Source organism: Paracidovorax sp. MALMAid1276, assembly GCF_049198005.1.
Classification (GTDB): Bacteria; Pseudomonadota; Gammaproteobacteria; order Burkholderiales; family Burkholderiaceae_C; genus Acidovorax.
The window spans coordinates 1-55906 of the sequence record NZ_JBMIRS010000256.1 but is presented as its reverse complement, the minus strand read 5'-3'; the positions used below and the strand labels follow the sequence as shown (position 1 = coordinate 55906).

At 67.0% G+C, this 55906-nt stretch carries 55 protein-coding genes (1 of these 55 cut by a window edge); 20 read left to right on the top strand and 35 right to left on the bottom strand.

Going from position 1 to position 55906, the window contains the following annotated elements:
* The 17 genes from rplO to ACOQFS_RS21665 all read right to left on the bottom strand — a co-directional run.
* Position 1, bottom strand: a 1-nt sliver of a protein-coding gene (gene rplO, locus ACOQFS_RS21745; protein ID WP_421564889.1) for a 50S ribosomal protein L15. Its footprint begins 431 nt before the window's first position; just 1 of its 432 coding nucleotides falls inside the window; only part of the start codon is in view: it crosses the left edge, with 1 base visible at position 1; the stop codon falls past the left edge of the window.
* A gap of 10 nt (positions 2 to 11) precedes the next feature.
* Positions 12 to 194, bottom strand: a complete 183-nt coding sequence (rpmD, locus tag ACOQFS_RS21740; RefSeq protein ID WP_291489369.1) for a 50S ribosomal protein L30 — start codon at positions 192 to 194, stop codon at positions 12 to 14.
* An 11-nt stretch (positions 195 to 205) separates the two neighbouring features.
* The gene (rpsE, locus tag ACOQFS_RS21735) at positions 206 to 724 is read right to left on the bottom strand and encodes a 30S ribosomal protein S5 (protein ID WP_184860263.1); all 519 of its coding nucleotides are present in this window, start codon (positions 722 to 724) and stop codon (positions 206 to 208) included.
* Positions 725 to 741: 17 nt separating this feature from the next.
* Entirely contained in the window at positions 742 to 1107 is a 366-nt protein-coding gene (gene rplR / locus ACOQFS_RS21730; protein WP_005793639.1) for a 50S ribosomal protein L18, read from the bottom strand.
* 11 nt (positions 1108 to 1118) lie between these two features.
* Positions 1119 to 1652, bottom strand: a complete 534-nt coding sequence (gene rplF, locus ACOQFS_RS21725) for a 50S ribosomal protein L6 (RefSeq protein WP_421564888.1) — start codon at positions 1650 to 1652, stop codon at positions 1119 to 1121.
* 24 nt (positions 1653 to 1676) lie between these two features.
* Positions 1677 to 2072 (bottom strand): 30S ribosomal protein S8, encoded by a 396-nt coding sequence (gene rpsH / locus ACOQFS_RS21720; RefSeq protein WP_409829465.1) that lies wholly within the window; start codon positions 2070 to 2072, stop codon positions 1677 to 1679.
* A gap of 20 nt (positions 2073 to 2092) precedes the next feature.
* On the bottom strand, positions 2093 to 2398 hold the full coding sequence (gene rpsN, locus ACOQFS_RS21715) for a 30S ribosomal protein S14 (RefSeq protein ID WP_005793633.1): 306 nt from the start codon (positions 2396 to 2398) through the stop codon (positions 2093 to 2095).
* 8 nt (positions 2399 to 2406) lie between these two features.
* Positions 2407 to 2946 carry a 50S ribosomal protein L5 gene (rplE, locus tag ACOQFS_RS21710; protein WP_005793632.1) on the bottom strand — a complete coding sequence of 180 codons (540 nt, stop codon included), beginning with the start codon at positions 2944 to 2946 and terminating at the stop codon, positions 2407 to 2409.
* Between the two features lie 9 nt (positions 2947 to 2955).
* Positions 2956 to 3276: a 50S ribosomal protein L24 gene (gene rplX / locus ACOQFS_RS21705; protein ID WP_008906524.1), complete on the bottom strand. Its 321-nt coding sequence runs from the start codon at positions 3274 to 3276 to the stop codon at positions 2956 to 2958.
* Positions 3277 to 3285: 9 nt separating this feature from the next.
* Entirely contained in the window at positions 3286 to 3654 is a 369-nt protein-coding gene (rplN, locus tag ACOQFS_RS21700) for a 50S ribosomal protein L14 (protein WP_007861702.1), read from the bottom strand.
* Positions 3655 to 3869: 215 nt separating this feature from the next.
* Entirely contained in the window at positions 3870 to 5462 is a 1593-nt protein-coding gene (locus ACOQFS_RS21695; protein WP_421564887.1) for an FAD-dependent oxidoreductase, read from the bottom strand.
* A gap of 194 nt (positions 5463 to 5656) precedes the next feature.
* Positions 5657 to 7390, bottom strand: coding sequence for an ABC transporter substrate-binding protein (locus ACOQFS_RS21690; protein WP_421564886.1), 1734 nt, complete (start codon positions 7388 to 7390; stop codon positions 5657 to 5659).
* Between the two features lie 215 nt (positions 7391 to 7605).
* Positions 7606 to 7914 (bottom strand): DUF2160 domain-containing protein, encoded by a 309-nt coding sequence (locus ACOQFS_RS21685; RefSeq protein ID WP_421564885.1) that lies wholly within the window; start codon positions 7912 to 7914, stop codon positions 7606 to 7608.
* 150 nt (positions 7915 to 8064) lie between these two features.
* Positions 8065 to 8877, bottom strand: a complete 813-nt coding sequence (locus ACOQFS_RS21680; protein WP_421564884.1) for a carbohydrate ABC transporter permease — start codon at positions 8875 to 8877, stop codon at positions 8065 to 8067.
* Positions 8870 to 9763 carry a carbohydrate ABC transporter permease gene (locus tag ACOQFS_RS21675; protein WP_421564883.1) on the bottom strand — a complete coding sequence of 298 codons (894 nt, stop codon included), beginning with the start codon at positions 9761 to 9763 and terminating at the stop codon, positions 8870 to 8872. The genes ACOQFS_RS21680 and ACOQFS_RS21675 overlap by 8 nt, the downstream gene beginning before the upstream one ends.
* Entirely contained in the window at positions 9760 to 10857 is a 1098-nt protein-coding gene (locus ACOQFS_RS21670; protein ID WP_421564882.1) for an ABC transporter ATP-binding protein, read from the bottom strand. Before ACOQFS_RS21670 ends, ACOQFS_RS21675 begins: the two co-directional genes overlap by 4 nt.
* A 1-nt stretch (position 10858) precedes the next feature.
* Positions 10859 to 11947, bottom strand: coding sequence for an ABC transporter ATP-binding protein (locus ACOQFS_RS21665; RefSeq protein ID WP_421564881.1), 1089 nt, complete (start codon positions 11945 to 11947; stop codon positions 10859 to 10861).
* Between the two features lie 222 nt (positions 11948 to 12169).
* Between ACOQFS_RS21665 and ACOQFS_RS21660 the strand changes: the two genes are divergently transcribed.
* Both ACOQFS_RS21660 and glpK read left to right on the top strand, forming a co-directional pair.
* Positions 12170 to 12934 (top strand): DeoR/GlpR family DNA-binding transcription regulator, encoded by a 765-nt coding sequence (locus ACOQFS_RS21660; protein WP_421564880.1) that lies wholly within the window; start codon positions 12170 to 12172, stop codon positions 12932 to 12934.
* A 21-nt stretch (positions 12935 to 12955) separates the two neighbouring features.
* Positions 12956 to 14464, top strand: a complete 1509-nt coding sequence (gene glpK, locus ACOQFS_RS21655; RefSeq protein ID WP_421564879.1) for a glycerol kinase GlpK — start codon at positions 12956 to 12958, stop codon at positions 14462 to 14464.
* A gap of 260 nt (positions 14465 to 14724) precedes the next feature.
* Here glpK and ACOQFS_RS21650 read toward each other — a convergent pair whose 3' ends face one another.
* Entirely contained in the window at positions 14725 to 15423 is a 699-nt protein-coding gene (locus ACOQFS_RS21650; protein ID WP_421564878.1) for a GntR family transcriptional regulator, read from the bottom strand.
* Between the two features lie 253 nt (positions 15424 to 15676).
* On the opposite strand from ACOQFS_RS21650, the gene ACOQFS_RS21645 reads away from it, so the two are divergent.
* The 8 genes from ACOQFS_RS21645 (at position 15677) to proC (ending at position 24027) form a co-directional block, all read left to right on the top strand.
* Positions 15677 to 16789, top strand: coding sequence for an ABC transporter substrate-binding protein (locus tag ACOQFS_RS21645; protein ID WP_421564877.1), 1113 nt, complete (start codon positions 15677 to 15679; stop codon positions 16787 to 16789).
* Positions 16790 to 16985: 196 nt separating this feature from the next.
* On the top strand, positions 16986 to 17879 hold the full coding sequence (locus ACOQFS_RS21640) for a branched-chain amino acid ABC transporter permease (protein ID WP_421564876.1): 894 nt from the start codon (positions 16986 to 16988) through the stop codon (positions 17877 to 17879).
* Positions 17872 to 18759 (top strand): branched-chain amino acid ABC transporter permease, encoded by an 888-nt coding sequence (locus ACOQFS_RS21635; RefSeq protein ID WP_421564875.1) that lies wholly within the window; start codon positions 17872 to 17874, stop codon positions 18757 to 18759. The genes ACOQFS_RS21640 and ACOQFS_RS21635 overlap by 8 nt, the downstream gene beginning before the upstream one ends.
* Complete coding sequence (locus tag ACOQFS_RS21630; protein WP_421564874.1) at positions 18756 to 19550, top strand: ABC transporter ATP-binding protein; 795 nt, start codon at positions 18756 to 18758, stop codon at positions 19548 to 19550. Before ACOQFS_RS21635 ends, ACOQFS_RS21630 begins: the two co-directional genes overlap by 4 nt.
* The gene (locus ACOQFS_RS21625; RefSeq protein ID WP_421564873.1) at positions 19547 to 20260 is read left to right on the top strand and encodes an ABC transporter ATP-binding protein; all 714 of its coding nucleotides are present in this window, start codon (positions 19547 to 19549) and stop codon (positions 20258 to 20260) included. Before ACOQFS_RS21630 ends, ACOQFS_RS21625 begins: the two co-directional genes overlap by 4 nt.
* 90 nt (positions 20261 to 20350) lie before the next feature.
* Complete coding sequence (locus ACOQFS_RS21620; protein WP_421564872.1) at positions 20351 to 21967, top strand: methyl-accepting chemotaxis protein; 1617 nt, start codon at positions 20351 to 20353, stop codon at positions 21965 to 21967.
* Entirely contained in the window at positions 21964 to 23160 is a 1197-nt protein-coding gene (locus ACOQFS_RS21615) for an ABC transporter substrate-binding protein (RefSeq protein WP_421564871.1), read from the top strand. The genes ACOQFS_RS21620 and ACOQFS_RS21615 overlap by 4 nt, the downstream gene beginning before the upstream one ends.
* Positions 23161 to 23196: 36 nt before the next feature.
* Positions 23197 to 24027 (top strand): pyrroline-5-carboxylate reductase, encoded by an 831-nt coding sequence (gene proC, locus ACOQFS_RS21610; protein WP_421564870.1) that lies wholly within the window; start codon positions 23197 to 23199, stop codon positions 24025 to 24027.
* 45 nt (positions 24028 to 24072) lie between these two features.
* Here proC and ubiA read toward each other — a convergent pair whose 3' ends face one another.
* A complete protein-coding gene (ubiA, locus tag ACOQFS_RS21605; RefSeq protein WP_421564869.1) occupies positions 24073 to 24987 on the bottom strand; it encodes a 4-hydroxybenzoate octaprenyltransferase in 915 nt (304 codons plus the stop codon).
* A 169-nt stretch (positions 24988 to 25156) separates the two neighbouring features.
* Here ubiA and ACOQFS_RS21600 point away from each other — a divergent pair, with 169 nt between their 5' ends.
* Genes ACOQFS_RS21600 through ACOQFS_RS21585 form a run of 4 tightly spaced genes read left to right on the top strand, consistent with a single transcriptional unit; the run spans position 25157 to position 31350 of the window.
* Positions 25157 to 28666 carry a response regulator gene (locus tag ACOQFS_RS21600; protein WP_421564868.1) on the top strand — a complete coding sequence of 1170 codons (3510 nt, stop codon included), beginning with the start codon at positions 25157 to 25159 and terminating at the stop codon, positions 28664 to 28666.
* Between the two features lie 55 nt (positions 28667 to 28721).
* Entirely contained in the window at positions 28722 to 29558 is an 837-nt protein-coding gene (locus ACOQFS_RS21595; protein ID WP_421564867.1) for a CheR family methyltransferase, read from the top strand.
* Entirely contained in the window at positions 29558 to 30169 is a 612-nt protein-coding gene (locus ACOQFS_RS21590; protein ID WP_421564866.1) for a chemotaxis protein CheB, read from the top strand. Before ACOQFS_RS21595 ends, ACOQFS_RS21590 begins: the two co-directional genes overlap by 1 nt.
* Positions 30170 to 30219: 50 nt before the next feature.
* Positions 30220 to 31350: a hybrid sensor histidine kinase/response regulator gene (locus tag ACOQFS_RS21585; protein WP_421564865.1), complete on the top strand. Its 1131-nt coding sequence runs from the start codon at positions 30220 to 30222 to the stop codon at positions 31348 to 31350.
* Between the two features lie 166 nt (positions 31351 to 31516).
* On the opposite strand, the gene ACOQFS_RS21580 is transcribed toward ACOQFS_RS21585, so the two are convergent.
* The 4 genes from ACOQFS_RS21580 to recG form a co-directional block, all read right to left on the bottom strand.
* Positions 31517 to 31885: a response regulator gene (locus ACOQFS_RS21580; RefSeq protein ID WP_421564864.1), complete on the bottom strand. Its 369-nt coding sequence runs from the start codon at positions 31883 to 31885 to the stop codon at positions 31517 to 31519.
* Positions 31886 to 32020: 135 nt separating this feature from the next.
* The gene (locus tag ACOQFS_RS21575) at positions 32021 to 32524 is read right to left on the bottom strand and encodes a Dps family protein (protein ID WP_421564863.1); all 504 of its coding nucleotides are present in this window, start codon (positions 32522 to 32524) and stop codon (positions 32021 to 32023) included.
* 107 nt (positions 32525 to 32631) lie between these two features.
* A complete protein-coding gene (locus ACOQFS_RS21570) occupies positions 32632 to 33597 on the bottom strand; it encodes a LysR substrate-binding domain-containing protein (RefSeq protein WP_421564862.1) in 966 nt (321 codons plus the stop codon).
* A 4-nt stretch (positions 33598 to 33601) separates the two neighbouring features.
* Positions 33602 to 35746: an ATP-dependent DNA helicase RecG gene (gene recG, locus ACOQFS_RS21565; RefSeq protein ID WP_421564861.1), complete on the bottom strand. Its 2145-nt coding sequence runs from the start codon at positions 35744 to 35746 to the stop codon at positions 33602 to 33604.
* 153 nt (positions 35747 to 35899) lie between these two features.
* On the opposite strand from recG, the gene ACOQFS_RS21560 reads away from it, so the two are divergent.
* From ACOQFS_RS21560 to ACOQFS_RS21550, 3 genes are all read left to right on the top strand, one after another.
* Positions 35900 to 37180 carry an HD-GYP domain-containing protein gene (locus tag ACOQFS_RS21560; RefSeq protein WP_421564860.1) on the top strand — a complete coding sequence of 427 codons (1281 nt, stop codon included), beginning with the start codon at positions 35900 to 35902 and terminating at the stop codon, positions 37178 to 37180.
* A 102-nt stretch (positions 37181 to 37282) separates the two neighbouring features.
* Entirely contained in the window at positions 37283 to 38506 is a 1224-nt protein-coding gene (gene queA / locus ACOQFS_RS21555; RefSeq protein ID WP_421564859.1) for a tRNA preQ1(34) S-adenosylmethionine ribosyltransferase-isomerase QueA, read from the top strand.
* 14 nt (positions 38507 to 38520) lie between these two features.
* On the top strand, positions 38521 to 39426 hold the full coding sequence (locus ACOQFS_RS21550) for a DMT family transporter (protein WP_421564907.1): 906 nt from the start codon (positions 38521 to 38523) through the stop codon (positions 39424 to 39426).
* Positions 39427 to 39502: 76 nt separating this feature from the next.
* Here the strand turns inward: ACOQFS_RS21550 and ACOQFS_RS21545 are convergent, their stop codons facing one another.
* Complete coding sequence (locus tag ACOQFS_RS21545; protein WP_421564858.1) at positions 39503 to 41113, bottom strand: gamma-glutamyltransferase family protein; 1611 nt, start codon at positions 41111 to 41113, stop codon at positions 39503 to 39505.
* A 241-nt stretch (positions 41114 to 41354) separates the two neighbouring features.
* On the bottom strand, positions 41355 to 42338 hold the full coding sequence (locus ACOQFS_RS21540; protein ID WP_421564857.1) for a Bug family tripartite tricarboxylate transporter substrate binding protein: 984 nt from the start codon (positions 42336 to 42338) through the stop codon (positions 41355 to 41357).
* Between the two features lie 167 nt (positions 42339 to 42505).
* On the opposite strand from ACOQFS_RS21540, the gene ACOQFS_RS21535 reads away from it, so the two are divergent.
* Positions 42506 to 43417: a LysR family transcriptional regulator gene (locus ACOQFS_RS21535; RefSeq protein WP_421564856.1), complete on the top strand. Its 912-nt coding sequence runs from the start codon at positions 42506 to 42508 to the stop codon at positions 43415 to 43417.
* Positions 43418 to 43471: 54 nt separating this feature from the next.
* Here the strand turns inward: ACOQFS_RS21535 and ACOQFS_RS21530 are convergent, their stop codons facing one another.
* The 10 genes from ACOQFS_RS21530 to trpE form a co-directional block, all read right to left on the bottom strand.
* On the bottom strand, positions 43472 to 43960 hold the full coding sequence (locus ACOQFS_RS21530) for a DUF4411 family protein (RefSeq protein ID WP_421564855.1): 489 nt from the start codon (positions 43958 to 43960) through the stop codon (positions 43472 to 43474).
* Complete coding sequence (locus tag ACOQFS_RS21525) at positions 43960 to 45108, bottom strand: ImmA/IrrE family metallo-endopeptidase (protein WP_421564854.1); 1149 nt, start codon at positions 45106 to 45108, stop codon at positions 43960 to 43962. Before ACOQFS_RS21525 ends, ACOQFS_RS21530 begins: the two co-directional genes overlap by 1 nt.
* A gap of 40 nt (positions 45109 to 45148) precedes the next feature.
* Complete coding sequence (locus ACOQFS_RS21520) at positions 45149 to 47266, bottom strand: DUF4357 domain-containing protein (RefSeq protein WP_421564853.1); 2118 nt, start codon at positions 47264 to 47266, stop codon at positions 45149 to 45151.
* Between the two features lie 95 nt (positions 47267 to 47361).
* A complete protein-coding gene (locus ACOQFS_RS21515; RefSeq protein WP_421564852.1) occupies positions 47362 to 48078 on the bottom strand; it encodes a uracil-DNA glycosylase in 717 nt (238 codons plus the stop codon).
* A 68-nt stretch (positions 48079 to 48146) separates the two neighbouring features.
* Positions 48147 to 48947 carry an indole-3-glycerol phosphate synthase TrpC gene (gene trpC, locus ACOQFS_RS21510; RefSeq protein ID WP_421564851.1) on the bottom strand — a complete coding sequence of 267 codons (801 nt, stop codon included), beginning with the start codon at positions 48945 to 48947 and terminating at the stop codon, positions 48147 to 48149.
* A gap of 698 nt (positions 48948 to 49645) precedes the next feature.
* Positions 49646 to 50677 carry an anthranilate phosphoribosyltransferase gene (gene trpD, locus ACOQFS_RS21505; protein WP_421564850.1) on the bottom strand — a complete coding sequence of 344 codons (1032 nt, stop codon included), beginning with the start codon at positions 50675 to 50677 and terminating at the stop codon, positions 49646 to 49648.
* A 16-nt stretch (positions 50678 to 50693) separates the two neighbouring features.
* Positions 50694 to 51365, bottom strand: a complete 672-nt coding sequence (locus ACOQFS_RS21500) for a LysE family translocator (RefSeq protein ID WP_421564849.1) — start codon at positions 51363 to 51365, stop codon at positions 50694 to 50696.
* Complete coding sequence (locus ACOQFS_RS21495; protein ID WP_421564848.1) at positions 51362 to 51952, bottom strand: aminodeoxychorismate/anthranilate synthase component II; 591 nt, start codon at positions 51950 to 51952, stop codon at positions 51362 to 51364. The genes ACOQFS_RS21500 and ACOQFS_RS21495 overlap by 4 nt, the downstream gene beginning before the upstream one ends.
* On the bottom strand, positions 51949 to 52284 hold the full coding sequence (locus ACOQFS_RS21490) for a chorismate mutase (protein ID WP_421564847.1): 336 nt from the start codon (positions 52282 to 52284) through the stop codon (positions 51949 to 51951). The genes ACOQFS_RS21495 and ACOQFS_RS21490 overlap by 4 nt, the downstream gene beginning before the upstream one ends.
* Positions 52281 to 53780 (bottom strand): anthranilate synthase component I, encoded by a 1500-nt coding sequence (gene trpE, locus ACOQFS_RS21485; protein WP_421564846.1) that lies wholly within the window; start codon positions 53778 to 53780, stop codon positions 52281 to 52283. The genes ACOQFS_RS21490 and trpE overlap by 4 nt, the downstream gene beginning before the upstream one ends.
* A gap of 389 nt (positions 53781 to 54169) precedes the next feature.
* Here trpE and ACOQFS_RS21480 point away from each other — a divergent pair, with 389 nt between their 5' ends.
* Together ACOQFS_RS21480 and ACOQFS_RS21475 are read left to right on the top strand one after the other, a co-directional pair.
* Entirely contained in the window at positions 54170 to 54757 is a 588-nt protein-coding gene (locus ACOQFS_RS21480; protein WP_421564845.1) for a chalcone isomerase family protein, read from the top strand.
* A 185-nt stretch (positions 54758 to 54942) separates the two neighbouring features.
* A partial coding sequence (locus ACOQFS_RS21475) for a methyl-accepting chemotaxis protein (RefSeq protein WP_421564844.1) occupies positions 54943 to 55906 on the top strand: 964 nt, incomplete at its 3' end.

The following is a 55906-nucleotide window of genomic DNA, read 5'->3' as shown; positions in this document are numbered from 1 at the left end:
TGATCTATCTCTCAGACGATTTTGACCAGGTAGCTGATCTTGTTAATCATGCCGCGCACTTCGGGCGTGTCCTTCAGCTCGCTCACGCTGTTGAGCTTGCGCAGGCCCAGGCCACGGACGGTGGCGCGGTGCGATTCCTTGGTGCCAATGGGGCTGCGCACCAATTGAATCTTGACGGTTTGTTGCGTAGTCATAACAGCTCCAATCAGGCGAAGATGTCTTCGACCGTTTTGCCGCGCTTGGCTGCCACTTGTGCGGGCGTGGTGGAATTCACCAGCGCGTCGAACGTGGCGCGGACCATGTTGTAGGGGTTGGACGAACCATGGCTCTTGGCCACGATATCGGTCACGCCCAGCACTTCAAAGACGGCGCGCATCGGGCCGCCGGCAATGATGCCGGTACCCTTGGGAGCGGGAGCCATCATCACGACGGCAGCACCGTGGTGACCGGTCACATTGTGGTGAATGGTGCCGTTCTTGAGCGACACCTTGACCATGTTGCGACGCGCTTCTTCCATTGCCTTTTGCACGGCGGCGGGCACTTCCTTGGACTTGCCCTTGCCCATGCCCACGCGGCCATCACCGTCGCCAACCACCGTCAGTGCGGCGAAACCGAGAATACGGCCACCCTTCACGACTTTGGTCACGCGGTTGACCGCGATCATTTTTTCGCGCAGACCGTCGTCACGACCTTCGTCTTGCACTTTGGGTTGAAATTTAGCCATTTTGTATTCCGCTCCGATTAGAACTGCAGGCCGGCTTCACGAGCTGCGTCGGCCAGGGCCTTGACGCGACCGTGGTAGGCGAAACCTGCGCGATCGAATGCAACCTTCTCGACGCCGGCAGCCTTCGCCTTTTCAGCGATGCGCTTGCCGATGATCTGGGCTGCAGCGGCATTGCCACCCTTGCCCGAGCCGCCGAGGGACTTGCGCACGTCGGCTTCTGCGGTGGATGCGCTTGCAAGCACCTTGCTGCCGTCGCCGGAAATCACGCTGGCGTAGATATGGAGGTTCGTGCGGTTCACGGTCAGACGGGCCACGCCTTGCTGTGCAATGCGGATACGGGTCTGGCGCGAACGACGAAGACGCTGCTCTTTCTTGGTCAACATGTTGCAGCTCCTTATTTCTTCTTGGTCTCTTTGATCGTGATCTTTTCGTCCGCATAACGGATGCCCTTGCCCTTGTAAGGCTCGGGGGGACGAACAGCACGGATCTCGGCAGCAATCTGACCGACGCGCTGACGGTCGGCACCCTTGATCACCACTTCCGTGGGCGTGGGGGTGGCCACCGTGATGCCGGCGGGCATTTCGATGTTGACCGGGTGCGAATAACCGACAGCCAGGTTGAGCTTGGCGCCGGATGCGGCGGCCTTGTAGCCCACGCCGACCAGGCTCAGCTTCTTCTCGAAGCCCTTGCTCACTCCAACTACCATGTTGTTCACCAGCTGGCGGATCGTGCCGCTCATGGCATTGGCTTCACGGGAGTCGTTCGCGGGCTCGAAGTTCAGCTTGCCGTCGTTGCTGGAGACCTTCACCAGCGCGTTCTGGGCGAGCGACAGCGTGCCACCAGAACCCTTGACGGAGATCTGGTCGCTCTTGACGGACACATCCACACCTGCGGGGATGGTCACGGGCATTTTTCCTACTCGGGACATTTCAGTTTCTCCTCAATGCCGCGGTCAGGCCACGTAGCACAGCACTTCGCCACCGACACCGGTTGCGCGCGCCTTGCGGTCGGTCATCACGCCCTTGGGGGTCGTGACGATGGCCACACCCAGACCATTCATGACCTGGGGGATGGAATCGTGGCCCTTGTACACACGCAGGCCAGGGCGGCTGACGCGCTCGATGCGCTCAATCACGGGGCGGCCTGCGTAATACTTCAGGGCGATTTCGAGTTCGGACTTGCCGGCTTCGGTCTTGACCTGGAAGCCGTCGATATAGCCTTCGTCCTTCAGCACCTGTGCGATGGCAACCTTCACCTTGGAAGAAGGCACCAGCACCGTGGCCTTGGAGACCATCTGTGCGTTACGGATGCGGGTCAGCAAGTCAGCGATGGGATCACTCATGCTCATGTTTAATCTCTCCTGCCTGCTTACCAGCTGGCCTTGGTGACACCGGGGATGTCGCCTGCAAAAGCCAGTTCACGGATCTTGGCGCGGGCCAGACCGAATTGACGGAAGGTGCCGCGTGGACGACCGGTGATTTCGCAACGGTTGCGCTGACGCGTGGGGTTTGCATTGCGCGGGAGCTTCTGCAGGCCCAGGCGGGCTGCGTCGCGCTCTTCGTCGCTGCGCTTGGCATCACCGGCGATTGCCTTCAGTTCCGCGTACTTGGCGGCGTACTTGGCGGCCAGTTTTTCGCGCTTCAGTTCGCGCTGGATCAAAGCTACTTTAGCCATACCCTGCCTCAGTTCTTGAAGGGGAAACGGAAACCGGCGAGAAGCGCCTTGGCTTCTTCATCGGACTTGGCCGTCGTGGTGATGCTGATATTGAGACCGCGCAGTGCGTCGACCTTGTCGTACTCAATTTCAGGGAAGATGATCTGCTCTTTGACGCCGATGTTGTAGTTGCCGCGGCCGTCGAAAGCGCGGCCGGAGATACCACGGAAGTCACGGACGCGGGGCAGAGCCACGGTCACGAAACGGTCCAGGAACTCATACATCTGCACGCCGCGCAGCGTGACCATGCAACCGATGGCCTGGCCTTCGCGGATCTTGAAACCGGCGATAGCCTTTTTGGCCTTGGTCACCACGGGCTTCTGACCAGCGATCTTGGTCAGGTCGGCCACGGCGTTGTCCATCACCTTCTTGTCCGAGACTGCCTCGCTCACGCCCATGTTCAGCGTGATCTTGGTCAGACGAGGGACCTGCATGGGCGAGGTGTAGCCGAACTGCTTGGTCAGTTCGGGAGCGATCTTGTCGCGGTAAATTTCTTGGAGTCGTGCCATGTTTACCCCTTAGGCCGCCTTGATTTCAGCGCCGCTGGACTTGAACACGCGAACGCGCGTGCCGTCAGCCTGCACCTTGATGCCCACGCGATCAGCCTTGCCGGTCGCGGCATTGAAGATGGCCACGTTGGACTGGTGAATCGGCATGGCCTTTTCGATGATGCCGCCGGTCGTGCCCTTCATGGGGTTTGGCTTGGCGTGCTTCTTGACCAGGTTGATGCCGTCGATGACGAGGTGGGAGTCATCCTTGCGCAGCGACACCGTGCCACGCTTGCCCTTGTCACGGCCGGTCAGCACGATGACTTCGTCGCCCTTGCGAATCTTGTTCATGGCGCGTCCTTAGAGAACTTCAGGAGCCAGGGACACGATCTTCATGAACTTCTCGGTACGCAGTTCACGCGTCACGGGTCCAAAGATGCGGGTGCCGATGGGCTCCAACTTTGCATTCAGCAACACGGCTGCGTTGCCATCGAATTTGACGAGCGAACCGTCGCCGCGGCGAATACCCTTCGCGGTGCGAACGACCACTGCGCTGTAAACCTCGCCTTTTTTGACGCGGCCACGTGGAGCAGCTTCCTTGATGCTCACCTTGATGATGTCGCCAACGCTTGCATAGCGACGCTTCGAGCCACCCAGCACCTTGATGCAAAGGACGGACTTGGCGCCGGTGTTGTCGGCAACCTCTAACCGAGATTCTGTCTGGATCATTTCAATATTCCCAACTTGCACCAGAAGACAACAGCCCCAGAGAACCTCTCAAGGGCTGCAGATCAGCCAGTCAGTCTTGGGCCCGTCGTCCGCGCTGCAAACCATTTGCAGCACTTCCCGCTGGGCAGAAACTTCACGCTTGAAACGCGAAGCCCTCGATTATTGCAAAAAGCTTTTGCGAGGTCAAGTGTCTCGTGTGCCCGGCTTGCACGCACTCATGCCGGTACGTGCAGGTACTGCTGAGCCAGAGCCAGGAATGCGTCCAGCTGGGGGTCGCACCCGGCTTCCTCGGCCAGGATGGCGGCCACCCTGGGCGCGATGGAGATCGCTTCGCGCGCATCGAGAAACAGCAGGCGCGAGCGCCGGGCCAGCACATCTTCCACCGTGCGCGCGTATTCATGGCGCGCGGCAAAGCGCACCATGGCCTCCGTGAGGCCGCCGCCCAGGTGCACATCCGCCCCGGGCAGCGCGCCGACCACCGCAGCCTCGCTGCCATAGGAGTGCAGCCCTGGCGCGTCGCTGATGCGGTGCTGCACCGCGCCCTCGGGCGCGCCCGCCAGGCGCAGGGCATTGGTGACGCCCGCCGGCTTCTGCGCCAGCAACCCGGCGCTGAAGCATTTTTGCAACACATCTTCCGCCATCGCGCGGTAGGTGGTCCATTTGCCGCCCGTCACGGTGACGAGGCCGCTCTTGCTCGCCAGCACCGTGTGCTCGCGGCTGATCTTCTTGGTGTTGTCGCCATCGTCGTCCTGCGGCTTGACCAGGGGGCGCAGGCCCACCCAGATGCTGCGGATGTCTTCCACCTGGGGGGCGCGGGTCAGGTAGCGGGCGGATTCTCCGAGGATGAAGCGCACCTCTTCGGCAAAGGGCGCCGGTTCGCGCACGATGTCCTGGCGGGGGCTGTCGGTGGTGCCAAGGATGAGCTTGCCCAGCCATGGCACCGCAAACAGCACGCGCCCGTCGGCGGTCTTGGGCACCATCAGCGCGTGGTCGGACGGCAGGAACTCGCGGTCCACCACGATGTGCACGCCCTGGCTCGGGGCCACGATGGGCTTCACGGGCCGGCCGATGGCCTCGCCGTCCATCTGGCGCAGGGTGTCCACCCACACGCCGGTCGCGTTCACCACGGCACGGGCGCGCACCTGGAACTGCTGGCCGGTGGCTTCGTCCTCGCACACCAGGCCGACCACCTTGCCCGCTTCATGGATGAGTGCGCGCGCCGGGCAGTAGTTGACCAGCAGGGCGCCCCGGACGGCGGCGGTGCGTGCCAGGGCCAGGGCCAGGCGTGCGTCGTCGAACTGGCCGTCCCAGTATTTGACGCCGCCCTTGAGCCCTTCGGTACGGGCGGTGGGCAGGCATTGCAGGGTGCGGGCGCGGCCCAGAAACTCGGTGGCCCCGAGGCCCGCCTTGCCGGCCAGCGCGTCGTACATCTTGAGGCCGATGCCGTAGAACGGGGTTTCCCACACGTGGTACGACGGCATGACAAAGGGCAGGGGTTGCGCCAGATGGGGCGCGTTGTTCAGCAGGGTGGTGCGCTCGTGCAAAGCCTCGCGCACCAGGGCGATGTTGCCCTGGGCCAGGTAGCGGACGCCGCCATGCACGAGCTTGGTGGCCCGCGAGGAAGTGCCCTTGGCAAAGTCGTGGGAATCCACCAGAACCACGCTGAAGCCGCGCGCGGCCGCATCCAGAGCCACCCCCAGCCCCGTCGCCCCCCCGCCGATCACGGCAAGGTCATAGGTGTGGGGCTGCGCGAGGCGGGCCAGCAGGTCGGCGCGCCGGGTCGGGAGGGGAGCAATAGCAGGGGTCATGGGGGAATTGTCCATGGGCGGAGCAGCAATTTAAGGGTTTACCCTTAAATTCTTGACTTCTCCGGGATGTGATCCATGCCCCGAAGCCCAAGGCTGCGGGGCGGTATGGAGCGAAAAAGGCAGCCAGGAACCTTGTGGGCCCGGGCTGCCAGACGTACCGTCACACAAAGACAGTCGGGTTCGCCAAGAGGTGCTTAGCGGACCTTGCCGTCCTTCCAGGCCTGCAGCAGCTTGTTGTAGTCGATGGTTTCACCCTTCGGCTTTTCATTGGCCAGCTTCTTCCAGGGGGCCTGCTTGTCGCTCAGCCACTTGTTGGGATCGCTCTTGGGGTTGAGCTTGGGCGCGCAGTGGGCCATGCCGGCGCGCTCCAGGCGGGCCATCACCTGGTCCATTTCGTCGGCGAGCGTGTCCATCGCACCCTGGGGCGTCTTTTCACCCGTCACGGCCTGGGCCACGTTCTTCCACCACAGCTGGGCCAGCTTGGGGTAGTCGGGCACGTTGGTGCCGGTGGGCGACCAGGCCACGCGGGCGGGGCTGCGGTAGAACTCGACCAGGCCGCCGAGCTTGGGCGCGGCGTCCGTCATGGCCTTGGACTGGATGTCGCTTTCGCGGATCGGCGTCAGGCCCACCAGGGTCTTCTTGAGCGAGGTGGTCTTGGCCGTCACGAACTGGGCGTACAGCCAGGCGGCTGCGGTCTTGTTGGCGTCGTGGTCCTTGAAGAAGGTCCAGCTGCCCACGTCCTGGTAGCCGTTTTGCATGCCCTGCTTCCAGTAGGGACCGTTGGGGCCAGGGGCCATGCGCCACTTGGGCGTGCCATCGGCGTTCACCACGGGCAGGCCGGGCTTGGTCATGTCGGCGGTGAAGGCGGTGTACCAGAAGATCTGCTGCGCGATCTGGCCCTGGGCAGGCACGGGGCCGGCTTCGCCGAAGGTCATGCCCGTGGCTTCCTTGGGCGCGTACTTCTTCATCCAGTCCACGTACTTGGTGAGCGCGTAGACGGCGGCAGGCGAGTTGGTCGCGCCGCCACGGGCCACGCTGGCGCCCACCGGCGTGCACTTGTCGTCGGCCACGCGGATGCCCCATTCGTCGATCGGCAGGCCATTGGGCGCGCCGATGTCGGCCGTGCCGGCCATGGACAGCCAGGCATCGGTGAAGCGCCAACCCAGCGACGGGTCCTTCTTGCCGTAGTCCATGTGGCCGTAAATCGGCTTGCCGTCGATCTGCTTCACGTCATTCGTGAAGAACTCGGCGATGTCCTCGTAGGCGCTCCAGTTCAGCGGCACGCCCAGGTCATAGCCGTATTTGGCCTTGAACTTGTCCTTGATGTCCTTGCGCTCGAACAGGTCGGCACGGAACCAGTACAGGTTGGCGAACTGCTGGTCGGGCAGCTGGTACAGCTTGCCGTCGGGCGCTGTCGTGAACTTGGTGCCGATGTAGTCCTTGATGTCGATGCCGGGGTTGGTCCACTCCTTGCCGTTGCCCGTCATGTAGTCGGTCAGGTTCAGGATCTTGCCGTAGCGGTAGTGCGTGCCGATCAGGTCCGAGTCCGAGATCCAGCCGTCATAGATGGACTTGCCCGACTGCATGGACGTCTGCAGCTTCTCGACCACGTCGCCTTCCTGGATCAGGTCGTGCTTCACCTTGATGCCGGTGATCTCCTCGAACGCCTTGGCCAGGGTCTTGGACTCGTATTCGTGCGTGGTGATGGTTTCGGACACCACCGAGATCTCCTTCACGCCCTTGGCCTGCAGCTTCTTGGCCGCGTCGATGAACCACTTCATCTCGGCCATCTGCTGGTCTTTGCTGAGCGTGGAGGGCTGGAACTCACTGTCGATCCACTTCTTGGCCTCGGCCTCGCCGGCCCAGGCAGCCTGCCCCATTGCAAGGGCCGCGGCGGCGAAAGCGATCGCCTTGAACTGCATCTTCATTGCTGTCTCCTCAGATGGAACCCCCTTGGGTGGAACGACACCGGCCCCGGGGGAAATAGGGCTGGCGCTGGAAAATCCTGCGAACGGGTGCGTGGCGGCGCGTGGGTGGCGCTCCCCGGCCTCAAGGGCCGCCGATATGGATAATTTTTTGCCTTAACCGCTTATCCAGCATAGGCTTTCAGCTATGTTTTTCATAGCATTAGTCTCTGTCTGAATCAGCCTTTGCGCAGGATCAACGCCAGCAGCGCCATCGACAGCACAAAGCTGATCCAGATCGTCGGCTCCGACTCCAGGCTGAGCCACTGGGCCAGCTTGCCGCTGATGCCCACAAAGATCAGGTTCACATAGGCCGCCGACAGCAGGCCGATGAAAAGCCGGTCGCCGCGCGTGGTCTCCAGGGGCAGAAAGCCCTTGCGCAGCGTGGTGGGCGACTTGATCTCCCACACTGTCATGCCGATGAGCATCAGCACGATGCACACAAAGAACACGGCCACCGGCACTGTCCAGGCCATCCAGTTAAACATTTGACACATTCCTTTCCGTAGACATCTCGGCCTGATGTGCCGAAAACGCAGAAAACTGGCCAGGCGCGAGACACCCAGCAAGGGCCGCCCCGCAGCGAGGGTGTCGTCCCCCTGGAGGGGGAAGGCGCCGAAGGCGACTCAGGGGGTGCATCACACTCTGCCCATCGCGAAGCCCTTCGCGATGTAGTGCCGCACAAACCAGATCACGATGGCGCCGGGCACGATGGTGAGCACGCCGGCCGCCGCCAGCGTGGCCCAGTCCATGCCGCTCGCACTCACGGTGCGCGTCATCGTGGCCACGATGGGCTTGGCGTTCACGCTGGTCAGCGTGCGGGCCAGCAGCAATTCGACCCAGCTGAACATGAAGCAGAAGAACGCCGCCACGCCCACGCCGGCCTTGATGAGCGGCAGGAAGATGGTCACGAAGAAGCGCGGGAAGCTATAGCCGTCGATGTACGCCGTCTCGTCGATCTCGCGCGGGATGCCGCTCATGAAGCCTTCCAGAATCCACACCGCCAGCGGCACGTTGAACAAGAGGTGCGCCAGCGCCACGGCGATGTGCGTGTCCATCAGCCCCACGGTGGTGTAGAGCTGGAAGAACGGCAGCAAAAACACGGCCGGCGGCGTCATGCGGTTGGTCAGCAGCCAGAAGAACACGTGCTTGTCGCCCAGGAACTGGTAGCGGCTGAACGCATAGGCCGCCGGCAGCGCCACGGTGAGCGAGATCACCGTGTTGATGGCCACATAGATCAGGCTGTTGATGTACCCCGAGTACCACGACGCATCGGTGAAGATGGTCTTGTAGTTGTCCCAGGTGAAGTCCTGCGGCCACAGCGAGAAGCTCGACAGGATCTCGTCGTTGGTCTTAAAGCTCATGTTGACCATCCAGTAGATGGGCAACACGGCAAAGATCAGGTACGCAATGAGGAACAGCGTGCGTTTCTGGAAGCGGGGCTTATTCATGGCCACCCTCCTTCTCGGCGGTGCCCACGCGCTGCATCCAGTTGTAGAGGATGAAGCACAGCAGCAGGATGATGAAGAAATAGATCAGCGAGAACGCTGCGGCGGGCCCCAGGTCGAACTGGCCCACGGCCTTCTGCGTGAGGTACTGGCTCAGGAAGGTGGTGGCATTGCCCGGCCCGCCGCCCGTCAGCACGAAGGGCTCGGTGTAGATCATGAAGCTGTCCATGAAGCGCAGCAGCACCGCAATCATCAGCACACCGCGCATCTTGGGCAGCTGGATGTAGCGGAACACCGCGAACTTGCTCGCGCCGTCGATGCGCGCCGCCTGGTAGTAGGCGTCAGGGATGGAGCGCAGCCCGGCAAACGCCAGCAGCGCCACCAGCGGCGTCCAGTGCCACACGTCCATCAGCAGCACCGTGAGCCACGCCTGCGTGGCGTCGCCGGTGTAGCTGTAGTCGATGCCCAGCTCCTGCAGCACACGGCCCATCAGGCCGATGTCGGCGCGGCCGTAGATCTGCCAGATGGTGCCCACCACGTTCCATGGAATCAGCAGCGACAGCGCCACCACCACCAGCACGGCCGACGACTTCCAGCCCTGCGCAGGCATGGCCAGCGCGAGCAGGATGCCCAGCGGAATCTCCACCGCCAGCACCGCCAGCGAGAACGTGAGCTGGCGCCACAGCGCCGAATGCAGCTCTTCGTCGCGCATCACGGCGGCAAACCACTCGGTGCCCACGAACACGCGGCGCTCGGGGCTGATGATGTCCTGCACCGAATAGTTCACCACCGTCATCAGCGGCAGGATGGCCGAGAAGGCCACGCACAGGATCACGGGCAGGATCAGGAACCAGGCCTTCTGGTTCACGGGTTTGGTCGTAGCGCTCATGGGGCGACCTCCGCAGGCAGCGTCAGCAGCTGTTCGTTCTGGTAGAAGCAGGTGTGGGTGTCCAGCACCTGCAGCCACGCCGTATCGCCCGCCGACGGCAGCCGGGTTTCGGGGGCGAAGCGCGCCTTGATCAGATGCTCGCCCACCTTGGCGGTCAGCATCAGATAGGTGCCGATGTCCTGCACCTGCACCACGGTGGCCGGCAGCGCCCCGGCCTGCTGCGGCTCGGCCAGCGCCAGGTATTCGGGCCGGATGCCGACCTTGAGCGCGCCGTCGGGCAGGGTCTGGCCCAGGGGGCTGGCCAGGGCGTGACCGGCCACCTCCAGCCTGCCACCCTGCGACTGCGCAGGCAGAAAATTCATGCCCGGCGAGCCGATGAAATGCCCCACGAAGGTGTGCTGCGGCCGCTCGAACAGCGCATCGGCGGAGCCGACCTGCACAGCCTTGCCGCGCGCCATCACCACCACCTGGTCGGCAAAGGTCAGCGCCTCGACCTGGTCATGGGTCACATAGATCAGCGTGAGTTTGAGCTCGTGGTGAATCTGCTTGAGCTTGCGCCGCAGCTGCCACTTCAGGTGCGGGTCGATCACCGTGAGCGGTTCGTCGAACAGCACGGCCGCCACGTCCGAGCGCACCAGGCCCCGGCCCAGCGAGATCTTCTGCTTCTGGTCGGCCGACAGGCCGGCGGCGCGCATGTTCAGCTGGTGGCTCATCTCCAGCATCTCGGCGATGGCGCCCACGCGCTCCTTGATCTGCGCCTCGGGCACCTTGCGGTTCTTGAGCGGAAACGCCAGGTTCTCGGCCACGGTCATGGTGTCGTAGATCACCGGAAACTGGAACACCTGGGCGATGTTGCGGTCCTGCGGGCTCGCGTGCGTCACGTCGCGCCCGTCAAACAGCACCTTGCCGTGCGAAGGCACGAGCAGGCCCGACATGATGTTGAGCATGGTGGTCTTGCCGCAGCCCGAGGGGCCCAGCAGCGCGTAGGCGCCGCCGTCCTCGAACTCCATCTTCAGCGGCAGCAGGGCGTAGTCGCTGTCCTGCTGCGGCTCCCGCTTGTACGAATGCGCGAGATCCAGACTGATGCGTGCCATCTCAGCGGCCTCCTTGTGCAGCCAGGGGGCGCTCGGGCGCCCGCACCAGCCGGTCGTCGGCGCCAAACACGTAGGCCTGCTCCGGGTCGAGGTGCAGCGCCAGCGGTGCGCCCAGTTCAAAGTAATGCACGCCGGTGAGCTGCGCCACCAGCTCGCCCCAGGGCGAGGCCACGTGCACGAAGGTGTCGGAGCCCGAGATCTCGGCCAGCTCCACCCGCCCGCTCACGCTCACATCGCCCTCGCGCGCCTGCTCGCGCAGCGCGCTGGCGCGGATGCCCAGCGTGACGCCGCCCGCTGGCGTGTGCTGCGGCAGCGCCATAGAGAGCACCGCGCCGCCGGGCAGTTGCACCCCGCCGGGCACGACCGTGGCGGCCACCAGATTCATCGGCGGGTCGCTGAAGGCGCGCGCCACGTGCAGCGAATTGGGTACGTGGAACACCTCGGCCGTGGGGCCGTACTGCAGCAGCCGCCCTTCGTGCAGCACCGCCGTGTAGCCGCCCAGCAGCAGCGCCTCGCCCGGCTCGGTGGTGGCATACACCACGGTGGACTGGCCGGTGGAAAACAGCTGCGTCAGTTCTTCGCGCAATTCTTCGCGCAGCTTGTAGTCGAGGTTCACCAGGGGCTCATCCAGCAGCATCAGCGGGGCGCCCTTGGCCAGCGCACGCGCCAGCGCCACGCGCTGCTGCTGCCCGCCCGACAGTTCGGCCGGGTAGCGGTCGAGGAACATGTCGATGTGCAGGCGGGACGCGATCTCGCGCACCTGGGCGTCGATGTTCTTCTCGCCGCGCAGCTTCAGCGGCGAGGCGATGTTGGCCGCCACCTTCATCGATGGGTAGTTGATGAACTGCTGGTACACCATGGCCACGTTGCGTTCGCGCACGGGCATGCCGGTCACATCCACGCCGTCCACCATCACGGCACCGGCCGTAGGCACATCCAGCCCCGCCATGATGCGCATGAGGCTGGTCTTGCCCGCCTGGGTCGCGCCCAGCAGCACCGTGACGGCGCCGCTGTGCAGCGACAGGCTCATGTCGTAGAGCCAGGTCTGCGCCCCCACCTTTTTGCTGATGCTGTCCAGTGCCAGCTGCATCACGCAACCTTTCTGTGTCGCCCCCCGGGCGAATTGAAGTCTGGAAAATGCCTGCCGAACGGTCTGCGCGGACTCCTTCGTGCCGCGTTCGCATTCAGCCCTCTCGTTTTTCGATTGCGATCATTTTTGTATTTTTGTGATCGTTTTGAATTGCCGTTTACCCTTAGTCAGTTCCTTTTTGTTCGAATTAAAGTAGTTGCCACCCCCAAAGAATTAATACGCGTGAATACGAATCCCCGACAACTGCTGCTGCTGGAGGAGGTGCGTGCGCGCAAGTCCGCCACGGTGGAACAACTGGCCGACACGCTGGGCGTGACCCTGCAGACGGTGCGCCGCGACGTGCAGCGGCTGGCCGAATCGGGTCTGCTCACCCGCTTTCATGGCGGCGTGCGCGTGCCCAGCTCCACCGTCGAGAACCTGGCCCACACCCAGCGCGAGATCCTGAACGCCGAAGGCAAGGCGCGCATTGCGCGCGCCGTGGCGCAGCAGGTGCCCAACGACTGTTCGCTGATCCTGAACATCGGCACCACCACCGAGGCCATTGCCAAGGCGCTGCTGCACCACCGGGGCCTGCGCGTGATCACCAACAACCTGAACGTGGCCGCCATCCTCTGCAGCAACCCCGAGTGCGAGGTGATCGTGGCCGGGGGCGTGGTGCGCGCGCGCGACCGCGGCATCGTGGGCGAGGCGGCGGTGGACTTCATCCGCCAGTTCCGGGTGGACATCGCGCTCATCGGCATCTCCGGCATCGAGCCCGACGGCTCGCTGCGCGACTTCGACTACCGCGAGGTGAAGGTGGCGCAAACCATCATCGCGCAGTCGCGCGAGGTGTGGCTGGCCGCCGACCACAGCAAGTTCAACCGCCCGGCAATGGTGCAATTGGCGACGCTGGGCCAGATCGGCCGCCTGTTCACGGATGCGCCGCCGCCCGAGCCCTTTCCCGCACTGCTGCAGGACGCGGGCGTCCTCTGCACCGTGGCCCAGTAGCTTCCCCTATCCTTTGTCCCCATGACCTACCTGCTCGCACTCGACCAAGGCACCTCCAGTTCCCGCAGCATCGTGTTCGACGAACGCGGCCACATCGTGGCCCTGGCCCAGCGCGAGCTGCCGCAGATCTACCCCCAACCCGGCTGGGTGGAGCACGACCCGATGGAGATCTGGCGCACCCAGCTGGCCACCGCGCGCGAGGCGCTGCACAAGGCCGGCATCACCGCCAGCAGCGTGCGCGCCGTGGGCATCACCAACCAGCGCGAAACCACCGTGCTGTGGAACCGCAAGACCGGCCAACCCGTGCACCACGCCATCGTCTGGCAGGACCGCCGCGCCGAGCCCGCCTGCGCCCGGCTGCGCGAGCAGGGCCACGGCCCCACCATCCAGGCCAAGACCGGGCTGCTGATCGACGCGTACTTCTCGGGCACCAAGCTGCAGTGGCTGCTCGACAACGTGCCCGGCGCGCGCGACGCGGCAGAGCGCGGCGAGCTGGCCTTTGGCACCGTGGACAGCTGGCTGATGTGGCAGCTCACCCACGGCCAGGTGCACGTGACGGACGTGAGCAACGCCGCCCGCACCATGCTGTTCAACGTGCACACCAACCAGTGGGACGATGAGCTGCTGGCGCTGCTGCGCGTTCCCCGATCGCTGATGCCGCAGGTGCAGCCGTCCAGCAGCCATTTCTGCGACATCGCGCCCGAGCTGCTGGGCCAGGCCATTCCCGTGGGCGGCGTCGCGGGCGACCAGCAGAGCGCCCTGTTCGGCCAGGCCTGCTTCACGGCCGGTATGGCCAAGAACACTTATGGCACGGGCTGCTTCATGCTGATGCACACCGGCCAAACCTTCCAGACCAGCAAGAACGGCCTGCTGACCACCAGCGCGGCGCAGGCCTCGGCGACCCCCGAGTTCGCCATGGAAGGCTCGGTGTTTGTGGGCGGCGCCGTGGTGCAGTGGCTGCGCGACGGCCTGCGCGCCATCAACACCAGCAGCGAGGTGCAGTCGCTGGCCGAAAGCGTGCCGGATTCGGGCGGCGTGATGATGGTGCCCGCCTTCACCGGCCTGGGCGCGCCCTACTGGAAGCCCGAGGCGCGCGGCACCATCACCGGCCTCACGCGCGGCAGCACCATCGCCCACATCGCCCGCGCGGCGCTGGAGAGCATTGCCTTCCAGAGCGCCGCCCTGCTGCAGGCAATGGGCCGCGACGCCGTGGCGGCCGGCGGCGCGCCGGTGAGCGAACTGCGCGTGGACGGCGGCGCCTGCGTGAACGACCTGCTCATGCAGTTCCAGGCCGACCTGCTCGGCATCCCCGTGGTGCGCCCGGCCGTGGTCGAAACCACGGCCCTGGGCGCGGCCTACCTGGCGGGGCTGTCGTGCGGCGTCTACGGCAGCACGGCCGACCTGTCGGAACTCTGGCTGGCCGAGCGGCGCTTTCTGCCCACGCTGAGCCGCGACCGCGCCCAGGCGCAGATGGCCCGCTGGGAACACGCCGTGCGCCAGGCCACGGCGCCCGACGCTGGGTTGAAGTGAACACCCCCCTGAGCCGCTTCGCGGCTTCCCCCCGCTCTCGCAACGCTCGCGCTGCGGGCAGGGGGACGCAGCCCTCGCTGCGGGGCGGCCCTTGCTTGGCTGCCCTGGCCTGGGCCGCGCCCGCTTCATGTAGCGCGGGGTGGTACGCAGCACCGTGAACACCTGAACCAAAAGTCAGGAAGCTACATTTTTCATAGCATAAAGCGCTTATAAATCAAGCGCTGCAGCCCGATTTTGCTTGAAACCAGCTGGTAGCAGGCTCAGCTTAGTTCGACCACAGGCAGGTCGGCCTGCGCCTGCTGGCTGCGGGCCGTGGCCAGCAGCTCCTTGCGGGTGTGGTTGATGTGCTCCTCCAGCAGCCGCACCACCCGATCCACATCGCGCGCGCGGCACGCGGCCAGCAGGGCGTAGTGCTCTTCCATGGGCTTGTCGCGGCCGGTGGCTTCGGACATGGCCACGTGGGTGTAGCGGTCGGTGTTCAGGCAGTACTCCTCGATCAGCCGGCGCAGCCGCCCGTTGTTGGCGGGCGCTGACAGCGCCAGGTGGAACTGCCGGTTGTATTCGGCCCACTCGCCCACCGCGTCGGACGCCGCGTACGCGGTCAGGATGCGGTCCATCGCCTCGAAGTCGCGCTCCACCATGTTGGGCACGGCCAGCCGCGCGGCATGGCATTCCAGCGCCACGCGGATGTCGAGCAGCTCGCACAGCTGCTGCACGTTCATGCCCGCCACCACCGCACCCCGGTTGAGGTGGTGCACCACCAGCCCCTCGGACTCCAGCTGCCGCAGCGCCTCGCGCACGGGAATGCGGCTGGCGCTGAACCGCTCGGCCAGCGCGTCCTGGCGCAGCTGGTGGCCGGCCTGGAGCTTGCCGCTCAGGATTTCGTTGCGCAAAACCTCGCGGATGGTCTGGTGCAGGGCCTGCGTGGCCGAGGGGGACGAAGGAGAACGGGCTCTCATGGGAAAGGTATTGGATCAGAACGGCGCCACGGGTTAACCCTGATCTCCAGGGCTCGGGAAATCCGCGCAGCACCAATTTTTCGGGTGCATTGGACTACCGGCATTGCCATATTGGATCCAATTGCATAAACTTGGATCCAATTCTGCAATACTCGGATACAAATTCGGTGTCTGCGGAAGAAGCCTCCGTACAAACCCTGGCGCCTCCGGGCGCTGTGTTGTTCCTTTTTTTGTCCTCAACCCTGGAGTTGCCATGCTTCTGACCCGCCGCCATTTGTCCGCTGCCGCCCTGGCACTGGGCGCCACCGCCACGCTGCCTGCCTTTGCGCAGGAAACGATCAACATGGGCGCCGTGCTGTCGCTCACCGGCGCCAACGCCACCGTGGGCGAGGACGTGCGCCGCGCCGTGGCCCTGGCGGTGGACAAGGTCAATGCCGACGGCGGCGTGCTGGGCAAGAAGTTCAACGTCATCGTGGAAGACTCGGGCGGCAACGCCACCACCGCCTTGAACGCCGCGCGCAAGCTGGTGAGCGTGGACAAGGTGCCGGTGGTGATCGGCGAATATTCCTCGGGCATCACCCTGCCCATGGCGCAATACCTGGTGAAGGAGGGCGTGGCCCACATCAACATCGCCAGCACCAGCATCAAGATCAAGGACCTGGGCGCCACCTCGTTCAACCTGATCGGGCTGGAAGACAAGGGCAACCAGTTCTCGTCCAAGGACGTGTGGGACCTCGGCTACCGCAGCGTGGCCATGATTGCGCCCAACAACGCCTACGGCCAGGGCGTGGTGCATGGCTTCAAGCAGGAGTTTGAAAAGCTCGGCGGCAAGATCGTGACCGAGGTGCTCTACACCGCCGGCCAGTCCACCTACCGCCGCGAGTTGCAGCAGATGTCGCGCAGCAACCCCGACGCCTACATCTACACCGCCTACGGCCAGGAGTCGGCCGTGATCAACCGCGAGGCCATGGAGCTGGGCCTGCGCGCCAAGCCGTTCTACGCGATCCTGATCTCGATGAGCCTGTCCGACACCCCGGCCGAGATCGCCAAGGGCCAGCTGGGCATGGAGGTGGGCAGCGTCTACGGCGCGGCCGGCAAGGCCTATGCCGACGCGTTCGCCGCCCGCCACAAGGAGGGCATGAAGACCTCGTACACCGGCTACGCCTATGACGCCGTGATGATGACCGCCGCCGCCATGAACAAGGCCAAGTCCACCGACACCGCCGCCGTGCAGGCCGCGCTCAAGGAGATCGGCAAGGGCGGCTATGTGGGCGTGACCGGCCCCATCGCCTTCGATGCCGACCGCCAGCGCATCGACCCGCCCTACGCCAAGCTGAAGTTCGACGGGAAGGTTGTTCCTCGGTGACATCCCACTGACTCGCCTTCGCCGCCTTCCCCCTTTCCTCGGCTTTGCCATGAAAGGGGGGACGCAGCCCTCGCTGCGGGGCGGCCCTGGCTCGGCGGCCCTGGCCTGGGCCGCGCCAGTTTCCAGCCAAATCGGCCTTCAGCGCTTATCTGACAAGCGCAAACAGCTACTCATTCAATAGCAAACGTCTCCTGCCATGCTCCAACTGCTCTTTGACACGCTGTTGCGTGCCTCGGACCTCGCGCTCATTGCGCTGGGCCTGAGCACCGTCTACGGCCTGGTCAAGTTTCCCAACATCGCGCATGTGCAGTACGCCATGCTGGGGGCCTACGCCACCTACGCCTTCTTCACCCTGGGCCTGCCGCTGCCCCTGGCTATCCTCATCGCCTGCCTGCTCACCGGCCTGCTCACCTTGGTGCTGCACCTGCTGGTGTTTCGACGCCTGCTGCGCGCGGGCCCGGCCATCACCATGATCGGCTCGCTGGCCGTGGCCATGCTGGTGGTGGCCTGTGCGCAGGGCTTTGCGGGCTCGTTCCCGCGCATGTTCAACCTGCCCATCACCGAGCCGCTGCTGGTGGGCGGCGTGCGCCTGTCGCACACGCAGGTGGCCGCCATGGCCACCACGGCGGTGCTGCTGGTGCTGTTCACGCTGCTCTTGTTCTTCACCCGCACGGGGCGCGCCATGCGGGCCCTGTCCACCAACCCGGCGCTGGCCGCCGCCTCGGGCCTGAACGCCGAAGGCATCACGCGCCTGGTCAACTTCGCCAGCGGCGCGATTGCCGGGCTGGGCGGCAGCGTGCTGGCGCTGTCGACCGGCGCGCACATCAACCTGGGGCACGACCTGCTGCTGCCGGTGTTTGCCGCCGCCATCCTGGGCGGGCTGGGCAACCCGCTGGGCGCGGTGCTGGGCGCGCTGTTGATCGCGCTGACCGAGACGCTGGTCACCAACCTCAACTTCGGCCCCCTGCTGGGCCAGCCCATCGCCTTCCTGCCGGTGTCGTACATCAGCGCGGGCTCGTTCCTCATCCTGCTGCTGGCGCTGCTGTTCAAGCCCTACGGCCTGTTCGACCGGGAGGTGCGCCGTGTTTGATTTCTTGGTTGCCACTCTCACCATTGCCGGCATCTACGGCCTCATGGCGCTGGGCCTGAACCTGCAGGCCGGCGTTTCGGGGCTGCTCAATTTCGGGCACATCGCGTTTGCGGGCATCGGCGCCTACGGCACGGGCATCGCCATCCAGGCCGGCTGGTCGCCCGCCGCCGGGGCGGCCTGCGGCGTGCTGGCCGCCATGCTGCTGGGCGCGGGCATTGCCCGCCTGGGGCGCCAGCTGGGCTCCGACTACTGGGGCATCGCCACCCTGGCCATTGCCGAGATCCTGCGCACCATCGCCACCAACGAGGACTGGCTGACCGGCGGCGCCAACGGCATCGCGGGCCTGCCCTCGCTGTTCGACGGGCTGGAGAGGCCCTTCAGCGCGCTGGCCTTTCTGGCCGTGGTGCTGGCGGTGCTGGCGGTGTTCGCGCTGCTGGCGCGGCGGCTGGCCAACGGCCGCTTCGGCCGCGCCCTGCGCCTGATGCGCGAAGAGCCCCAGCTGGCCGTGTGCATGGGCTACGACCTGCGCCAGCTCAAGTCGCACGCCATCATGGCCGGTGCGGCCGTGACGGCCCTGGGCGGCTCGCTGTATGCGCACTACATGAGCTTTGCGGGGCCGGACTACATGGTCGCCTCCGAAACCTTTCTGCTGTGGACCATGGTGATGATCGGCGGCCTGGGCAACACGGCCGGCGTGCTGGTGGGCGTGGTGCTGGTGCAGGCGGCCTATGCGCTCGTGCCCTTCGCCAAGGACTATTTCCACTTCAGCTCCGACCTGGCCGGCGCGCTGCGCCTGGGCCTGATCGGCGCCATCCTCCTGGCCTGCCTGCTGTGGCGCAGCCAGGGCCTTGTTCCCGAAAAGCTGCGGAAGATCCCATGACACTCACCCCCGCATTCCTCGACGTCCGCTCGGCCGCCAAGGCCTTTGGCGGCAACCGCGTGCTCGAAGACGTGAGCCTGCAGATCGCCGCAGGCGAAATTGTGGGCCTGCTCGGCCCCAACGGCTCGGGCAAGAGCACGCTGCTGAACGTCATCACCGGCTTCACGGCCGCCGACGCGGGCAGCGTGCATTTCAGCGGCCAGCGCATCGACCGCCTGCCCGCGCACCGCATCGTGCAGACCGGCATGGCGCGCACCTTCCAGCTGCCGTCCATGCCCACCAAGATGTCGGTGATGGAGGTGGCCATGGCCGCCGCCACCGCGCACCACGGCGTGTGGGGCACGCTGCTGGGCACGGCCGGCGCCCGGGCCACCGAAAAGGCCGCGCGCGACAAGGCCGCCCACCTGCTGGGCGAGTTGCTGCTCACCCCCGTGCGCGACCTGCCCGCGTCGGCCCTCTCGGGCGGGCAGAAGAAGCTTTTGGGCATCGTCTGCGCGCTGATGGCCGAGCCCCGCATGCTGCTGCTGGACGAGCCCACGGCCGGGGTGCACCCCAACCTGCGCCGCGACATCGTGGCCGCCCTGCAGCGCCTGAACGCGCAGGGCATGACGCTGGTGATCGTGGAACACGACATGCACTTCATCCGCGACGTGTGCACCCGCTGCGTGGTGCTGGACCGCGGCCACATCGTGGCCAGCTGCCGCCCCGACGAGCTGGCGAGCAACGAACGCGTGCTGCAGGCCTACCTGGGCTCGGCAGGCGCCAAACCTCTGGAGACGGCTTCGCCATGATCGACATCGACAACGTGGTGGCCGGGTACACGGCCGAGATCGACATCCTGCGCGGCATGACGCTGCATGTGCAGGAGTCCGAGATCGTCACCCTGCTGGGCCCCAACGGCTGCGGCAAGAGCACGCTGCTCAAAACCATTGCGGGCTTTCTGCTGCCGCGCAGCGGGCGGGTTGCGCTGCGCGGGCAGGACGTGTCGCAGGTTCCCGTGCACCGCAAGATCCGCCACACGGGCCTGGGCTTTGTGCCGCAGACCGAGAACGTGTTCAGCGCGCTCACCATCCGCGAGAACCTGCAGGTGGGCGGCCACGCCATGGCCAAGGCCGACTGCGCCCGGCGCATGGAAGAGCTGTGCACGCTCTACCCCATTCTGGGCACAAAGTTTGACGCGCGCGCGGCTTCCATGTCGGGCGGCGAGCGGCAGATCCTGGCCCTGGCGCGCGCGCTGATGCCCCGGCCGGGCATCCTGCTGCTGGACGAACCCTCGGCGGGCCTGTCGCCCAAGGTGCTGCACGAGGTGTTCGACGCCATCGTGCGCGTGCGCGACCAGGAGCGCGTGACGGTTCTGATGGTGGAGCAGAACGCCATGGAGGCGCTGCGCATATCCGACCGGGCCTACGTGCTCTCGATGGGCGCGGTGGCCCTGACCGGCCGCGCGCACGAGCTGCTGCAGGACGACCAGGTGCGCGAGCTCTACCTGGGCGGCCGATGAACCCACACCCCACGCAGATGCCTGGGGCGCGCACCGCGCCGTGACCCCGCCGGGGCCCGTTTTCTTCCTCACCGCGATCCAGGAGCTTTGATGCTGCTTGCACGCTTTCCCATCCGGACCCAGTTGCTCGCGCTCGTCGGCGTGCTGGGCCTGCTGCTCGTTGCCGCGGGCGCGTTCGGCCTGCATGCGCTGCAAGGCAGCAATGCCGCGCTGCAGGCGCTGGTGGCCGGACGCATGGTGCCCATGCAGCAGCTCGCCCAGGTCACGCACGCGCTGGACATGGGCCGCTACGGCGTGGTCTCGGCCCTTGCGGACCCCAGCGACATCGACCGCGACCTGGCCGCGCTCGCCACGCTGCTCGCAGCGGGCCGAGGGGCGTGGCAGGCCTATGAGCAGGGGGCGCTGGGCGACGAGGAGCGCGCCCTGGCGGTGCGCTTTGCGCAGGAATACCGGCGCTTCACCGCCGAGGGCGTGCAGCCGACGGTGGAGGCGCTGCGCGCCGTGAACCTGCCCGGCGCCACCGAGCTGTACGGCCAGACCCTGGTGCCGCTGTACCAGCCCGCGCGCGCCACGCTGGACGCGCTGATGCGCGAGCAGCAGGCCGCAGGCGAGGCGCTGCACGCCGCGTCGCAGGCCGACTATGCGCGCATCCGCGGGCTCACCATCGCCGCCGTGGGCACCGGTGTGGCGCTGGCGCTGCTGCTGGGCGTGCTGCTGGCGCGCGCCATTGCCCGGCCGCTGGCACGCGCGGTGCGCGTGGCCGAGGGCGTGGCCGCCGGCGACCTGACGCAGCGCATCGATGCACAGGGCAGCGGCGAGGCCAGCCAGCTGCTGGCCGCGCTCGGCAGCATGAACACCAGCCTCGCGTGCATCGTGCGCGATGTACGCTCGGGCTCGGACGACATTGCCAGCGGCGCGGCGCGCATCGCCCAGGGCAATGCCGAGCTCGCCGGGCGCACCGGGGCCCAGGCCAGCGCACTGGAGCAGGCCACTGCGGCCATGCACACCATCGCGCAGCAGGTGCAGAGCAACGCCGAGCACGCCCGCCAGGCGCGCGACCAGGCCCAGTCCGCCAGCGGCGTGGCACGCGACTGCGGCGACGTGGTGGCGCAGGTGGTGCAGACCATGGGCTCCATCCAGGGCGCCTCGCGCCGCATGGCCGAGATCATCGGCACCATCGATGGCATCGCTTTTCAGACCAACATCCTCGCGCTCAACGCGGCGGTGGAGGCCGCGCGCGCGGGCGAGCAGGGCCGGGGCTTTGCCGTGGTGGCCGCCGAGGTGCGCACCCTGGCCCAGCGCTCGGCCCAGGCGGCGCGGGAGATCAAGGCGCTGATCGAAGACTCCAGCACCCGCGTGGAAGGCGGCAGCCGCCTGGTCGCGCAGGCCGGCGACACCATGCGCGAGGTGGTGCGCCGCGTGGGCGAAGTGGTGGGCAGTGTGGACGCCATCGCCCAGGCCAGCCACGCGCAGAGCGAGGGCGTGGCCCAGGTGCATGCGGCCGTGGCGCAGATGGAAGGCGGCACGCGCGACAACGCCCGGCTGGTGGACGAGGCCAGCACCGCCGCCGCCGCGCTGCGCAGCCAGACCCAGGCGCTGGCCCACACGGTGCGCCGCTTCGTGATCGATGAGGAAACCGCCCGCGCACCGGGGCTGCGGCCACCGGCCGCTGCGCTGGCCCGGCAAGAAAGGCTCACGGCACCATGATTCCGTCCACCCGCCACATTGCACGCCACGCCGCACGCCACGTCGCACGCCACATCACCCGCCGCCTCGCCAGTGGCCTGGCCCTCGCCCTCACGGTGTGCGCCCTGCCCGGCACGGCCCGGGCCCAGGCCCAGCCCGCAGCGGCCGCCATCACGCTGGGCACCACCGCGCCGTTCAGCGGCCCGTTTGCCGAATACGGCGAGGAGTACCGCAAGGGTGCCGACGCCTGCCTGGCTCCGGTCAACGCGGCGGGCGGCGTGCGCGGGCGGCCGCTGCGCATCGCCTATCTGGACGACGCCTACGACGCCCCGCGCGCCGCAGCCAACCTGCGCACGCTGGCGGGCCAGGGCGTGGCGGCCTTCGTGAACCTGGTGGGCACCGGCCCCATGCTGGCCATGCAGCCGGTGCTGGACGAGCTGAAGATTCCTGCCATCGGCACCTCCAGCGGCGCCGATGTGCTGCGCACGCCCGAGGGCGCGAGCCCCTGGGTGGTTCACACCAAGGCCAGCAATGGCGACGAGTTTGCGGGCTTCGCGCGCATGCTGCCCACCATCGGCATGACGCGCATCGCCCTGGTGGTGCAGGACAACGCCTTCGGCAAGGCGGGTCTGGCCAGCGCGCTCAAGGCGTTCCAGCAGCCCGGCCAGACCACGCCCGTGGTGAACCTGGGGCAGGACGCCGCCGGCATGGAGGCCGCCATTGCGCAGGTGCGCCAGGCCGAACCGCATGCCGTGGTGCTGATCGCCGCCGGCACGGCCGCACCCGCGTTCATTGCGCAATACCGCCAGGCCGCCGGGGCATCGGCCCGGGTGGCGGTGCTCAATGTGGTGGGCGGGCGGGTGCTGACCGGGCAGCTCAAGGAGCAGGTGGCCGGCATCCTGACGGCCGTGCTCTACCCCAGCCCCTGGACCGGCACGCGCCGCGCCGCACGCGAATACCAGGCCGCCATGGCCGAGGCCGGGCAAGAGCTGTCGCTGCTGAGCATGGAAGGCTGCATGAACCTGCGCTTTGCCGTGGCCGCGCTGCGCGCCGCCGGCGACGACGCGAGCCCCGCTGGCGTGCGCCGCGCGCTGGACCGGGGCGTGGTGCTGGACCTGGGCGATTTCGCACTGCGCCTGGCGCCCGGCTCGCGCGTGGCCTCCCGCCACATGTCCCTGGGCATCTACCGCGCCAACGGGCGCCTGACCGAATAACATTCACCCCTTTTCACGACTTTTCGCCGCTGCCCCATGCCTACCTCCGCATCCCTGCTTTCCCCCATCGCCTTCATCGGCGGCGGCAACATGGCCAGCGCCATCATTGGCGGCCTCATCCGCCAGGGCCTTGCGGCCGACCAGATCGAGGTGGTGGAGCCCTGGGAAACGGCGCGTGAAGCCCTGCTCAAGAACTTCGGCATCACGGCCCAGCCCGAGGCCGGGCCCCTGCTGCAGCGCGCCCGCACCGTGGTGTGGGCCGTCAAGCCCCAGACCTTCAAGGATGCCGCCGCACAGGCCCACGCCCACACGGCGGACGCCCTGCACCTGAGCGTGGCCGCCGGCATCCGCTCGGACAGCATCGCGCTGTGGCTGGGCAGCGAGCGCATCGTGCGCACCATGCCCAACACGCCCGCCCTGGTGGGCAAGGGCATGAGCGCCATCTACGCCCGCCCGGCGGTGAGCGCAGCGGAGCGCGCCCAGGTCGAGACCATCCTGGCGAGTACGGGCGACTTTTTGTGGGTGGATACTGAAAAGCAGCTCGATGCCGTGACGGCGCTGTCGGGCTCGGGCCCGGCCTATGTCTTTTACTTTCTCGAAGCGATGACGCGCGCGGGCGCCGCCATGGGCCTCACGGCCGCGCAGGCACACCAGCTGGCCGTGGGCACCTTTGTGGGCGCGTCCGAGCTGGCCCGCCGCTCGGACGAGCCGCCGGCCGTGCTGCGCGAGCGCGTCACGTCCAAGGGCGGCACCACCTATGCGGCGCTGCAGTCCATGGAGGCCAGCGGCGTCTCCGCCGCCTTCGAGGCCGCGATGCGCGCAGCCGAGCAGCGCGCGCTCGAACTGGGTAACGAGTTTGGCGCTTGAAGCCTTTTTGGCCTTCAGCGCTTATCCATCAAGCGCTGATAGCTACTAATTTGAGAGCATTGCGCGCAGCAGATAGCTGCCCGCAATGCCCGCAAACACCGTGGCGCCCAGCCAGTGGTTGATGCGAAAGGCCTTGAAGCAGCCCTCGCGGGTGCGCGTGCGGATCAGCGTGAAGTGCCACACGGCCTGCGCGAGTGCGGCTGCGATTGCTATATGGAAGATAGCACCCAGCGCATACGGGGCAAGCGCCAGGGCCCAGATTGACAGGAAAAGCAGATAGAACAGCACGATGCCCGCCACATCGAAGCGCCCCAGCGTGATGGCCGAGGTCTTGATGCCGATCTTCAGGTCGTCGTCGCGGTCGACCATGGCGTATTCGGTGTCGTAGGCCAGCACCCAGAACAGGTTGCCCAGCCACATCCACCAGGCCACGGCGGGCACGCTGCCCTGCACGGCGGCAAAGGCGATGACGATGCCGAAGTTGAACGCGATGCCCAGCACGGCCTGCGGCATGGCGATGAGGCGCTTGGTGAACGGGTAGGCAATGGCCACCAGCACGGCGGGCACCGACCACAGGACGGCCGCCTTGTTCGTGGTCAGCACCAGGCCAAAGGCCAGCAGCGCCAGCACCGCACCCAGGCCCAGCGCCTCCTTCACGCTCACCGCGCCGGTGGTCACGGGCCGTTGCGCGGTGCGCTTGACGTGCCTGTCGAAGTCGCGGTCGGCCACGTCGTTCACGCAGCAGCCCGCGCTGCGCATCAGGATGGTGCCCAGCACGAACACGATGAGCAGGTGCCAGCCCGGAAAGCCCTCGGCCGCGATCCACAGCGCGCTCAGCGTGGGCCACAGGCACACCAGCCAGCCTGCGGGGCGGTCCCAGCGGATCAGGTCCAGGTACAGGGCAAGGCGGCCTGGTTGCGATGAGCGCGGTGCGTGCGGGGGGGGCGGGGTGGATGACATGGGCGCCAGGGAAATCGGGCAGATGGACAAAGAAAACGCGCCCGGCAGGCGCGCGGGCGCACCGAATGTAGCAGCCGGCGCGCGCCGCAAGACGCGGCTTTGGCTGACGTACAAAAGGAAACAAACCCGGTACAGTCCCCGTTCTTTTGACCTTACGGACCAGCACCGCATGACTGCATCCCCGAGCAGCCCCCAAGCCGCCACCCGCTTTGCCGTACCCCGGTCCGTGATTGCCGGCTTCGTGGTGGCGGCCCTCGCCACCCTGGTCATCGCCATCGTCAACTTCCGGTCTGCCGAGACGCGCGCCGACGCCGTGCGGGCCATGGACCGCACCGCGTTCGCCATGCGCCAGCTCAACCTGTTCCATTCGGCGATGAAGGACGCCGAAACCGGCCAGCGCGGGTATCTGCTGACCGGCGAGCCCACGTACCTGCAGCCGTACGACATGGCGGTGGCGTCGCTGCACGAATACATGGACAACCTCAAGAAGGGCACCGCAGCCTATCCGGTGCATCGGCAGCTGGTGGCACAGCTCGACGACTTGTCCCTGCAGAAACTGCGCGAACTCAACGAAACGATCTCGCTGCGCAAGAAGGGGGACGCGGTGGGCGCCATGGCCCTGGTGCAAAGCGGCACGGGCAAGGACATCATGGACCGCCTGCGCGACCTCGCGGACAAACTGCGCGTGGAACAGGAAGCGCAACTGGAATTGCGCCGCCAGCAATGGGTGGATGCAGCCGCCAATTCCAACACCTATTCGGCCACGGGCTCGATGGTGCTGCTGGTGCTCATCTGCATCTCGGCGGCGCTCACGGCGCGCGAATACCGGGCCAAGGCCAGCCAGTCGTGGGTGTCGGCGGGCCTGACGGGGCTGGGCCTGCGCCTGCAGGGAGACCACCGGCTCGAAGAACTCGGCGAACAGGCCCTCGACTACCTGGCCACCTACCTCAGGGCGCAGGTGGGCGCGGGCTATGTGGCCGAGGCCAATGGCAGCTTCACCCTGATCGGCGGCTATGCCCTGCCCCGCGAGCGGCTGGCCAACACCCTGCTCAGCGGCGAAGGGCTGGTGGGGCAGGCCGCGCGCTCGCGCCAGCTGATGCACGTGCGCGAGGTGCCGCAAGGCTATTTGCCGGTGTCCTCCAGCACCGGGCAGGCCAGCCCGGCGGAGCTGCTGCTGGCCCCCGCCATGGAAAACCGCGAGGTGTATGCGGTGATCGAGCTGGGCTTCAACCGCCCGGTCAGCGAGGCCGAACGCACGCTGATGGAGCGTGCGTCCGAGATGCTGGCGGTGGCCATCCGCTCGGGCATCGACCGCAACCGCCTGCAGAGCCTGCTGGAAGAAACCCAGCGCCAGGCCGAAGAGCTGCAGACGCAGCAGGAAGAGCTGCGCGTGAGCAACGAGGAGCTGGAGCAGCAAAGCCGCGTGCTGCAGGAATCGCAGGCGCAGATGGAAGTGGCGCAGACCGAGCTGGAGCAGAGCAACGCCCACCTGGAAGAGCAGACCCAGCAGCTGGAATACCAGCGCGAGCAGCTGCTGCGCGCCCAGAGCGCCATGACCGACAAGACGCGCGAGCTGGAGCAGGCCAGCCAGTACAAGAGCGAGTTCCTGGCCAACATGAGCCACGAGCTGCGCACGCCGCTGAACTCCACGCTCATCCTGGCCAAGCTGCTGTCCGACAACAAGCCCGGCAACCTGAGCGCGGACCAGGTCAAGTACGCCGAGACCATCTATGCCGCCGGCAACGACCTGCTGGCCCTCATCAACGACATTCTCGATCTGGCCAAGATCGAGGCCGGGCAGGCGACCGTGTCGGTGGAGCCGGTGGACATTGCCCAGGCCCTGCAGGGCCTGATCGACCCGCTGCGCCCGCTGGCCCAGGAAAAGCGCCTGGCCCTCACGGCCACTGTGGCGCCCGACGTTCCGCCCCGCATGGTCACCGACCCGCTGCGACTGGGCCAGGTGCTCAAGAACCTGCTGTCGAACGCGCTCAAGTTCACCGAGCAAGGATCGGTGGCGCTGCATGTGTCGCGCAACCCGGACGGCACGCTGTCGTTTGCCGTGAAGGACACGGGCATCGGCATTCCGGAGCACCAGCAGGAGCTGATCTTCGAGGCCTTCCGTCAGGCGGACGGCAGCACGCACCGCAAGTACGGCGGCACCGGCCTGGGCCTGTCGATTTCGCGCGACCTGGCGCAGCTGCTGGGCGGATCGATCACGGTCGACAGCACGCCCGGCCAGGGCAGCGTGTTCACCCTGGTGCTGCCCGAGCGCATCGACCCCCCGGCCTCAGCGGCCAGCGACGACACCGCCGAGGGCGCGGCAGGCGCACGCAAGCCGGCCCTCCCGTCCGTGGCCCCGCCCGTGCCAGCCGCTGCAGGAGCCGTTGCGCAGCCAACCCCTGTGCCGGCGCTGCCCGCCGACGCGGCACTGCAGGCGTCGGCCCGCGCGGTGCTGGAAGCCGGCGTGGGCATGCTGCCCGTGAGCGCGGGTGCGCGCAGCATCCTCGTCATCGAAGATGACGAGCGCTTTGCAGAGGTGCTGTGCGAGCTGGCGCGCGAGATGGACTTCGAATGCCACGTGGCCCACAACGCCGCCGATGGGCTGGCGTTTGCCCTGCGCAGCCTGCCCAGCGCCATCGTGCTGGACATCAACCTGCCCGACTTCTCGGGGCTGGGGGTGCTGGACCAGCTCAAGCGCAACCCCGCTACGCGCCACATCCCCGTGCACGTGGTGTCGGGGGCCGACTATTCGCAGGAGGCCCTCGGGCGCGGCGCGGTGGGCTATGCGCTCAAGCCCGTCAAGCGCGACGAGCTGGTGCAGGCGCTGCAGCGGCTGGAGGCCAAGTTCACGCAGAACCTGCGCCGCGTGCTGGTGGTGGAGGACGACGAGCGCCAGCGCGAGAGCGTGCGCCACCTGCTCAGCAGCGACGATGTGGAGATCGTCTGCGCCGGGACGGCCGGTGAGGCCCTGGAGCATCTGCGCAGCGCCACCTTCGACTGCATGGTGATGGACCTGAACCTGCCGGATTTCAGCGGCTACCAGCTGCTGCAGCAGATGACCGACCAGGACGGCGTCTCGTTCCCGCCGGTCATCGTTTACACCGGCCGGGCGCTGTCGCGCGATGAAGAGCTGCAGCTGCGGCGCTTCTCCAAGTCCATCATCCTGAAGGACGCGCGCTCGCCCGAACGCCTGCTCGACGAGGTCACGCTGTTCCTGCACCAGGTCGAATCCGAGCTATCGGCCGAGCACCGCAAGATGCTGCAGGTGGCACGCAGCCGCGAGTCGGTGCTGGAAGGTCGCACGGTGCTGGTGGTGGAGGACGACGTGCGCAACGTGTTCGCGCTCTCCAGCATCCTGGAACCCACGGGCATCCGCGTGGAGATTGCGCGCAACGGGCGCGAGGCGCTGGACGCCCTGGCCCGCGCCAGCAACCCTGACGGCCACCCGGTCGACCTGGTGCTGATGGACATCATGATGCCGGAGATGGACGGCTACACCGCCATGCGCGCCATCCGCAGCCAGCCCGAGTGGCGCCGCCTGCCCATCATCGCCCTCACCGCCAAGGCCATGAAGGACGACCAGGAAAAGTGCCTGGCCGCCGGGGCCAACGACTACATCTCCAAACCACTGGACGTGGAAAAGCTGCTGTCGCTGGTGCGGGTGTGGATGCCCAAGTAGCCGCCCACCCACCCGCCCCTCACCGCGCGCACCTGCCGCCGTCCCTCACGCCGCCATGCCCCACCGCATCGCCCGCACCGCCGACATCGAGCAGCGCCTGCTGATCGACGCGATCTTCCACCGCTATCACTACGACTTTCGCGGCTATGCGCAGGCGTCGCTCAAGCGGCGGCTGGGCACGGCCCTGCTGCACTTTGACTGCGCCACGCTGTCGCAGCTGCAGCACAAGGTGCTGCACGAGCCGCCGGTGTTTCCCGCGCTGCTCGAATACCTCACGGTGCAGGTGAGCGACATGTTCCGCGACCCCAGCTACTTCCAGTCGCTGCGCAACGAGGTCGTGCCGCTGTTGCGCACCTACCCGTCGCTCAAGATCTGGGTGGCCGGCTGCAGCGCGGGCGAGGAGGTGTATTCATTGGCCATCCTGCTGCACGAAGAGGGGCTGCTGGAGCGCACGCTGATCTATGCCACCGACATCAACCCGCACGCGCTGCGGGCCGCCGAGGCCGGCGTGTTCGACGTGGCGCGCGTGGCGGCCTTCACCGAGAACCACAGCCGGTCGGGCGCACGCGGCTCGCTGTCGAACTACTACACCGCGCGCTACGGGCGCGTGGTGTTCGACAAGTCGCTGCGCGACCACATGGTGTTCTCGGACCACAGCCTGGCCACGGACAGCGTGTTTGCAGAAATGCACTTCGTCTCCTGCCGCAACGTGCTGATCTACTTCGAGCGCGACCTGCAGAACCGCGCGCTGGGCCTGTTCCGCGAGTCGCTGTGCCACCGGGGGTTCCTGGGCCTGGGCTCCAAGGAATCGCTGCGGTTTTCGGCACATTCGGAGGCGTTTGACGACTTCGTGCTGGAAGACCGCATCTACCGCAAGAAGGCGGGCCTGTGATGCGGCCGACCCCGCCCCCCGGCAACCCCGCGCCCCGTGGCTACGACGCCGTGGTGGTGGGAGGCTCGTCCGGCGCCATCGACGCGCTGATGCGCATCCTGCCGACGCTGCCTGCCCCCCTGCGCGTGCCGGTGCTGGTGGTGGTGCACCTGCCGCGCGACCGGCCCAGCCTGCTGGCCGACATCTTTCGCCAGCGCTGTGCGCTGCCCATGCAGGAAGCGCAGGACCAGGATCAGCTCGCGCCGGGCACGGTGTACTTTGCGCCGCCGGACTACCACCTGCTGGTGGACGAGGGTCCGCGCCTGGCGCTTTCGGTGGACCCCCTCGTGCATTTCTCGCGCCCTGCCATCGACGTGCTGTTCGAGTCTGCGGCCGACCATTTCGGAGAGCGCCTGCTGGGCGTGTTGCTGTCGGGCGCCAACGAGGACGGGGCGCGCGGCATCGCCACCATCGCCGCAAGCGGCGGACTGGCGGTGGTGCAGGACCCGGCCAGCGCACCCGTTCCCACCATGCCCCTGGCGGCGCTCGCCCGCACGCCCGTTCCGCATGCGCTGGCGCCCGACGGCATCGCCGCCCTGCTGGGCCAATTCCACCGCGAGGGCCTGCTGTGATACCTTGGCCCCTTGATCCACACCTGACCGTTTCCGCCGCTGCCCCGTCCATGCCACAGACCGACCGCATCAAGTGCCTGCTTGTCGACGACGTTCAGGAGAACCTGATCGCCCTGGAGGCATTGCTGCAGCGCGATGGCCTGGAGATCCTCAAGGCCCAGTCGGGCCACGAAGCGCTGGAGCTGCTGCTGAGCCACACCGACGTGGCGCTGGCCCTGCTGGACGTGCAGATGCCCGAGATGAACGGCTTCGAGCTGGCCGAACTGATTCGCGGCAGCGAGCGCACCCGCCACATCCCGCTGATCTTCATGACTGCGGGCTCGCGCGAGCAGAACTGGCAGTTCCGGGGCTACGAAAGCGGCGCGGTGGACTTTCTCTACAAGCCCATCGACCCGCACATGCTGGTCACCAAGGCCAGCGTGTTCTTCGAGCTGCAGCGCCACAAGCAGGCGCAGGCGCAAGAGCTCAAGGAGCGCACCGAGGCCCTGCGCATCAACGAGATGTTCATGGCCGTGCTGAGCCACGACCTGCGCACGCCCCTCATGTCCATCACGGCGGCCGCCACCGTGCTCAAGCGCCAGCCCGACCCGGAAAAGGTCGGCACCATGGCCGACCGCGTGCTGGCCAGCAGCCAGCGCATGGGCCGCATGATCGAGGACCTGCTGGACGTGACGCGCATCCGGCAGGCGGGCGGCATGCCGCTGCAGCTCCGCCCCACGCCACTGGACGCCCTGGTGCAGCGCACGCTGGACGAAGTGCAGTCCAGCTTTCCCGACCGCACGATTTCATCCATCGTGCAGGGCGACCTCGCAGGGGTGTGGGACGAAGACCGGCTGAGCCAGGTGGTGACCAACCTGGTGGGCAACGCCATGCACCACGGCTGTCCCACCGAGCCGGTGTTGGTGGCGGCGGACGGCACGCAGGCCGGCACCGTGACCCTGACCGTGGCCAACGGCGGCACCATCGCGCCAGATTTGCTGCCCCACCTGTTCGACCCCTTCCGGGGGCGGCACCGCGAGCCCGGCCAGCACCAGGGCCTGGGCCTGGGCCTGTTCATCGCCCACCAGATCGTGCGCGCCCACCGGGGGCGCATCGAGGTGCAGTCCACCGGCGGCACGACCCGCTTCACCGTGGAGTTGCCGCGCGTGTCGCCGCCGCCCACGCCCCCGGCCGCCCGCTGAAGCCAGGAATCGCTGCGCGCGGCAGCGGGTGAGCGAGCCTGTGGTTTGCTCGCGCGGCCCAGGGTGAGGTCGTGAACACCGGGGCGCGTGCGGGCGCCATGGAAGAGGGGATGCGGCGGCTGCGTCGGCCGCGAAAGTGCGGGCCTTCTTGAGGCCCTTCTTCAGATCACGCCGCTCCGCCGTCGACGGCTTCGCGGATGGTGCCCAGCAGCGTTTCCAGCTCTTCCAGCTCGAACGGCTTGAGCAGGGTGCGCACATTGGGGCCCCAGGATCCCGGGTAGGCGCCCAGTTCGTAGCCGGAGCAGAGCACGATCCAGCGCAGCGGATCTTCGGCCAGAAGCTTCTTGGCCAAATCGGTGCCCGAGAGGCCTGGCAGGCTCACGTCGGACACGAGAAGGTCGAAGGGCTGCGCGGCGTCCAGCTCCAGCGCCTCCTCGGCAGACGCGCAGGACGTGACGGTCTGACCATCGCCTTCCATCAGCAGGCCGATGGTCTCGCGCAGCTCCGGGTTGTCTTCAACGTACAGGATTCGCATAGATCACAGGGAGGAACTGGCCCACAGAGCGAGGCCGCAGGGCGGCACCGCCGCCAAAACCCGGATCATCAGGACAATCGCCGTGACAGCGTGTAGGACAGAACGCCATTTGCCCGGGCGCGGCCAGCTCCCCCATCACTCCTCCAGCAGCGAGCGCAGCATCCAGGCCGTCTGCTCGTGCACCGTGAGCCGCTGCGTCAGCAGGTCCGCAGTGGGCTCGTCGCTCGCCTTGTCCGCCAGCGGGAACAGGCTGCGCGCCGTGCGTGCCACGGCCTCATGGCCTTCGACCAGCACACGCACCATGTCGAGCGCCTTGGGCGGCACCGAAGGCGCGTCCGGCACCGTCGCCAGCTTGCCGAACTCGGCGTAAGAGCCTGGCGCCACATGGCCCAGAGAGCGGATGCGCTCAGCGATCGGGTCCACGGCGTTCCACAGCTCGGTGTACTGCTCCATGAACATGGTGTGCAGGGTGTTGAACATCGTGCCCGTCACGTTCCAGTGGAAGTTGTGGGTGGTGAGGTACAACGTGTACGTGTCGGCCAGCACGCGCGACAGGCCCTGCGCGATGGCGGCGCGGTCCTTCTCGCTGATGCCGATGTTGATGCGGGGGGCGGCGGGGGTCTTCGAGGCCTTGGCCATGGTCATGCTCCTGAAGTGAAAGGTGGATGAAAAGAAACGGTGAAACGATAACCGGCAGAGCAGCCCGTGTGGAGTTCGGTGCCATGCAGCGCCCTGCTGCGCGGCCCTCAGGACAGGCGCGTGACGCCCGGCAGCTCGCACGCGTAGATGGCGTTGCGCAGCGCGGCGATGGCCTCGTAGCGCGTGAAGCTGCGGCGCCAGGCCAGCACCACGCGGCGCATCGGCGGCGGGCTGCCGTCCTCCTCGCGGATGGGCAGATAGCGGATGTAGGTTTCATCGCTCTTGCGCCGGCGCGACACGGTCAAGAGCGCATCGCGCGGCACCGACAGGCGCGGCACCAGCGTCACGCCCATGCCCGCGGCCACCATGTGCTTGATGGTTTCGAGCGACGAGCCCTCGAACGACTTGCGGATGCCCTCGGCGTTGCTCGCAAAACGGGCGAACTCGGGGCAGACCTCCAGCACATGGTCGCGAAAGCAATGCCCCGCGCCCAGCAGCAGCATGGTCTCGCTCTTCAGCTCGGCCGCCGTGACCGACTTGCGTGCCGTCAGCGGGTGTGTGCTGGGCACGGCCGCCATGAAGGGCTCGTCATACAGCGGCGCCATCGCCAGGCCCGTGTCCGGAAAAGGCTCGGCCAGGATGGCGCAGTCGATCTCGCCCGTGCGCAGCATCTCCAGCAGCTTGACGGTGAAGTTCTCCTGCAGCATCAGCGGCATCTGCGGCGTGCGGCTGATGGACTGGCGCACCAGCTCGGGCAGCAGGTAGGGCCCGATGGTGTAGATGACCCCCAGCGTGAGCGGCCCGGCCAGCGGGTCCTTGCCGCGCTTGGCAATCTCCTTGATGGCCGCCGCCTGCTCCAGCACGCTCTGCGCCTGCCGCACGATGTCCTCGCCCAGCGGCGTCACCGTGACCTCGCCCGCGCTGCGCTCGAACAGCTTCACGTCCAGCTCTTCTTCGAGCTTCTTGATGGCCACCGAGAGCGTGGGTTGCGACACGTAGCAGGCATCGGCCGCATGGCCGAAGTGCTTCTCGCGGGCCACCGCAACGATGTACTTGAGTTCGGTGAGGGTCATGGTGTCAGGCCTTGAGATAGTCCGATTTTCCACCCAACCAGCGCGCCACGTGTTTCGTCGCCAGTTCTGGATACCGATCCAGCATCTGCGGGGCCAGTTCGCGGGCCCAGTCCAGCAGGTGGGTGTCGGTGGCCAGGTCGGCAAAGCGCAGCAGCGCGTCGCCCGACTGGCGGGCGCCCAGGAACTCGCCGGGGCCTCGGATCTCCAGGTCGCGGCGGGCGATCTCGAAGCCGTCGTGGGTTTCGGCCATGGCGCGCAGGCGCTCCTTGGCGGTTTCGCCCACGCGGCCGCTGTCGTTGGTGGCGTACAGCAGCACGCAGGCCGAGGCGGCCGCGCCCCGCCCCACGCGCCCGCGCAGCTGGTGCAGCTGGCTCAGGCCAAAACGCTCGGCGTGTTCGATGACCATCAGCGAGGCATTGGGCACGTCCACGCCCACCTCGATCACGGTGGTGCTGACCAGCACGCCCATCTGCCCGCTGGTGAAGAGCTGCATCACGGCCTTCTTTTCGGCGGCGGGCATGCGCGAGTGCAGCAGGCCGACCATGACGCCCGGCAAGGCCTCGCTCAGGTCGGCATGGGTGGCCGTGGCGTTGGAAAGGTCCAGCGCCTCGCTCTCCTCGATCAGCGGGCACACCCAGTACACCTGCCGCCCGGCCTCCACCTGTGCGCCGATGCGCTCGATGACCTCGTCCTTGCGACTATCGGCAATCAGCTTGGTGACGATGGGCGTGCGGCCCGGGGGCAGCTCGTCGATGACCGACACATCCAGGTCGGCGTAGTAGCTCATCGCCAAGGTGCGCGGGATGGGCGTGGCGCTCATCATCAGCATGTGGGGTTCTTGCCCGTGGTCCGCCAGCTTCTTGCGCAGCGCCAGCCGCTGCGCCACGCCAAAGCGGTGCTGCTCGTCGATGATGGCCAGCGCCAGGGCCTTGAAGCGCACCTGCTCCTGGATCACCGCATGGGTGCCCACCACCAGCGCGGCCTCGCCGCTGGCCACCAGGGCCAGCATGGCGGTGCGTTCCTTTTTCTTCTGGCCGCCCACCAGCCAGGCCACCTGGCGGCCGCGCGCGGCCAGCAGCGGCTCCAGCCAGCCGATCATCTTGGCGAAGTGCTGCTCGGCCAGGATTTCGGTGGGCGCCATCAGCGCGCACTGCCAGCCGGCGTCCATGGCCAGGCAGGCGGCCAGGGCCGACACCACCGTCTTGCCCGACCCCACATCGCCCTGCAGCAGCCGGTGCATGGGCACGGGGCGCGCCAGGTTGGCCGCGATCTCCTCGCCCACGCGGCGCTGGGCGGCGGTCAGGGCAAAGGGCAGCGCGGCCAGCAGCTGCTCGTGCAAGGGCAGCGTGCCGGCCGGCGCGGGGGCGGGGCGCAGCACGGGGGCCCGCAGCCGGTCGCGCTCGCGGCGCGACTGGTGCTGCGACAGCTGCTGCGCCAGAAGCTCTTCGGCCTTCAGCCGCTGCCAGGCGGGATGGCTGTGGTCTTCCAGCGTGGACAGCGCCACGTCGGGCGTGGGGTGGTGCAAAAAAGTGAGCGCCTCACGCAGGCTGAATAAGCGCTGAGGGCCATTTTTGCCATAAAAGTTGCCAAGCGGCGGCTCGGCGCCCGGGGGCAGTGTCTCCGACAGGTCCACCCGCGCGAGCGCCCCCACGATGGCGCGGCGCAGATAGGGCTGCGGCAGCCCGGCCGTTGTGGGGTAGACCGGGGTGAGCGCGGCGGGCAGCTCGCCGCCGGCCTGGCGAAACGCGGGGTGCATCATCTGCCGCCCCCAGAAGCCCCCTTTGACCTCGCCGCGGATGCGCAGCCGCGCGCCCACGGCCAGCGTCTTCTGGTGCGACGGGTAGAAGCTGAAGAAGCGCAGCTCGCAGGCGCCCGTTCCGTCTTCCACCTGCACCAGCAGTTGGCGGCGCGGGCGCAGCTGCACCTCGCTGGCCGTCACCGTGGCCTCGATCTGCACCACCTGCCCGTCGCGCGCGTTCGCCAGCGGCGTGATGCGGGTTTCGTCCTCGTAGCGCAGCGGCAGGTGCAGCGCCAGGTCGATGTCGCGCGCAAGGCCCAGCTTGAGCAGCGCCTTCTGCGCCACCGTGGCCGTGCTGCCAGAAGGCCGTGGCGGGGCGGCGGAAGCGGCAGGTCGGGCGGTGGCTGGCATGAACGGAGGCAACAAACAACAGGGCAGAGTGCGGGGAAAACGCCAAGGCGCGGCAGGCCAAAAAGGCTACCATGGTTACCATTGCTAACGCCTTTGGGGAATGACGGAAATCAAGGTTCTCCCCGGCGTTGTACGCCCCGGGCTTTTTCCACCATGCTCAAGCGCATCCAAATTCAGCATCTCACCCTGGGCATGTACCTGCACGAGTTCTGCGGCTCGTGGATGGACCACCCGTTCTGGCGTGCGAAGTTCGTGCTCAAGGACCCCAAGGACCTCGAGCGCATCCGCTCCACTGCCATCCAGGAATGCTGGATCGACACGTCCAAGGGCCTGGACGTGGCGGAAGGCACGGCCTCCGTCTCGCGCGAGGAGGCCGACGCCCAGATCGAGACCGACTTCAGCCGCCTGGAAGACCTGCCGCCGCTGCAGGTGACCCTGCCCCCGCCGCCCCCGCCCCCCGTGCGCGACCGCCGGCCCACCGACATGCAAAGCGAGCTGAAGATGGCTGCGGCCGTCTGCGTGCGCTCCAGGCAGGCCGTGGTGTCGATGTTCAACGAGGTCCGCCTGGGCCGCGCGGTGGACTCGGCCGGCGCGCAGAGCCTGGTGGAGGAGATTTCAGACTCCGTCACCCGCAACCCCGGCGCGCTCATCAGCCTGGCGCGCCTGAAGACGGCCGACGACTACACCTACATGCATTCGGTGGCGGTGTGCGCGCTGATGGTGGCGCTGGCCAAGCAGCTCAAGCTGAATGACGACCAGACGCGCCTGGCGGGCATGGCCGGGCTGCTGCACGACCTGGGCAAGGCGGCCATTCCGCTGTCGGTGCTCAACAAGCCCGGCAAGCTGACGGACAAGGAATTCGCCGTGGTGCGCAGCCACCCGGTGGAGGGCTACCACATGCTCAAGGAGGGCGGCAGCGTGTCCGATGCGGTGATGGACGCCTGCCTGCACCACCACGAGAAGATCGACGGGTCGGGCTATCCCGACAAGCTCAAGGGCGAGAACATCAGCGTGATCGCGCGCATGACCGCCATCTGCGACGTCTACGATGCCGTCACCTCCGACCGCCCGTACAAGCGGGGCTGGGACCCTTCGGAGTCCCTGCGCCGCATGGCCGAGTGGACCAACGACCATTTCGACGCCCGCATGTTCCAGGCCTTCGTCAAGAGCATCGGCATCTACCCCGTGGGCTCGCTGGTGCGGCTGACCTCCGGGCGCATCGGCGTGGTGACCGAGCAGGCGCCCACCGCCCTCACCACGCCCCAGGTCAAGGTGTTCTTCTCCACCAAGTCCGACCTGCGCATTCCGCCCGAAGTGGTGGACCTGGCCGCGCCGGGCTGCCACGAGAAGATCGTGGCGCGCGAAGACCCGGACAAGTGGCGCTTCCCGGACCTCAACGAGCTGTGGTCGGGGTTCTCCGAGAAGGCCTGGTAACACCCTCTGCAGTCCACGCGCCGGGGCAGGCGTGGGGCCGTGGGACAATCGCGGCCCTTCTTGCAATTTCCTTGGCACGGGCCCGTTCGGCCCTCAAGCACCATGACCGACCTCTCCCCCGGCGCCCCGGCCGCCGCGCCCCAAGCGCCTCAAGCTGTCCACGCACCGCACGCGCCCCGCGTGTTCAGCCTGAGCGATTTCGACTTCTCGCTCCCCCCCGAACTCATTGCCCAGCACCCCGCTGCCGAGCGCAGCGCATCGCGCCTGCTGGACGGCCGGGCCATGCAGCCCGCCGACCGCATCTTCCGCGAGCTGCCGGGCCTGCTGCGCGAGGGCGACCTGCTGGTGTTCAATGACACGCGCGTGGTCAAGGCGCGCATCTTTGGCGAGAAGGCCAGCGGCGGCAAGCTGGAGCTGCTGATCGAGCGCGTGCTGCCCGCCGAGGCTGGCAATAGCACGAAGGGCACGGAGGGCACGGCGGGCACCGCTGGCGGTGCGGGCAACGAAGTCGTCGCCCACATGAAGGTCAGCAAGAAGCCCCTGCCCGGCAGCACGGTGCACATGGCCGGGGGCCGCCACGCGGGCGGGTTTGACGCCACCTTGCTGGGCCGCTGGCCGGCCGACGACGGCCCGCTGTTCCGCTTTGCGCTGCACGGCCCGGCGGGCGAGTCGCCCTGGGAGCTGATGGAGCGCCACGGCCACCTGCCGCTGCCGCCCTACATCGAGCGCCAGCAGAACGCCGACCACGATCCGGATGAAGCCGAGGACAGCCAGCGCTACCAGACCGTGTTTGCGCGCGCGCCCGGCGCCGTGGCCGCGCCCACCGCCGCGCTGCACTTCGACGAAGGTGTGCTGGCCGACCTGGCGGCGCGCGGCATCGAGCGCGCGAGCGTCACCCTGCACGTGGGCGCCGGCACCTTCCAGCCCTGCAAGACCGAGAACCTGGCCGAGCACCGGATGCACAGCGAGTGGTACGAGGTGCCCCTGGCCACGCTGGCCGCGCTGGAGCGCTGCCGCCAGCGCGGCGGGCGCGTGGTGGCCGTGGGCACGACCACGGTGCGCACGCTGGAGTCGTGGGCGCGCTCCGGCCTCACCTCGGGCGACACCGACATCTTCATCACGCCGGGCTTCGGCTTCCGCGTGGTGGACCTGCTGGTCACCAACTTCCACCTGCCCAAGAGCACGCTGATGATGCTGGTGAGCGCTTTCGCGGGCTACGCGCACATCATGGGCCTGTACCGCCACGCCATCGCGCAGCAGTACCGCTTCTTCAGCTACGGCGACGCGATGCTGCTGGAGCGCGCCACGCCGGGCACGCCCGCGTGACGCCCGCCCCCCGCGTGCCGGACGACGATGGCGGACCCGGGGCGTCGCGGCGCCAGCGCCAGCGCGCGGCGGTGGCGGGCATTGCCTTCACCGTGGCCGCCTGCGCCTGCTTTGCGCTGCTGGACACGGCCACCAAGATCGTCAGTGCCGGCGTGCCGCTGCTGATGGCGCTGTGGCTGCGCTACCTGTTCCAGTCGCTGCTGACCACGGCCTTCGTGCTGCGCCGCTTCGGCCCGCGGGCGCTGCGCACCACGCAGCCGCGCTTCCAGGCCCTGCGCGGAGCGCTGTTCGCGGCCACCAGCCTGTTCGGCTTTCTCAGCATCATCCACATGCCCCTGGCGGAATTCACCGCCGTGGTGGCCACCACGCCGCTGTGCGTGACGGTGGTGGCCGCGCTGTGGATGCACCAGCGCGTGGGCCCGGCGCGCTGGGCGCTGGTGGCGGCCGGGCTGGGCGGCACGCTGGCCATCCTGCGCCCGGGCGGCGACGCCTTCGCCGGGGCCCTGCTGTGGCCGCTGTGCCTGCTGGCAGCGGGCACGGGCTACCAGGTGCTCAGCAGCAAGATGGCGGGCCAGGAACAGCCGGCCACCACGCAGCTGTACACCAGCTGGGTCGCCACCTTGCTGGTGTCACTGGGCGTGCCCTTTGTCTGGCAGCCGGTGACCGATCCCTGGCTGTGGGCGGGCATGTTCACGATGGGCCTGTCGAGTGCGGTCGGCCACATGCTGCTGCTCAACGCCTACGCACGCACCTCGCCGGTGACGATTGCGCCGTTTCTCTATTCGCAGATCGGCTTTGCCATGCTGGGCGGCTGGCTGGTGTACCGCCATGTGCCTGATGCGTGGTCGATGGCGGGCATCGCCGCCATCGTGCTCAGCGGCGCGGCCAGCGCCTGGCTCACGGTGCGCGAGACGCGGTGAGCACCTGAATCAGGGCAAAAACATGCCCCAGCGCCTGTTCATCAAAGCCCTGTAGCTATATTTTTTATAGCAATCGTCAGAATGCCACCGCGTGCCCGTCCTTGCGCGGGTCCGAGCCCGCGATGTAGCTGTCGCCGTTCTTGAGCACCAGCTGCGCGCCGCCAAACGCGAACACGCCGTTGCCCTCTTCCACCGTCACTTCATGCCCGCGCGCGCGCAGCGCGGCGACCACGGCGGGGTCGAACGCGGGTTCCACCGCCACGCCCTTGCCGCCCGTCACGCGCCAGCGGGGGGCATCGGCGGCGGCCTGCGGGTTCTGGCCGTAGCGCAGCACGCGCAGCGCCATCTGCGTGTGGCCCTGGCTCTGCATGGGGCCGCCCATCACGCCAAAGGCCATCTGCGGCGTGCCGTCGGCATGCATGGCAAAGGCCGGGATGATGGTGTGCGAGGGGCGCTTGCCCGGCGCCACCTGGTTGGCGTGGCCCGGGATCAGGTTGAAGTTATGGCCCCGGTTCTGCAGGCTGATACCCGTGCCCGGCACCACCACGCCCGAGCCAAAACCCATGTAGTTGGACTGGATGAACGAGACCATCATGCCGCTGGCGTCGGCCGCCGCCAGGTACACCGTGCCGCCGGGGCGCGGCGCGCCGTGGCCGGGGTCGCCCGCGCGCTCGGGGTCGATGAGCGCGGCGCGCTTCTTGAGGTAATCGGCGTGCAGCAGCTCGGCGGGCGTGACGTGCATGGCGTCGATGTCGGCGTTGTACTGGTGCAGGTCGGCCAACGCGAGCTTCATCGCCTCGATGCTGGCGTGCACGGTCTCCACGCTGTCCACCGGGTGCGCGCCGATGCCGTGCGCATCCAGCATGCCCAGCGCCATCAGCGCGGCAATGCCCTGGCCGTTGGGCGGGATCTCGTGGATGACCGAGTCGCCAAAGCGCTGCTGGATGGTGCCCACCCAGTCAGCCTGGTGGGCGGCCAGGTCGGCCAGCGTCATCGCGCCGCCGTTCGCCTGCGCGTGCGCCGCGATGCGCTCGGCGATCACGCCCCGGTAGAACGCCTCGCCCTCGGTTTCGGCGATCAGCTCCAGCGTGCGCGCGTGGGCTTCGCTCTGGAAGATCTCGCCCGCCTGCGGCACGCGGCCACCCAGGTATTCGGGCATGAAGCACTCGGCAAAACCCGGCTGCGTGCCCAGCTTGGCCGCGCCCAGCGCCCACAGCCGGGCGATGGTGGGCGACACCGGAAAGCCGTTGCGCGCGTAGTCGATGGCGGGCTGCGCCAGTTGGGCAAACGGCAGCTTGCCCAGACGCTTGGACAGCGCCACCCAGGCCGACACGGCGCCGGGCACGGTGACGGCGTTCCAGCCCGTCTCGGGGATGCCGCCCAGCTTCTCAAAATATTCCGGCGTCCACGCCGCAGGCGAGCGGCCCGAGGCGTTCAGCCCGTGCAGCTCCTGGCCGTCCCACACGATGGCAAACCCGTCGCTGCCAATGCCGCAGCCCGTGGGCTCTACCACCGTGAGCGCCATGGCGGCGGCAATGGCGGCATCCACCGCATTGCCCCCCGCCAGCAGCATGCGCAACCCCGCCTGCGCCGCCAGCGGCTGCGAGGTGGACACCACATTGCGGCCCATGACCGCGCTGCGGTGGGAGGCGTAAGGAAGGGACCAGTCGAGGGAGGGGGTATTCATAACATTCAGACTCTGTCACCCCGCACGAGGCGAGCTGCGAAAAAACGGGCGCGGCCGGAAGCGAGAGACACCGACGAAGGGCCGCCCCGCACCGAGGGTGTCGTCCCGCTTCCCGAATGGCAACGCCATTCGAGAGAAGGGGCTGAGAGCCGCGGCTCCAAGCCTACTTTCGTAGGCTTGGACGGCATCGAAGAGCGGCCGCCTCTGGCGGACGCACCGAGTGGCAACCCTCAGGGGGATGTCACTCCACCACTATCTTGTGCTGCTTGATCACCGCCGCCCAGCGGTTGCTGTCCGCCTGCACCAGGGCGCCAAACTGCGCGGGCGTGCGCGGCGCGGCGGGCTCCACGCCCAGCTTGGCCAGCTGCTCGGCCACCTCAGGTGCCGCCACGGCCTTGGCAAAGGCCTTGTGCACCTTGTCCACCAGCGCAGGCGGCGCGCCCGCAGGCAGGTACACGCCAAACCAGGTCACCGACGAATACCCGGGCAGGCCGGACTCGGCCATCGTGGGCAGCTCGGGCGCCAGGGTGCTGCGCTTTTCGCTGGTGACGGCCAGGGCGCGCAGGCGGCCGGCCTTGGCATGGGGCATGCCTGTGGGCAGCGAGTCGAACAGCACATGCGTCTGCCCGGCGATCAGGTCGGGAATGGCCAGCGCCGTGCCCTTGTAGGGGATGTGCGTCATCTCGACACCCGCCTGGGCCATGAAGGCCGCCGTGTTCAGGTGCACGATGGTGCCGTTGCCGCTGGTGGCGTAGTTGAGCTTGCCGGGGTTGGCCTTGCCATAGGCGATCAGCTCGGCCACGGTCTTCACGGGCAGCGAGTTGGTGACCAGGACCACGCTGGGCGCGTCGGCCACATGGGCCACGGGCACAAAGTCCTTGCGCGCGTCGTAGGCCAGCTTGGGCATCAGGTGCGGCGAAATCGCATGGGTGCTGCTGGTGGTCAGCAGCAGGGTGTAGCCGTCGGGCTGCGCCTTGGCCGCCTCGGCCGTGCCGATGGTGCCGCCGGCACCGGGCTTGTTGTCCACCACCAGCTGCTGGCCCAGGTCGGCCGCCACGCGCTGCGTGACCACGCGCGCCACCAGGTCGGTCGCGCCGCTGGCCGGAAACGGCACGATCACGCGCACGGGCCGGTCGGGCCAGGTGGCCTGCGCATGCGCAGCCGCAGACACCACGAGCAGGCCGGCCAGGCCCCACACACCACGGCCCCAGGAAATCAGACGCATACCAGCCTCCAGCAAAGTCGTCGAGAACAACACACACAACAAAGAATCGAGTGGTCCATCTTAGGAAGCCGTGCCTTGCTTTACCACCAGCATTTCGGCAAGCTGCTTTGCCCCGGCGGCAAACCGGCGCATACTGCGCCTCCCCCTTCTCTCTCTCGCCAAGGCCCATGCGCCCCCACCTGCTGCAAGACACCACGCTGCGCTACTTTCTGGAAGTGGCCGAGAGCGGCTCGCTCACCGAGGCCTCGGCCCGCCTGCATGTGGCCGCCTCGGCCCTCAGCCGCCAGATCGCCGGGCTGGAGGCGCAGCTGGGCACGCCGCTGTTTGACCGCCATCCGCGCGGCATGGTGCTCACGGCAGCGGGCGAGATCCTGGCCGTGCATGCGCGGCGAACCGTGCTGGATGCCGAACGCGCGCTGGGCGAGATCGGCGCGCTGCAGGGCCTGCGCACCGGGCAGGTGCGGCTGGCCACGTCCGACGCGTTTGCCAACGAGCTGGTGCCGCGCCTGTGTGTGGAGTTCCAGCGCACGCATGCGGGCATCGAATTCAGCGTGATGGCGCTGCCCACCGCGCAGGTGCCCGAGGCGGTGCGCAGCGGCGCGGCCGACATCGGCCTGTGCTTCAGCCGCGCGCCGCACAAGGACATCGCCGTGGCCTACCGCCAGGTCGCGCCCGTGCTGGCGCTCATCCCGCCTGGCCATCCGCTGGCGGGCGCAGCCAGCGTGACGCTGGCGCAGATGGCCCACTACCCGCTGGCCCTGCCCCCGCCCGAAACCACCGTGCGCCAGATGATCGACATCGTCTGCAGCCGCCAGGGCCTGCAGCTGTCGGCGCTGCTCATCAGCAACCACGCCAAGACGGTGCTCAACTTCGTCGCGCATGGCGGCGGGCTGTCGGTGGCCAGCGAGATCGCGGCGCGCCACCTGGTGGCGTCGGGGGACATCGTGGCGGTGCCCATCAGCGACGCCGGCATGGACCTGCGCGACCTGGAGGTGCAGACCCTGGCGGGGCGCAGCCTGCCGGTGGCGGTGCAGGCGTTCATCGATCTGCTCAAGGAGCGGCTGCCGGGGCCGTGGTGAGGGCGGGGCCACCTCCACGCATGCGCACGCGGCGCTCCGTCCGTTTGCTACAGGCTACGCCCCCAGAATGAATCGCGCTTGCTCCTTGCGCAGCATTTGATAGGGCGACATGAACGCCACTTGAAGCCCGACGCAAACATTCGGAATCTTGATTTTCTTGGCGGACGGCGATGCCACTTCGTGCGTTACCACCGTGTGCTGGCCTGCGAGCGCCGCCGCGACCAGCCAGAAGTCGGCGACCTGAAGAAAGGTGCTCACTGCGGCGGGCTCGTATCCCTGCTGCAGCACCCACGCGCTGACTTGCTGAGCAGCCGCGAGCACGGCGGCATCCGGCGGCGGGAAGAAGCCATCTTCCTGACCATCGGCCCAGGCGGCCAACTCATCTCCGCCCGCACCCAGCTCGTCGCCGATGTGGCGAATGCTGCGCAAGCGGCCCGCACCGTAGCCTTGTGCCAACCAGTCCCAAAAAGCGGGGCAGAAGTCAAACCCGTATTGCAGGTTCTTGGCCTGGATGAAGACGTTCGCGTCGAGCAGATATGCCATCAGGTCGGGAACCCCAGAGTGCGGCCCAGCTCATTGAAGGTACCCGGTTTGGCAATACCGAGCATGCGGAAGGCGTCACGGTACAACGTGCGCCCTTCAAGGGTGCTGGCCACGAGGGTCTGGGCAAAGCGCTTGCTGACCCGGGCTACCGTCGTGCGGTAAAAGTCGCCTCCGCCAGCATTGCGTGCAGTCAAGGCCCTCAGACGCGCCTCCTCGGCGCGGTAGGCCGCCCAAAACGCATCGCGGTCCAGCCAGCCAACATCCAGCATGCGTCGCAGCAACACCAGCGTGCTGACCTTGAAATGTCTTGCCAGGCGCTGGAGGGACACATTCAGCGCTTCATCCTGCTGCAACGCGGCGCGGAACTCGGCCTGCGGAACAAGCAACTCGGCCGCAACGCGATTGCACCAAGTTTCAGTGGCATGGTCCGAGGCCTGAGCCATCGCCGCATCAGACAGCGCCGTCTGGCCCAGCCACAGGTGCGCCAGTTCGTGCGCCAGAGTGAACATCTGCGCCGCCTTGCTGTCCGCCCCGTTGATGAACACCAGCGGAGCAATCGCGTCGGCCAGCGCGAAGCCCCGAAACTCCTGAGGGTCCAGGTGCCGGGTGTTGTTGTTCATCACCACGCCGCTGACCATCACCATCACGCCAGCCTGTTCGGCCTGCGCGATGAACAAGCGCAAGGCGTCGGTCCAGGTCGGGCACTCCCGCCGCGCGGCCACGCTGAAGCCGAGCTCCTGGCGGATGGATTCCGCCGCGTCGGCTGGCGGCGTGGCCAGCGTCACGCTACCGATGAAAGGCAGCGGCGTTTCCCCGCTGACCAGCGCCTCATCGCGGTACCAGGTCTGACGCGTCTGGCAGGTGTAGATGACATCCAGCAGGTCCGCACTCAAGCGCGGCACGCCCTGCCCCATGGTGCGGAAATCCGGGATGGGCACCGCCTCCATAGGCGGGGCAGGCAGGAAGAAATACCCTACCGGAGCATGTGTCGCCTGGGCGTACTGCTCCAGTTGCCGCAACGTGGGATGTACCTCGCCCGCCTCCCACTGCGCGAGATGCGGGAAACGCACCCTCAGCCCAGCCTCATCCAGCCGGGCACGCTGACGCGCCCAGGTGAACAGCGCAGGTTGGACAGGGACGCGGGTCATGGGTGGAGCTTATCGCAGTCGAATTTCGTGGCCACGCAGGTTACGACTCGGACCGCCCTGTCGCTGGCTGACTGGTGGGCAGGTTGTCTTGCCAGGCCGCGTAGGTGATGGCGCTGCCTTTGAGCCGCCAGGTATTGCGACCGTTGTCGGTGCGCCCCAAGACGGTTGCCGATGCGGCGCTCGGGCTATTGAAAGGCGTGTCGGCGGCGAAGACCAGATGGGTTGCGTCCTCGGACAGCTTCAGCGCGCCAGAAGCACGCAGTTCCTCCCGCAATTGCTGATAGGAATGGGGTTGCCCGGACCAATCCCGCTTGGCTTGCGAGCCGGCCAAAACGACGAATGCTTTGCCGTCTTCCTGCGCAACCGCCGCGAGGCCATGGCGCGAGCTTTCCAGCTCGAACGCGACAGCGTCGCCGGCTCCTTCAAGCTCGGCGAGCAGCGCTTCGGCAATGGCGGCTTTGCTCATGCGGCCCTGCAGACGCCAATGCCCTTCCAGCTTGGCCAGCATGGCATCCTGGCGCTGTTGCATCACAGCAGTCGTCCAGTCAGTGAACTGCAGCACCTGGGTCGTCAGCGCGAAGGTCGTGCTACCGCCTTTGGTGAAGTAAGCACTCTTCTTCCAGTCGAAATCCCGGTTGCTTGCAGAGCTGTTTTTTTTCCTGCTGAGCAAGGCCAGATTGCCCAGCCGGTGCAACCAGAATTGATGCATCACTTTGTCCGGCACCCAGCTTGCCCATTGGCTGTTGGGCGCCGGCTGCTGGGGCATCACGTGCTCCACCGAGACCACCTCATGCTGAACGCTGGCCACGCCGTCGGACATCAAGCGGTCCAGTCGCAGCAACAACACTGCAAGCGCGCGGGGCGAATGGGTTTCGTACAACGGGCCATTGAGGGCTGCATAGGTCTGATGCTGCTCTTGCGGCGACAACTGCAGTGGCGATGAAGCGGTGGCAAGGTCGGCGCCAGCCTCGATGGCGCCCGTCAGCGCGGAGAAGCGCTCGATACGTTCGTTGACGCCCGTCTTTCGCGCCAACATCGAATAGGCCAGCCGCTCCAGATCGCGGAAGAAGTTCAGCACCGCTTCGGGTTGCTGGCGGTGCCGCACGAAGAAAGCCAGAGCTGGGGGCACCCAATCCTTGAACTCGAGCCGGTTCAACCAGCGCAGATGCTCATTCACCTGTTCGGCGTGGTGGGTGCTGGCGTAGTCTGCGTCGCGCAATTCGGCAAAGGCCTGCGCCATCGGCAGCAGCACTTCGTCCACGAAGACGCGGGGCTGCTTCGCCGACACTACATGCTCCTTGAACTCCTTCAGCAGCGTGCCCTGCGGTTTCGCCTTGCGATAGACCATGCGGATGTGGCTGAACAGGTCGCCGAACTCATCGCGGCCCAAATCTTCTTCTTCGTGCTCCCACTTCTGGGTGTAGGCATCGCGCAGCGCGGGCGCGATGCCGCCAATGATTTCGGCTTTCAAGATGTCGGTAGCGCTCAGGTCGAGGCCACGGCTGTTGAGCACGCCAAAGATGCGATACGCCGAGTCCAGGTCGGGCGTGGCCACCGTCACCAAGTAGCAACGGGTGATAACGAACTGCACCAGACGCACCAGCTCGGCCTGCGGCAGCTTGGCGAGCCCGTCCAGGAAAACCTGAGCGTTGACCCGCAGGCGCTGCTGCGCATCGGGCAGCACGGTGTTGAGCTGGGCCAGAGCCTGCAAGCCGTTCTCGTGTTGCACGTACTGTCGGAAGAAGTCACGGTCACGCTCGCGCAGCAAAAGGCGGTAGCGCGCTTGCGTGGCCGAAACCACGTCGCCGTGTTCGTAGATGCGCTTGGTAATACCCGCTTGGACTGCAGCATCGTGTACCGTCGCGCGCACGGCAGATAGCAGCAGCGTCAGCGTCGTCAAACGCTGCTGGCCGTCCACCACCGTGGCGTCCGGCTGTGCCTCGGTCTTGATGAGCACGATGCTGCCGAGGAAATACGGCGCGGCTTCGCTGAGCTGCGTCGGAGCAGAGGACAGCGCGCCAAGCAGGTCGTCCAACAGTTCCTGCGCCTGATCACGCCCCCAGGCATAGGGACGCTGATAGCCGGGGATCGTGAAGACGTAGTCGTCGCTGAAGATTTTGGCGAGCGACTGCTCCTTCGCGGTGAGCGTATGGGTCATGTTTTCTCCCTCGTACTGTTTTTCGTCGTGCCATGAAAGGCGCCAACGCTTGGTAACTCATGCGCTCCCTTGATGGACGGAAGCCGGATGCAGGATCAATACCCGTGCTGCTGCCGAAACTCCCGCGCCTTGCCAAAGTGCCCGTTGCCGATGAAGGGCACCGGCGGGCGCAGCGCCGACAACGGCGAGGGGTGGTTGGACGTGAGCACCAGGTGCCCCCGGTCCGGCGGAATGAAGGCGCGCTTGGATTGCGCGTGCGAGCCCCACAGCATGAACACCACCGGGCGCGGGCCCTCGGCCACATGGCGGATCACCGCGTCGGTGAGCTGCTCCCAGCCCTTGCCCGCGTGGCTGGCGGGCTGGCCTTCTTCCACTGTGAGCCCGGTGTTGAGCAGCAGCACACCGTTTTGGGCCCACTTCACCAGGCTGCCGCCGGGCTCGGGCATGGGCGGGAACGGCGTGCCCAGGTCGCGCTGCATCTCCTTGAAGATGTTGCGCAGCGACGGCGGCAGCGGCACGCCGGGCGCGACGGAAAACGCCAGCCCCTCGGCCTGGCCCCGGCCGTGGTACGGGTCCTGCCCCAGGATGACCACGCGCACGGCGTCGGGCGGCGTCAGCTCCAGCGCGCGCAGCGGCTGGGGCGGGAAGACCACCGCGCCAGCCGCCAGCCGCGTTTGCAGAAAACCCTGCAGCGCCTGCCCCCGTGCGCTGGCAAAAAAGTCGTCCACCAGCGGCTGCCAGCCCGGCGCCACCGGCCATGCGGCCGGATCGGCGCTGAGAAGCTGCGTGGCGGCCATGGAAGGAGAATTCATGATAAAAAACGGCCCCAGCGCTTGTCCATCAAGCGCTGACAGCTATCAAAAACAGAGCAGTCGCGCCATCAGGCAAACAGCTTGGCCAGGGCCAGGCCCGGGTCGTCGGCCCGCATGAAGGCCTCGCCCACCAGGAAGGCGTGCACACCCGCGTCGCGCATCGTCTTCACATCGGCGGGCTTCAGGATGCCGGATTCGGTGACCAGTAGCCGATCTTGCGGAACGTCTTTCAGCATGCCGAGCGTGGTGTCCAGCGTCATTTCAAACGTGCGCAGGTTGCGGTTGTTGATGCCCACCAGCGGCGTCTTGAGCCTGAGCGCGCGCTGCAGCTCGGCGCCATCGTGCACCTCCACCAGCACCGCCATGTCCAGGCTGCGCGCGATGGCCTCGAAGTCGGCCATCTGCGCGTCATCCAGGCAGGCGGCGATCAGCAGAATGGCGTCGGCGCCCATCGCGCGCGATTCGTAGATCTGGTACGCATCGACCATGAAGTCCTTGCGCAGCACCGGCAGCGTGGTGCTGGCACGGGCCTGCTTCAGATAGTCGGGCTGGCCCTGGAAAAACTGCCGGTCGGTCAGCACCGACAGGCAGGCCGCGCTGACCTTGCCATCGCCTTCCATGTAGCTCTGTGCGATGTCGGCGGGCTCGAAGTCGGCGCGCAGCACGCCCTTGCTGGGGCTGGCCTTCTTGACCTCGGCAATCACCGCAGCCTGCCCCTTGGCGATCTTGGCGCGCAGCGCGCCTTCGAAGTCGCGGGTGAGCACACGGCTCTCGGCGTCGGCACGCATGGCGTCAAAAGGCAGGCGCTTTTGGGCGGCGGCCACTTCTTCGTGCTTGACGGCCACGATTTTGTTGAGGATGTCAGACATGATTCAATCAGTGAAAAATGGAGGGTTGGGTGTCAGGACGCCGGCCGGCGACGACCCGCTTTCACCATGGGTTCGCCCGAGCGCCGAATTCCAAGCCTCTGAGCCAACAAGTCAACACAAAGGTCGAGCTGCTCGCGCTCGCTCTCAAAGCGTTGTCCGGACCCTGTCAAAGGTACGGAGGACAACTGTGCCACCGGGCCACGCCGAACATGGCGCAATTCCAGCGCATAGGACGGTGGATTGCTGGAGCCACCCGCCATATAACACCCCAGGCTGTGTTCGTTGGGATCGATCACTATGGGCTCTTTGTCGCTTCGGCCTACAGGCAATATACGGCCCTGCACAAAATCGACGAGCCAGTACTCCCTGCTCAGGCGCTGGCGATCTGTCCACCAGATGGCGGCGCCAGCCAACAAGCCAGTTATCCCAATCACAGCCCATTGAGCGGGTGGGGTCTGAAGTCCAGGAATCTGCAGCAGTTGCCACCCCGCGATCAGGGCTACCAGGCCCGTAGTGCCAGCGGTCACCCATGGGCCCGCAGGCTTGCGGAGTTCGTCCGGTAGAAGCACGCGCTGCACTCGCGGCAAAGTCAGGGCCAACTCCGCAACGCTGTGCAACGGCCGATGGTCAACCTTCGGCGATCTCGACGGCGCGTAAGGCATGTGCGATGGTAAAGAAATGACTGCGCCCCGAACCAACTAAGCCGCCAGCGCATGCGTGCGCGTGACCATCTGCTCCAGCTTGGCCAGCGCCGCGCCCGATGCAATGGCTGCGCGGGCCTGGGCGATGCCGTCCGGGATGGAGCCCACCACATTGGCCGCATAAAGCGCCACGCCCGCGTTCAAGCAGACGATGTCCTGCGCGGCGCCGGACTCGCCCTTGAGCACGCCGATCAGCATCTCGCGCGACTCTTCGGGCGTTTCGACCTTGAGCGCGCGGTTGCTGGACATGGCCAGGCCGAAGTCTTCGGGGTGGATTTCGTATTCGGTGATCTGGCCGTTTTTCAGCTCGCCCACCAGCGTGGCGGCGCCCAGGCTGACTTCGTCCATGCCGTCGCGGCCGTAGACCACCAGCGCGTGTTCGGCGCCCAGGCGCTGCAGCGCGCGCACCTGGATACCGACCAAGTCAGGGTGGAACACGCCCATGAGGATATTGGGTGCGCCGGCCGGGTTGGTCAGCGGGCCCAGGATGTTGAAGATGGTGCGCACGCCCAGCTCCTTGCGCACCGGGGCCACGTTCTTCATGGCGGGGTGGTGGTTGGGCGCGAACATGAAGCCGATGCCGACTTCCGCAATGCACTGGGCGATCTGCTCGGGCTTGAGGTTGATGTGGATGCCCAGGGCTTCCATCACATCGGCGCTGCCGCTTTTACTCGACACGCCGCGGCCACCGTGCTTGCTGACCTTGGCACCGGCCGCTGCGGCCACGAACATCGAGCAGGTGGAGATGTTGAAGGTGTTGGCGCCGTCACCGCCCGTGCCCACGATGTCCACGAGGTGCGTGCTGTCGGGCACATGCACCTTGGTGCTGAACTCGCGCATCACCTGCGCGGCGGCGGTGATCTCGCCGATGGTTTCCTTCTTCACGCGCAGGCCGGTGATGATGGCTGCGGTCATGAGGGGCGACAGCTCGCCCTGCATGATGAGCCGCATCAGGTGCAGCATCTCGTCGTGAAAGATTTCGCGGTGCTCGATGGTGCGCTGCAGCGCTTCCTGGGGGGTGATGGGCATGGAATGTCTCCTGTATTTATGCAGAGGGCTGGTCCGTGAAGGCCAGCTTGAGTCCGAAGCCGATGAACATGGCGCCGGCCACGCGGTCCAGCCAGTGCATGCCGCGCTGGATGGCAGAGGCGCGCCGCGCCATCCACGCGGCTGCCAGCGCCCAGCCCGTGTTGACGGGAATGGCGTTGATGTTGAACAGCACGCCCAGCAGCACAAACGCCAGCGCCTTGTTGTCCGCACCCGGCGCGATGAACTGGGGCACAAAGGCCAGGAAGAAGATGGCGACCTTGGGGTTGAGCACATTGGTCCAGAAGCCACCCAGGAACACCTTGGAGAGCGGCGTGTGCTTCGCGGGGGCTGCCTGCGCTGCCGCCAACGCGGCCGCGTTGCCGTCTTCGGCGCCGGGCTTGGACAACAACATGCGCACGCCCATCCACATCAGATAGGCCGCACCGATCCACTTGAGCACGGTGAACGCGGTGGCCGACGTGGCCAGCAGTGCGCCCACGCCCACGGCGGCGGCAAAGATGTGCACAAAACAACCGGCCGTGATGCCCAGCCCCGCCACGATGCCCGCGCGCGTGCCGGAGCGCAGCGCGTTGGTCACGATGTAGAGCACATCCGGGCCGGGCGTCAGGTTCAGCAACCATCCTGCTGCAATGAACATCACCAGCTGGTGGGCGTCGATGAAGTTCATGCGCGCTGCTCCAGAAAGTTCTTCAGCATGGCGTGGCCGTGTTCGGTGAGGATGCTCTCGGGGTGGAACTGCACGCCTTCGATGGGCAGGGTCTTGTGGCGCACGCCCATGATCTCGCCATCGTCGGTCCACGCCGTCACTTCCAGCACGTCGGGGCAGGACGCGCGCTCGATGGCCAGCGAGTGGTAGCGGTTAACCGTGAACTTTTCGGGCAGGCCCGCAAACACGCCCTGCTGCGTGGTGGTGATGACGCTGGTCTTGCCGTGCATCAGCTCCTGCGCTCGGATGATGGTGCCGCCGAACGCCGCGCCAATGCTCTGGTGGCCCAGGCACACGCCCAGGATGGGCAGCTTGCCCGCGAAATGCTGGATAGCAGCCACCGAGATGCCCGCCTCGGCCGGCGAGCAGGGGCCTGGCGAGATCACCAGGCGGTCAAGCTGCCCGGCATTCAGGCGCGCCTCGATGTTGGCCACGGTGATCTCGTCGTTGCGGAACACCTCCACCTCGGCGCCCAGTTCTCCAAAGTACTGGACGATGTTGTAGGTGAAGCTGTCGTAGTTGTCGACCATCAAGAGTTTGGTTGTCATGCGGCGCTCCCGGCCAGGGCGGGCTCGCGCAGACGGGCGAACTCGCGGTGTTCATAGGCAATGCAGGCTTCCATCAGGCTGCGGTAGATGGCTTCGATCACGTCGGCGTCGCCGCCTTCGGACTGGGCGCGTTCGCGCACCCGGGCGACGATGGCGGCGATGCGCGCTTCATCGCGCACCTGTTCAGCGCCCTGCTTGATGCGGGCCGCCTGGGTCATGTAGCCCACGCGCTCCACCAGCAGGGGCACCAGCACATCGTCCAGCGCATTCACTTCGCGGCGCACGTCCTGCAGGGTGGCGCAGGGTTTGACTTTGTCGATCGCGCGGGTCATTCCAGCCCCTCCTCGACCAGCTCTGCAGCGCGCAGCAGCGCGCGGGCCTTGTGCTCGGTTTCTTTCCACTCCAGCTCGGGTACCGAATCGGCCACCACACCGGCAGCCGCCTGCACATAGAGCGTGCCGTTCTGGATGATGCCGGTGCGGATGGCGATTGCCACGTCCATGTCGCCCGCGTAGCTGAGATACCCGCAGGCGCCGCCGTACAGGCCGCGCTTGGTGGGCTCCAGCTGGTCGATGAGTTCCATCGCATGCACCTTGGGCGCGCCGGTCAGCGTGCCGGCAGGAAAGGTGGCCTTGAGCACGTCCATGCTGGTCATGCCGTCGTGCAGGATGCCTTCGACGTTGCTCACGATGTGCATCACGTGGCTGTAGCGCTCCACGGCAAAGGCCTCGGTCACCTTCACGGTGCCGGTCTTGGCGATGCGGCCGATGTCGTTGCGGGCCAGGTCGATCAGCATCACGTGTTCGGCGCGTTCCTTGGGGTCGTTGATGAGTTCGACCTCGGTGGCCTTGTCCTTCTCGGGCGTGGCGCCACGGGGGCGGGTGCCGGCCAGCGGGCGGATGGTGACCTTGGTGCCCTCGTCGGTCTTCTCCTGGCGCACCAAAATTTCAGGGCTGGCGCCCACCACATGGAAGTCGCCAAAGTCGTAGAAGTACATGTACGGCGAGGGGTTCAGCGAACGCAGGGCGCGGTACAGGGACAGGGGCGATTCGGTGTAGCGCTTGTGGATGCGCTGGCCCACCTGCACCTGCATGAAGTCGCCGGCGGCGATCAGCTCCTTGGCACGGTCCACCGCCGCCAGGTAGTCGGCCTTGGCGAAGTCGCGCTGTGCGGGGTGGCTTTCGGTGGGCTTCACCACCGGCGCGCTGACCGAATACTTGAGCTGCTCCTTCAGCTCGCGCAGCCGCTTCTTGGCGCGGGCGTAGGCCTCGGGCTGGGCCGGGTCGGCATACACGATGAGGTAGAGCTTGCCCGAGAGGTTGTCGATGACGGCGAGTTCCTCGCACTGCAGCAGCAGGATGTCGGGGCAGCCGAGCGTATCGGGCGGGCAGGTGGTTTCGAGCTTTTTCTCGATGTAGCGCACGGCGTCATAGCCGAAGTAACCGGCCAGGCCGCCACAAAAGCGCGGCAGACCGGGGCGCAAGGCCACCTTGAACCGCTTTTGGTAGGCCTGGATGAAATCGAGCGGGTTGCCCTGTGCCGTTTCCACGACGTGGCCATCGGTCACGACCTCGGTTTTGGCCTGGTCGCCAAAGCCGCTGGCGCGCAGCAGGGTGCGCGCGGGCAGGCCGATGAAGCTGTAGCGCCCGAAGCGCTCGCCGCCCACCACGGATTCGAGCAGGAAGCTGTGCCGGCCGCCGTCCTTGGTGTGCGCCAGCTTGAGGTAAAGCGAGAGCGGGGTTTCCAGGTCCGCAAAGGCCTCGGCCATCAGCGGAATGCGGTTGTAGCCTTCGCTGGCCAGGCTTTTGAATTCAAGTTCTGTGATCACGGGGAGAGCTCCCAGCTGTCGCAGCGCGTGCCCCTTTGGCATGCAAAAAAAGGGGCGGGGGCGCTGCGGTCCATTCAATCGGCCAGCTCCGCATCACAGGGAGAGGCCACGGGCGCACGCTGGGGCGTCGTCGGCCCAGGTGCCATCAGGCGTTCAATGCGGCAGGCTGACGCCAGGGCCAGGCTCCCCGGTCGCTGCAACCTGTGATGAACACGTGGTGAATGAACATGGGGGCAAAGTGTAGCAAAGCTTTCCGGCAGGCCCGGTTCCACAGCCCGTGCGGCCCGGATCGCACAACCATCGAAAACCCTGTTGCGCGCGGTCGCGGGGACTGAAACAATTGGAAACGAACGACCGTTCTATTTTTCTCCAAGGACAAGGAGCTGCGCATGAAATTCCTGACGCGATGGGCTGTGATGGCCGGTGCCTGCCTGCTGGCAGCCAGTGCCTTGGCCCAGCCCGTGACGGTGGCCGACGTCAAGTATGAAGAATCCGCCAGCCTGGGCGGCAGCACCCTGCAGCTCAACGGCGCGGGGGTGCGCTACAAGGCGGTGTTCAAGGTGTACACGGCAGGCCTTTATCTTGAAAAGAAGGCCTCCACCCCGCAGGACATCGCGGCGCTCAAGGGCCCCAAGCGCATGAGCATCACCATGCTGCGCGAGATCGACTCCACCGAACTCGGCAAGCTGTTTTCGCGCGGCATGGAAGACAACATGGACCGGGCCGCGTTCTCCAAGCTGATTCCGGGCGTGCTGCGCATGAGCCAGATCTTTTCGGACCACAAGAAGCTGCAGGCGGGCGACCAGTTCATGATCGACTGGATCCCCGGCACGGGCACGGTGATCACCGTCAAGGGCAAGCCGCAGGGCGAGCCGTTCAAGGAGCCCGAATTTTTCAACGCGCTCATGGGCATCTGGCTGGGCAATGTGCCGGCCGACTGGAAGCTCAAGGATGCCCTGCTGGGCAAGCCCGCTTGAACGGGATCTCGCTGGTCATTCGCCAGCGGGCAAACACCTACGAAATCAGGATCGAAGCTGTCACCCGTCCGACTGACGCGCACTAAAGTCGCAGGTCAACTTGTCAGCCGTTGTCCTGTGGTTTCACAGATTTTCCAGCCCTCTCTTCCATACCGCCCGCCTTTCTGCGCTGGATGCCCTCCACCATGAAACTCAGCAATCTTTCCGTCGGCCTGCGCCTGGGCATCTCGTTCGGCGCCATTCTTCTCATCACTGCCCTCATCGCAGCCACCGGCATGTGGCGCATTGCCAGCCTGCAGGCGGCCAGCGAGCGCGTGGCCACGCGGGAGATCGAGCAGCGCACCCTGGTGGATGACTGGGCGTCCGACATCCGGCTGAACTGGGTGCGCACCGAGGCCTTCCTCAAGGCCATCGACCGCGACTACATGGACAAGCTCACGGCCGACACCCAGGCCACGGCCACCGGCATGGATGCCAAGGTCAAGCGCATCGAAGGACTGGTGCAGGACGACAAGGCCCGCAGCCTGCTCGAAGCGATCGCCACGGCCCGCACGGCCTACAACGACAAGCTCACTGAAATCCGCGAACTGCACCGCGGTGGCGAGCCCAACGTGCCCACCATGGTGGACAAGGACCTGCGGCCGCTGGCAGACCGGTATCTGAAATCGCTGGATGACCTGCGCAGCCACATGGCCACCCAGCTGACCGCAAGCCAGGCCGACGCAGGCGCCATGGCCAAGGCCAGCCAGGCGCTGCTGGGCATCGGCACGCTGGTGGCCGTGGCGCTGGGAGCGCTGCTGGCGTTCACCGTGACGCGCTCCATCGTGCGCCCGGTGCAACTGGGCAAACAGGCAGCCGAGAGCATTGCCGACGGCGACCTGACCCACCCCATCGCTGCCAGCAGCAGCGACGAGACCGGCCAGCTGCTGCAGGCGCTGGCGACCATGCAGGCGCGCCTGGCCAGCATCGTGGGCAATGTGCGCCACAACGCCGAGGGCGTGGCCACGGCCAGCTTCGAGATCGCGTCGGGCAACAACGACCTGTCGGCCCGCACCGAGCAGCAGGCATCGGCCCTGCAGCAGACGGCGGCGTCGATGGAAGAACTGGGCTCCACTGTGCGCCAGAACGCCGACAACGCGCGCCAGGCCA

Coding starts and splice junctions, on each gene's coding strand:
- rplX (WP_008906524.1), bottom strand. CDS start 3,276: ATGAACAAGATTCGCAAGGGCGACGAAGTCATCGTGCTGACCGGCCGT.
- ACOQFS_RS21625 (WP_421564873.1), top strand. CDS start 19,547: ATGATCGACATCGACAACGTGGTGGCCGGGTACACGGCCGAGATCGAC.
- ACOQFS_RS21630 (WP_421564874.1), top strand. CDS start 18,756: ATGACACTCACCCCCGCATTCCTCGACGTCCGCTCGGCCGCCAAGGCC.
- ACOQFS_RS21535 (WP_421564856.1), top strand. CDS start 42,506: ATGCGCCCCCACCTGCTGCAAGACACCACGCTGCGCTACTTTCTGGAA.
- ACOQFS_RS21695 (WP_421564887.1), bottom strand. CDS start 5,462: ATGACCCCTGCTATTGCTCCCCTCCCGACCCGGCGCGCCGACCTGCTG.
- ACOQFS_RS21640 (WP_421564876.1), top strand. CDS start 16,986: ATGCTCCAACTGCTCTTTGACACGCTGTTGCGTGCCTCGGACCTCGCG.
- ACOQFS_RS21500 (WP_421564849.1), bottom strand. CDS start 51,365: ATGAACTTCATCGACGCCCACCAGCTGGTGATGTTCATTGCAGCAGGA.
- rplN (WP_007861702.1), bottom strand. CDS start 3,654: ATGATCCAGACAGAATCTCGGTTAGAGGTTGCCGACAACACCGGCGCC.
- proC (WP_421564870.1), top strand. CDS start 23,197: ATGCCTACCTCCGCATCCCTGCTTTCCCCCATCGCCTTCATCGGCGGC.
- ACOQFS_RS21615 (WP_421564871.1), top strand. CDS start 21,964: ATGATTCCGTCCACCCGCCACATTGCACGCCACGCCGCACGCCACGTC.
- ACOQFS_RS21675 (WP_421564883.1), bottom strand. CDS start 9,763: ATGAGCGCTACGACCAAACCCGTGAACCAGAAGGCCTGGTTCCTGATC.
- ACOQFS_RS21560 (WP_421564860.1), top strand. CDS start 35,900: ATGCTCAAGCGCATCCAAATTCAGCATCTCACCCTGGGCATGTACCTG.
- ACOQFS_RS21595 (WP_421564867.1), top strand. CDS start 28,722: ATGCCCCACCGCATCGCCCGCACCGCCGACATCGAGCAGCGCCTGCTG.
- ACOQFS_RS21680 (WP_421564884.1), bottom strand. CDS start 8,877: ATGAATAAGCCCCGCTTCCAGAAACGCACGCTGTTCCTCATTGCGTAC.
- rpmD (WP_291489369.1), bottom strand. CDS start 194: ATGACTACGCAACAAACCGTCAAGATTCAATTGGTGCGCAGCCCCATT.
- rpsH (WP_409829465.1), bottom strand. CDS start 2,072: ATGAGCATGAGTGATCCCATCGCTGACTTGCTGACCCGCATCCGTAAC.
- ACOQFS_RS21495 (WP_421564848.1), bottom strand. CDS start 51,952: ATGACAACCAAACTCTTGATGGTCGACAACTACGACAGCTTCACCTAC.
- trpC (WP_421564851.1), bottom strand. CDS start 48,947: ATGTCTGACATCCTCAACAAAATCGTGGCCGTCAAGCACGAAGAAGTG.
- ACOQFS_RS21665 (WP_421564881.1), bottom strand. CDS start 11,947: ATGCAGCTGGCACTGGACAGCATCAGCAAAAAGGTGGGGGCGCAGACC.
- rplF (WP_421564888.1), bottom strand. CDS start 1,652: ATGTCCCGAGTAGGAAAAATGCCCGTGACCATCCCCGCAGGTGTGGAT.
- ubiA (WP_421564869.1), bottom strand. CDS start 24,987: ATGTCATCCACCCCGCCCCCCCCGCACGCACCGCGCTCATCGCAACCA.
- ACOQFS_RS21480 (WP_421564845.1), top strand. CDS start 54,170: ATGAAATTCCTGACGCGATGGGCTGTGATGGCCGGTGCCTGCCTGCTG.
- ACOQFS_RS21585 (WP_421564865.1), top strand. CDS start 30,220: ATGCCACAGACCGACCGCATCAAGTGCCTGCTTGTCGACGACGTTCAG.
- ACOQFS_RS21685 (WP_421564885.1), bottom strand. CDS start 7,914: ATGTTTAACTGGATGGCCTGGACAGTGCCGGTGGCCGTGTTCTTTGTG.
- rpsN (WP_005793633.1), bottom strand. CDS start 2,398: ATGGCTAAAGTAGCTTTGATCCAGCGCGAACTGAAGCGCGAAAAACTG.
- queA (WP_421564859.1), top strand. CDS start 37,283: ATGACCGACCTCTCCCCCGGCGCCCCGGCCGCCGCGCCCCAAGCGCCT.
- ACOQFS_RS21525 (WP_421564854.1), bottom strand. CDS start 45,108: ATGACCCGCGTCCCTGTCCAACCTGCGCTGTTCACCTGGGCGCGTCAG.
- ACOQFS_RS21645 (WP_421564877.1), top strand. CDS start 15,677: ATGCTTCTGACCCGCCGCCATTTGTCCGCTGCCGCCCTGGCACTGGGC.
- recG (WP_421564861.1), bottom strand. CDS start 35,746: ATGCCAGCCACCGCCCGACCTGCCGCTTCCGCCGCCCCGCCACGGCCT.
- ACOQFS_RS21575 (WP_421564863.1), bottom strand. CDS start 32,524: ATGGCCAAGGCCTCGAAGACCCCCGCCGCCCCCCGCATCAACATCGGC.
- ACOQFS_RS21580 (WP_421564864.1), bottom strand. CDS start 31,885: ATGCGAATCCTGTACGTTGAAGACAACCCGGAGCTGCGCGAGACCATC.
- ACOQFS_RS21540 (WP_421564857.1), bottom strand. CDS start 42,338: ATGCGTCTGATTTCCTGGGGCCGTGGTGTGTGGGGCCTGGCCGGCCTG.
- ACOQFS_RS21590 (WP_421564866.1), top strand. CDS start 29,558: ATGCGGCCGACCCCGCCCCCCGGCAACCCCGCGCCCCGTGGCTACGAC.
- ACOQFS_RS21515 (WP_421564852.1), bottom strand. CDS start 48,078: ATGAATTCTCCTTCCATGGCCGCCACGCAGCTTCTCAGCGCCGATCCG.
- ACOQFS_RS21545 (WP_421564858.1), bottom strand. CDS start 41,113: ATGAATACCCCCTCCCTCGACTGGTCCCTTCCTTACGCCTCCCACCGC.
- ACOQFS_RS21570 (WP_421564862.1), bottom strand. CDS start 33,597: ATGACCCTCACCGAACTCAAGTACATCGTTGCGGTGGCCCGCGAGAAG.
- trpD (WP_421564850.1), bottom strand. CDS start 50,677: ATGCCCATCACCCCCCAGGAAGCGCTGCAGCGCACCATCGAGCACCGC.
- ACOQFS_RS21490 (WP_421564847.1), bottom strand. CDS start 52,284: ATGACCCGCGCGATCGACAAAGTCAAACCCTGCGCCACCCTGCAGGAC.
- ACOQFS_RS21670 (WP_421564882.1), bottom strand. CDS start 10,857: ATGGCACGCATCAGTCTGGATCTCGCGCATTCGTACAAGCGGGAGCCG.
- ACOQFS_RS21650 (WP_421564878.1), bottom strand. CDS start 15,423: ATGAGAGCCCGTTCTCCTTCGTCCCCCTCGGCCACGCAGGCCCTGCAC.
- rplR (WP_005793639.1), bottom strand. CDS start 1,107: ATGTTGACCAAGAAAGAGCAGCGTCTTCGTCGTTCGCGCCAGACCCGT.
- ACOQFS_RS21690 (WP_421564886.1), bottom strand. CDS start 7,390: ATGAAGATGCAGTTCAAGGCGATCGCTTTCGCCGCCGCGGCCCTTGCA.
- ACOQFS_RS21620 (WP_421564872.1), top strand. CDS start 20,351: ATGCTGCTTGCACGCTTTCCCATCCGGACCCAGTTGCTCGCGCTCGTC.
- ACOQFS_RS21530 (WP_421564855.1), bottom strand. CDS start 43,960: ATGGCATATCTGCTCGACGCGAACGTCTTCATCCAGGCCAAGAACCTG.
- ACOQFS_RS21600 (WP_421564868.1), top strand. CDS start 25,157: ATGACTGCATCCCCGAGCAGCCCCCAAGCCGCCACCCGCTTTGCCGTA.
- rpsE (WP_184860263.1), bottom strand. CDS start 724: ATGGCTAAATTTCAACCCAAAGTGCAAGACGAAGGTCGTGACGACGGT.
- rplE (WP_005793632.1), bottom strand. CDS start 2,946: ATGGCACGACTCCAAGAAATTTACCGCGACAAGATCGCTCCCGAACTG.
- glpK (WP_421564879.1), top strand. CDS start 12,956: ATGACCTACCTGCTCGCACTCGACCAAGGCACCTCCAGTTCCCGCAGC.
- ACOQFS_RS21520 (WP_421564853.1), bottom strand. CDS start 47,266: ATGACCCATACGCTCACCGCGAAGGAGCAGTCGCTCGCCAAAATCTTC.